Source organism: Streptomyces cyanogenus (assembly GCF_017526105.1).
Taxonomy (GTDB): Bacteria; Actinomycetota; Actinomycetes; order Streptomycetales; family Streptomycetaceae; genus Streptomyces; species Streptomyces cyanogenus.
The window spans coordinates 1,963,187-2,019,697 of the sequence record NZ_CP071839.1 but is presented as its reverse complement, the minus strand read 5'-3'; the positions used below and the strand labels follow the sequence as shown (position 1 = coordinate 2,019,697).

At 73.3% G+C, this 56,511-nt stretch carries 55 protein-coding genes and 1 pseudogene (2 of these 56 only partly in view); 36 read left to right on the top strand and 20 right to left on the bottom strand.

Annotated elements, in window-relative coordinates; all coding sequences use genetic code 11:
* Positions 1–69: pseudogene (locus S1361_RS08980) on the bottom strand (5'-3' exonuclease); it reaches 863 nt to the left of the window's first position.
* A gap of 332 nt (positions 70–401) precedes the next feature.
* Here S1361_RS08980 and S1361_RS08975 point away from each other — a divergent pair.
* The gene (locus S1361_RS08975; protein WP_208031312.1) at positions 402–974 is read left to right on the top strand and encodes a helix-turn-helix domain-containing protein; all 573 of its coding nucleotides are present in this window, start codon (positions 402–404) and stop codon (positions 972–974) included.
* Positions 975–1,092: 118 nt separating this feature from the next.
* A complete protein-coding gene (locus S1361_RS08970) occupies positions 1,093–1,812 on the top strand; it encodes a helical backbone metal receptor (RefSeq protein WP_208031311.1) in 720 nt (239 codons plus the stop codon).
* Here S1361_RS08970 and S1361_RS08965 read toward each other — a convergent pair.
* Entirely contained in the window at positions 1,724–2,881 is a 1,158-nt protein-coding gene (locus S1361_RS08965) for a TDT family transporter (RefSeq protein WP_208031310.1), read from the bottom strand. The two genes, S1361_RS08970 and S1361_RS08965, sit on opposite strands and share 89 nt — an antisense overlap.
* Before the next feature lie 70 nt (positions 2,882–2,951).
* Here S1361_RS08965 and S1361_RS08960 point away from each other — a divergent pair, with 70 nt between their 5' ends.
* Together S1361_RS08960 and S1361_RS08955 are read left to right on the top strand one after the other, a co-directional pair.
* Positions 2,952–3,875: a LysR family transcriptional regulator gene (locus S1361_RS08960; protein WP_208031309.1), complete on the top strand. Its 924-nt coding sequence runs from the start codon at positions 2,952–2,954 to the stop codon at positions 3,873–3,875.
* 167 nt (positions 3,876–4,042) lie between these two features.
* Positions 4,043–4,993: an aminoglycoside phosphotransferase family protein gene (locus tag S1361_RS08955; protein WP_208031308.1), complete on the top strand. Its 951-nt coding sequence runs from the start codon at positions 4,043–4,045 to the stop codon at positions 4,991–4,993.
* Here S1361_RS08955 and S1361_RS08950 read toward each other — a convergent pair.
* Positions 4,977–5,663, bottom strand: a complete 687-nt coding sequence (locus S1361_RS08950) for a gamma-glutamyl-gamma-aminobutyrate hydrolase family protein (protein WP_208031307.1) — start codon at positions 5,661–5,663, stop codon at positions 4,977–4,979. The two genes, S1361_RS08955 and S1361_RS08950, sit on opposite strands and share 17 nt — an antisense overlap.
* 108 nt (positions 5,664–5,771) lie before the next feature.
* The gene (locus tag S1361_RS08945) at positions 5,772–6,509 is read right to left on the bottom strand and encodes a FadR/GntR family transcriptional regulator (RefSeq protein ID WP_243769127.1); all 738 of its coding nucleotides are present in this window, start codon (positions 6,507–6,509) and stop codon (positions 5,772–5,774) included.
* 95 nt (positions 6,510–6,604) lie between these two features.
* Here S1361_RS08945 and S1361_RS08940 point away from each other — a divergent pair, with 95 nt between their 5' ends.
* Genes S1361_RS08940 through S1361_RS08930 form a run of 3 tightly spaced genes read left to right on the top strand, consistent with a single transcriptional unit; the run spans position 6,605 to position 10,159 of the window.
* Positions 6,605–7,963 carry a glutamine synthetase family protein gene (locus S1361_RS08940; protein ID WP_208031306.1) on the top strand — a complete coding sequence of 453 codons (1,359 nt, stop codon included), beginning with the start codon at positions 6,605–6,607 and terminating at the stop codon, positions 7,961–7,963.
* 43 nt (positions 7,964–8,006) lie between these two features.
* Positions 8,007–9,380 (top strand): aldehyde dehydrogenase family protein, encoded by a 1,374-nt coding sequence (locus S1361_RS08935; protein WP_208031305.1) that lies wholly within the window; start codon positions 8,007–8,009, stop codon positions 9,378–9,380.
* Positions 9,377–10,159 carry a 3-oxoacyl-ACP reductase gene (locus S1361_RS08930; RefSeq protein ID WP_208031304.1) on the top strand — a complete coding sequence of 261 codons (783 nt, stop codon included), beginning with the start codon at positions 9,377–9,379 and terminating at the stop codon, positions 10,157–10,159. Before S1361_RS08935 ends, S1361_RS08930 begins: the two co-directional genes overlap by 4 nt.
* A 16-nt stretch (positions 10,160–10,175) precedes the next feature.
* Here the strand turns inward: S1361_RS08930 and S1361_RS08925 are convergent, their stop codons facing one another.
* Positions 10,176–11,378: an amino acid deaminase/aldolase gene (locus tag S1361_RS08925; RefSeq protein WP_208031303.1), complete on the bottom strand. Its 1,203-nt coding sequence runs from the start codon at positions 11,376–11,378 to the stop codon at positions 10,176–10,178.
* A 1,017-nt stretch (positions 11,379–12,395) separates the two neighbouring features.
* Positions 12,396–12,614 (bottom strand): hypothetical protein, encoded by a 219-nt coding sequence (locus S1361_RS08920; RefSeq protein ID WP_208031302.1) that lies wholly within the window; start codon positions 12,612–12,614, stop codon positions 12,396–12,398.
* A 586-nt stretch (positions 12,615–13,200) separates the two neighbouring features.
* On the opposite strand from S1361_RS08920, the gene S1361_RS08915 reads away from it, so the two are divergent.
* From S1361_RS08915 to S1361_RS08905, 3 genes are all read left to right on the top strand, one after another.
* Positions 13,201–13,947: a hypothetical protein gene (locus S1361_RS08915; RefSeq protein ID WP_243769126.1), complete on the top strand. Its 747-nt coding sequence runs from the start codon at positions 13,201–13,203 to the stop codon at positions 13,945–13,947.
* Positions 13,944–15,104: a type VII secretion-associated serine protease mycosin gene (gene mycP / locus S1361_RS08910; RefSeq protein ID WP_208031301.1), complete on the top strand. Its 1,161-nt coding sequence runs from the start codon at positions 13,944–13,946 to the stop codon at positions 15,102–15,104. The genes S1361_RS08915 and mycP overlap by 4 nt, the downstream gene beginning before the upstream one ends.
* Positions 15,105–15,689: 585 nt before the next feature.
* Positions 15,690–16,421: an SseB family protein gene (locus S1361_RS08905; protein ID WP_208031300.1), complete on the top strand. Its 732-nt coding sequence runs from the start codon at positions 15,690–15,692 to the stop codon at positions 16,419–16,421.
* 1 nt (position 16,422) lies between these two features.
* Here S1361_RS08905 and S1361_RS08900 read toward each other — a convergent pair whose 3' ends face one another.
* On the bottom strand, positions 16,423–16,788 hold the full coding sequence (locus tag S1361_RS08900) for a DUF1844 domain-containing protein (protein ID WP_208031299.1): 366 nt from the start codon (positions 16,786–16,788) through the stop codon (positions 16,423–16,425).
* Between the two features lie 340 nt (positions 16,789–17,128).
* Here S1361_RS08900 and infC point away from each other — a divergent pair, with 340 nt between their 5' ends.
* The 10 genes from infC to S1361_RS08850 all read left to right on the top strand — a co-directional run bounded on the left by infC (position 17,129) and on the right by S1361_RS08850 (position 28,054).
* Positions 17,129–17,791: a translation initiation factor IF-3 gene (infC, locus tag S1361_RS08895; protein WP_132786483.1), complete on the top strand. Its 663-nt coding sequence runs from the start codon at positions 17,129–17,131 to the stop codon at positions 17,789–17,791.
* 112 nt (positions 17,792–17,903) lie between these two features.
* Positions 17,904–18,098, top strand: coding sequence for a 50S ribosomal protein L35 (rpmI, locus tag S1361_RS08890; protein ID WP_004933563.1), 195 nt, complete (start codon positions 17,904–17,906; stop codon positions 18,096–18,098).
* A gap of 98 nt (positions 18,099–18,196) precedes the next feature.
* Positions 18,197–18,580 (top strand): 50S ribosomal protein L20, encoded by a 384-nt coding sequence (rplT, locus tag S1361_RS08885; RefSeq protein WP_016642495.1) that lies wholly within the window; start codon positions 18,197–18,199, stop codon positions 18,578–18,580.
* A gap of 194 nt (positions 18,581–18,774) precedes the next feature.
* Positions 18,775–19,641 carry a TrmH family RNA methyltransferase gene (locus tag S1361_RS08880; RefSeq protein ID WP_208031298.1) on the top strand — a complete coding sequence of 289 codons (867 nt, stop codon included), beginning with the start codon at positions 18,775–18,777 and terminating at the stop codon, positions 19,639–19,641.
* Between the two features lie 42 nt (positions 19,642–19,683).
* Entirely contained in the window at positions 19,684–20,820 is a 1,137-nt protein-coding gene (locus S1361_RS08875; RefSeq protein WP_208031297.1) for a sensor histidine kinase, read from the top strand.
* A 124-nt stretch (positions 20,821–20,944) separates the two neighbouring features.
* Positions 20,945–22,066: a phenylalanine--tRNA ligase subunit alpha gene (gene pheS / locus S1361_RS08870; RefSeq protein WP_208031296.1), complete on the top strand. Its 1,122-nt coding sequence runs from the start codon at positions 20,945–20,947 to the stop codon at positions 22,064–22,066.
* Positions 22,066–24,579: a phenylalanine--tRNA ligase subunit beta gene (gene pheT / locus S1361_RS08865; RefSeq protein ID WP_208031295.1), complete on the top strand. Its 2,514-nt coding sequence runs from the start codon at positions 22,066–22,068 to the stop codon at positions 24,577–24,579. The genes pheS and pheT overlap by 1 nt, the downstream gene beginning before the upstream one ends.
* A 250-nt stretch (positions 24,580–24,829) precedes the next feature.
* Positions 24,830–25,915, top strand: coding sequence for a PP2C family protein-serine/threonine phosphatase (locus tag S1361_RS08860; protein ID WP_208031294.1), 1,086 nt, complete (start codon positions 24,830–24,832; stop codon positions 25,913–25,915).
* A gap of 196 nt (positions 25,916–26,111) precedes the next feature.
* Positions 26,112–27,452 carry an NsdA family TPR-like regulatory protein gene (locus S1361_RS08855; protein ID WP_208031293.1) on the top strand — a complete coding sequence of 447 codons (1,341 nt, stop codon included), beginning with the start codon at positions 26,112–26,114 and terminating at the stop codon, positions 27,450–27,452.
* A gap of 65 nt (positions 27,453–27,517) precedes the next feature.
* On the top strand, positions 27,518–28,054 hold the full coding sequence (locus tag S1361_RS08850; RefSeq protein ID WP_078611712.1) for an NUDIX hydrolase: 537 nt from the start codon (positions 27,518–27,520) through the stop codon (positions 28,052–28,054).
* Between the two features lie 38 nt (positions 28,055–28,092).
* On the opposite strand, the gene S1361_RS08845 is transcribed toward S1361_RS08850, so the two are convergent.
* Together S1361_RS08845 and S1361_RS08840 are read right to left on the bottom strand one after the other, a co-directional pair.
* A complete protein-coding gene (locus S1361_RS08845; RefSeq protein WP_208031292.1) occupies positions 28,093–28,353 on the bottom strand; it encodes a hypothetical protein in 261 nt (86 codons plus the stop codon).
* A 194-nt stretch (positions 28,354–28,547) separates the two neighbouring features.
* Positions 28,548–29,408 (bottom strand): 3-hydroxybutyryl-CoA dehydrogenase, encoded by an 861-nt coding sequence (locus tag S1361_RS08840; RefSeq protein WP_208031291.1) that lies wholly within the window; start codon positions 29,406–29,408, stop codon positions 28,548–28,550.
* 178 nt (positions 29,409–29,586) lie between these two features.
* Between S1361_RS08840 and S1361_RS08835 the strand changes: the two genes are divergently transcribed.
* Positions 29,587–30,837: a glycoside hydrolase family 10-like protein gene (locus S1361_RS08835; protein WP_425087991.1), complete on the top strand. Its 1,251-nt coding sequence runs from the start codon at positions 29,587–29,589 to the stop codon at positions 30,835–30,837.
* Here S1361_RS08835 and S1361_RS08830 read toward each other — a convergent pair whose 3' ends face one another.
* Together S1361_RS08830 and S1361_RS08825 are read right to left on the bottom strand one after the other, a co-directional pair.
* Complete coding sequence (locus tag S1361_RS08830; RefSeq protein ID WP_208031289.1) at positions 30,838–31,035, bottom strand: DUF1918 domain-containing protein; 198 nt, start codon at positions 31,033–31,035, stop codon at positions 30,838–30,840.
* Between the two features lie 19 nt (positions 31,036–31,054).
* Entirely contained in the window at positions 31,055–31,966 is a 912-nt protein-coding gene (locus S1361_RS08825; RefSeq protein WP_208031288.1) for a DMT family transporter, read from the bottom strand.
* On the opposite strand from S1361_RS08825, the gene S1361_RS08820 reads away from it, so the two are divergent.
* The 3 genes from S1361_RS08820 to S1361_RS08810 all read left to right on the top strand — a co-directional run bounded on the left by S1361_RS08820 (position 31,965) and on the right by S1361_RS08810 (position 34,550).
* On the top strand, positions 31,965–33,431 hold the full coding sequence (locus tag S1361_RS08820) for an aminotransferase-like domain-containing protein (protein ID WP_208031287.1): 1,467 nt from the start codon (positions 31,965–31,967) through the stop codon (positions 33,429–33,431). The two genes, S1361_RS08825 and S1361_RS08820, sit on opposite strands and share 2 nt — an antisense overlap.
* An 11-nt stretch (positions 33,432–33,442) precedes the next feature.
* The gene (locus tag S1361_RS08815; RefSeq protein ID WP_208031286.1) at positions 33,443–33,883 is read left to right on the top strand and encodes a GNAT family N-acetyltransferase; all 441 of its coding nucleotides are present in this window, start codon (positions 33,443–33,445) and stop codon (positions 33,881–33,883) included.
* A 73-nt stretch (positions 33,884–33,956) separates the two neighbouring features.
* Entirely contained in the window at positions 33,957–34,550 is a 594-nt protein-coding gene (locus tag S1361_RS08810) for a histidine phosphatase family protein (RefSeq protein WP_208031285.1), read from the top strand.
* On the opposite strand, the gene S1361_RS08805 is transcribed toward S1361_RS08810, so the two are convergent.
* Positions 34,532–35,002, bottom strand: a complete 471-nt coding sequence (locus tag S1361_RS08805) for a DUF6314 family protein (protein WP_208031284.1) — start codon at positions 35,000–35,002, stop codon at positions 34,532–34,534. The two genes, S1361_RS08810 and S1361_RS08805, sit on opposite strands and share 19 nt — an antisense overlap.
* A 124-nt stretch (positions 35,003–35,126) precedes the next feature.
* Between S1361_RS08805 and S1361_RS08800 the strand changes: the two genes are divergently transcribed.
* The 11 genes from S1361_RS08800 (at position 35,127) to S1361_RS08750 (ending at position 48,063) form a co-directional block, all read left to right on the top strand.
* Positions 35,127–37,613 carry an alpha-L-arabinofuranosidase C-terminal domain-containing protein gene (locus S1361_RS08800; RefSeq protein WP_208031283.1) on the top strand — a complete coding sequence of 829 codons (2,487 nt, stop codon included), beginning with the start codon at positions 35,127–35,129 and terminating at the stop codon, positions 37,611–37,613.
* 214 nt (positions 37,614–37,827) lie between these two features.
* Complete coding sequence (locus S1361_RS08795; protein ID WP_208031282.1) at positions 37,828–40,395, top strand: YfhO family protein; 2,568 nt, start codon at positions 37,828–37,830, stop codon at positions 40,393–40,395.
* Between the two features lie 23 nt (positions 40,396–40,418).
* Entirely contained in the window at positions 40,419–41,369 is a 951-nt protein-coding gene (locus tag S1361_RS08790; RefSeq protein WP_208031281.1) for a glycosyltransferase family 2 protein, read from the top strand.
* A complete protein-coding gene (locus tag S1361_RS08785) occupies positions 41,369–41,737 on the top strand; it encodes a GtrA family protein (protein ID WP_208031280.1) in 369 nt (122 codons plus the stop codon). The genes S1361_RS08790 and S1361_RS08785 overlap by 1 nt, the downstream gene beginning before the upstream one ends.
* 45 nt (positions 41,738–41,782) lie before the next feature.
* A complete protein-coding gene (gene argC, locus S1361_RS08780) occupies positions 41,783–42,811 on the top strand; it encodes an N-acetyl-gamma-glutamyl-phosphate reductase (protein WP_208031279.1) in 1,029 nt (342 codons plus the stop codon).
* Positions 42,808–43,962 (top strand): bifunctional glutamate N-acetyltransferase/amino-acid acetyltransferase ArgJ, encoded by a 1,155-nt coding sequence (argJ, locus tag S1361_RS08775; RefSeq protein ID WP_208031278.1) that lies wholly within the window; start codon positions 42,808–42,810, stop codon positions 43,960–43,962. Before argC ends, argJ begins: the two co-directional genes overlap by 4 nt.
* On the top strand, positions 43,959–44,864 hold the full coding sequence (argB, locus tag S1361_RS08770) for an acetylglutamate kinase (RefSeq protein WP_208031277.1): 906 nt from the start codon (positions 43,959–43,961) through the stop codon (positions 44,862–44,864). Before argJ ends, argB begins: the two co-directional genes overlap by 4 nt.
* Complete coding sequence (locus S1361_RS08765) at positions 44,861–46,069, top strand: acetylornithine transaminase (RefSeq protein ID WP_208031276.1); 1,209 nt, start codon at positions 44,861–44,863, stop codon at positions 46,067–46,069. Before argB ends, S1361_RS08765 begins: the two co-directional genes overlap by 4 nt.
* Positions 46,070–46,076: 7 nt before the next feature.
* A complete protein-coding gene (locus S1361_RS08760; RefSeq protein ID WP_208031275.1) occupies positions 46,077–46,622 on the top strand; it encodes an arginine repressor in 546 nt (181 codons plus the stop codon).
* 108 nt (positions 46,623–46,730) lie between these two features.
* Positions 46,731–47,318 (top strand): RNA polymerase sigma factor, encoded by a 588-nt coding sequence (locus tag S1361_RS08755; RefSeq protein WP_208031274.1) that lies wholly within the window; start codon positions 46,731–46,733, stop codon positions 47,316–47,318.
* Positions 47,308–48,063: a hypothetical protein gene (locus S1361_RS08750; RefSeq protein ID WP_208031273.1), complete on the top strand. Its 756-nt coding sequence runs from the start codon at positions 47,308–47,310 to the stop codon at positions 48,061–48,063. The genes S1361_RS08755 and S1361_RS08750 overlap by 11 nt, the downstream gene beginning before the upstream one ends.
* On the opposite strand, the gene S1361_RS08745 is transcribed toward S1361_RS08750, so the two are convergent.
* The 8 genes from S1361_RS08745 to S1361_RS08710 form a co-directional block, all read right to left on the bottom strand.
* Positions 48,044–48,982, bottom strand: coding sequence for a serine/threonine-protein kinase (locus S1361_RS08745; RefSeq protein ID WP_208031272.1), 939 nt, complete (start codon positions 48,980–48,982; stop codon positions 48,044–48,046). The two genes, S1361_RS08750 and S1361_RS08745, sit on opposite strands and share 20 nt — an antisense overlap.
* The gene (locus tag S1361_RS08740; protein WP_208031271.1) at positions 48,979–50,793 is read right to left on the bottom strand and encodes an ABC transporter ATP-binding protein; all 1,815 of its coding nucleotides are present in this window, start codon (positions 50,791–50,793) and stop codon (positions 48,979–48,981) included. Before S1361_RS08740 ends, S1361_RS08745 begins: the two co-directional genes overlap by 4 nt.
* 73 nt (positions 50,794–50,866) lie before the next feature.
* Complete coding sequence (locus S1361_RS08735) at positions 50,867–51,037, bottom strand: hypothetical protein (RefSeq protein ID WP_208031270.1); 171 nt, start codon at positions 51,035–51,037, stop codon at positions 50,867–50,869.
* Between the two features lie 119 nt (positions 51,038–51,156).
* Positions 51,157–51,960 carry an FAD:protein FMN transferase gene (locus S1361_RS08730; RefSeq protein ID WP_243769125.1) on the bottom strand — a complete coding sequence of 268 codons (804 nt, stop codon included), beginning with the start codon at positions 51,958–51,960 and terminating at the stop codon, positions 51,157–51,159.
* Entirely contained in the window at positions 51,953–52,732 is a 780-nt protein-coding gene (locus S1361_RS08725) for an FMN-binding protein (RefSeq protein WP_208031269.1), read from the bottom strand. The genes S1361_RS08730 and S1361_RS08725 overlap by 8 nt, the downstream gene beginning before the upstream one ends.
* Positions 52,733–52,748: 16 nt before the next feature.
* Complete coding sequence (locus S1361_RS08720) at positions 52,749–54,131, bottom strand: ferredoxin reductase family protein (RefSeq protein ID WP_208031268.1); 1,383 nt, start codon at positions 54,129–54,131, stop codon at positions 52,749–52,751.
* A gap of 59 nt (positions 54,132–54,190) precedes the next feature.
* Positions 54,191–54,643, bottom strand: coding sequence for an FMN-binding protein (locus S1361_RS08715; protein ID WP_208031267.1), 453 nt, complete (start codon positions 54,641–54,643; stop codon positions 54,191–54,193).
* A gap of 29 nt (positions 54,644–54,672) precedes the next feature.
* A complete protein-coding gene (locus S1361_RS08710) occupies positions 54,673–56,031 on the bottom strand; it encodes a ferredoxin reductase family protein (RefSeq protein ID WP_208031266.1) in 1,359 nt (452 codons plus the stop codon).
* A 156-nt stretch (positions 56,032–56,187) separates the two neighbouring features.
* On the opposite strand from S1361_RS08710, the gene S1361_RS08705 reads away from it, so the two are divergent.
* Positions 56,188–56,511 carry the 5' portion of a response regulator transcription factor gene (locus S1361_RS08705; RefSeq protein ID WP_208031265.1) on the top strand. Its footprint extends 417 nt past the window's final position, so only the first 324 of its 741 coding nucleotides appear in the window; it begins with the start codon at positions 56,188–56,190; its stop codon lies beyond the right edge, outside the window.

Sequence of the window (56,511 nt, the reverse complement as noted above, 5' to 3'; positions counted from 1 at the left end):
CGAAGTACGCGCGGAAGTACAGCGAGGCGGTGTCGAGAAGCATGAGTCGTCCGGTCACGCACGCATCATGCCGTACGCCACCGACAGCCAGGCGGGCGTTTCGGCTACGGCAAGGATCAGGCCAATCACCCTGCGTCAGGAACACGGGCCCGAGCCGGGGCGCCCCGCCCAGCTGGTCGGCATGTTCATCCTCCGGGGTGACCGGGCCCCGGACCGGTCACCGGCCCCCGATCACTGGCGCGAACCGGCAGGGTGGGGGATCACGGGAATGTCAGGGATGTGGCAGGCACGTGAAACGGTTTGCCGAACATGCGTAGGGTGCAGAGAAGTCATCGGAAGAGGTGTGCCCCGCAGCGGGCACTCGGACAGCGGCACGACGAGCGAGGGAGGGAGCCGGAGCGATGGGCGACCACAAAGAGCAGCAGCCCGTTCGGGTGGGCGCGGCCGTCCGGCGGCGCCGCCGTGCGCTGGAACTGACCCTCGCCGTCGTGGCCGAGCGCAGCGGCCTGTCGGTGCCCTTCCTCAGCCAGGTGGAGAACGACCGCGCCCGCCCCAGCCGCACCTCCCTCGAAAAGCTGGCCGACGCGCTGCGCACCACGGCCGTCGAACTCCTCGCCGCCGCCGACCCGGCCGCCAGCGTGGACGTCGTCCGCGCCGAGCACCTCCCCGAGGGCGACTTCGACCCGCGCACCCGCACCCTGGTGCGCGGCCACCACCAGCTGCACGCCTCGGAGTTCACCGGCGACCACGACGCCGGCCGCGAGTTCCAGCACCGCAACGACGAGCTGATGTACGTCGCCGACGGCGCGGTGGAGATCGAGGCCGAGGGGCGCGCGTACCGGCTCGGCCGCGGCGACACCCTGTATCTGACGGGCGGGGTACGGCACCGGTGGCGGGCCACCGTGCCGGACACCCGGATCATCGTGGTCGCGGTGGCGGAGCACATCGAGGCCGTTCAGGACAGGTCCCGCTGAGGGTCCGGCGGGAGAGGGGCGGAGGCGTGCGGGGGCACGGAGCGTCCGTGGCGCCGCCGTGGCCGGTCGCGTGGTTCCCCGGGCCCCTTCCGGGCGCTGACCGCGCCGGGGGTGCGTAGTGCGCGTCGTCTCCCTGGTTCCGTCCCTCACCGAGGCGGTCGCCGTCACCCTGCCCGGCGTCCTCGTCGGCGCCACCGACTGGTGCACCCACCCGGCGGACCTCGCGGTGACCCGGATCGGCGGTACCAAGAACCCCCGGATCGACCGCGTCCTCGCCCTCGCCCCCGACCTGGTGATCGCCAACGAGGAGGAGAACCGCGCCCCCGACCTCGACGCCCTGCGCACGGCGGGCGTCGAGGTGCTGGTCACCGAGGTGCGCGCGGTGCCGCAGGCCTTCACCGAGCTGGAGCGGGTGCTCACGGCGTGCGGTGCGCCGGGCCGGCCCCGCTGGCTGGACGCGGCCGAGGCCGCCTGGGCGGCGCAGCCCGGGCCGGCGGAGCGCAGGACGGCGGTCGTACCGGTCTGGCGCCGGCCGTGGATGGTCCTCGGCCGGGACACCTTCGCGGGCGACGTCCTGGCCCGCCTGGGCGTGGACCACGCGTACGCCGCGCACCCCGAGCGCTACCCCCGCGTCCCCCTGGAGGAGCTGCGGGCGGTGCGCCCCGATGTGGTGGTGCTGCCCGACGAGCCGTACCGGTTCACCGCCGACGACGGCCCGGAGGCCTTCCCCGGTGTGCCCTGCGCCCTGGTCAGCGGACGGCACCTGACGTGGTACGGCCCGTCCCTGACGGAAGCGCCACGGGTGCTGTCCGCGGCGCTGCGAGCAACTCACCGCTGAGCAGGCCGCGCACGGTGCCCCGGGCCGCCGCGAGCCAGGCGGCCACGAGGACGGCGTACAGGCCGGCGGCCAGGGCCTCGTACGCCGCCAGACCGGTGTGCCGGGCGAGGGCCGCGGCGCCGGTGACACAGGTTCCCACCGGGAAGGTGAACGCCCACCAGGTCAGCGTGAAGCCCATGCCCCGGCGCCGGGCCCGCACCACGTGCGCGGTGGCCAGCCCCAGCCAGAGCAGCGCGAACCCCATCACCGGCACTCCGTACAGCACGGCGAACACGCCGAGACCCCGGTCGTACGGGGCCGGTACGACCCCGGGGGCGGCGTCCGCGATCAGCCCGACGGCGGTGGTGGACTGGCCGAGCGGGCCGAGGACCAGGAACAGGGTCGGGGTGAGCGCGAGCGGCAGCGGCCCGGCGGTGAGCAGCCGGGCGAAGACCAGCGGCAGCATCAGCAGCACGGCCAGCAGGCTCAGCCCGAACAGCGCGAAGCAGGCCAGCAGCAGGGTCTCCCGGGGCTGTCCCGGCGGCAGGTGCGGCACCAGCAGGGGGCCCAGCGCGGCTGACACCATGGGCGCGACCAGCGGCAGCAGCCACACCGGGGTGGCCTGGGCGGCCTCGACGCGATGCCGCGCGGCCATCAGGTACGGCACGGCCACGGCGGCCCCCAGCCCGACCGCCGTACCCGCGGTGAACAGCACGGCGTCCAGGGCGACGGCCGCCCGCGTGCCGATCAGCTCCCGGCCGGCCGTCAGGGCGCCGCCGCCGACCGCCAGCAGGGCCATCGCCAGGCAGCCGTAGAAGGGGGCCACGGCGGGGTCGAGGAGGTGGGCGCGGGCCTGGTCGCGATGGCGGCTCCAGTGCACGGCCCGGGCGGACAGCAGGATCACCAGCAGGAGCAGGGACAGCGCCCAGACGGCCGCGAAGACACCGCGCGGTCCGTGCGCGGGTCCGGGCAGTGCGACGCCGGCCGAACCGACGACGGCGGTGCCCATCACGGAGGCGTACCAGTTGGGGCCGAGGTGCCGGAGCCGGGCGGCACGGGGGAGGGGCAGGGGCTGGGCTGCGGTGACCATGTCCCCACGGTCCCGCGGGCGGTCGCGCCTGACCAGGGAGTTCCTCTCTATGAGGGCATAAGCTGGTCTTATGAGCGAGGCGGAGGAACAGCGACGGCCGACGGCATCCCTGGCGCACCGGGTGCCGGACCTCGCCGCGCTGGAGCTGCTGCTCGCGGTGGCGCGGCTGGGCAGTCTCGGCGCGGCCGCCCGCGAGGTCGGGATCACCCAGCCCGCCGCCAGCAGCCGGATCCGCTCCATGGAACGGCAGCTGGGTGTCGCCCTGGTCGACCGCTCGCCGCGCGGCTCCAGGCTCACCGACGCCGGCGCCCTGGTCACGGACTGGGCGCGGCGGGTGGTGGAGGCCGCGGCGGCCTTCGACGCGGGCGCGCGGGCGCTCAGGGACCGGCGGGACTCGCGGCTGAGGGTCGCGGCGAGCATGACCATCGCCGAGTACCTGCTGCCCGGCTGGCTCCTCGCGCTGCACGCCGAGCGGCCCGACACGGCCGTCTCACTGCTCGCCGGCAACTCCGCGAAGGTCGCGGAGCTGCTGCTGGCCGGTGAGGCGGACCTCGGCTTCGTGGAGGGGCTGTCCGTGCCGACGGGCCTGGACTCCGCGGTCATCGCCCACGACCGGCTGATCGTCGTCACCGCGCCGGGCCACCCGTGGGCCCGCCGCCGGCGGCCCGTGACGGCGGCGGAGCTGGCCGCGACCCCGCTCATCCTGCGCGAACGGGGCTCCGGCACCCGGCAGGTCCTCGACGCGGCCCTCGGCGGCCTGGCCCGCCCGCTGATCGAGCTGTCCTCCACGACGGCGGTGAAGGCGTCCGCGGTCAGCGGCGCCGGCCCCTCGGTGCTGAGCGAACTGGCGGTCGGCGAGGAACTGTCGATGCGCCGCCTGGTCAGCATCCCGGTCGACGGCGTGGCGCTCCGCAGGGACCTGCGCGCGGTATGGCCCACGGGCCACCGCCCGACCGGCCCGGCCCGGGAACTGCTGTCGCTGACACGGGGATGAGAGCGTCACCGCGCGGCGGAGCCGCACACGCGGCTGCGCCGCGGGGGCGCGCTCTGCGCCCAGCCGCACCGGGAAGCGCCCCGCACCCCCACGACGCCCCTCCACCCCGCTCCGCCCCGGCTAAATCCCTTGGCCAGGTCGTGCGGTCGACCGGCACCATCGTCTTCATGACCGCCATCGCCCCGCCCGCCACGGGCGTTCGTGCTCCCTGGGACGTTCTCCCCGCCGTCGTCCGTGACGCCGTCGGGGAGGTGCTCGGGGCGCCGGTCGTGCGGGCCGTGACGCAGAGCGGCGGCTTCTCTCCCGGTGTGGCCGCCCGGGTGCGCACGGCGTCCGGGCGCACCGGCTTCGTCAAGGCGGTCTGTGCCGAGGCCAACCCGCACAGCCCCGCCCTGCACCGCAAGGAGGCGCGGAACGCCGCCGCGCTGCCGGTCACCGTGCCGGCGCCCCGGCTGCTCGGGTCGTACGACGACGGCACCTGGGTGGCGCTGGTCTTCGAGGAGGTGGCGGGACGTCAGCCGCACGTGCCCTGGCGGCCGGCGGAACTGCGGCGGGTGCTCGACGCGGTCACCGGGCTCGCCCGCACCGGTACGCCGTCCCCGGTCGACGCGCCGCCCGTCGCCGAGGAGCTGGCCGCCGACTTCGCCGGCTGGCGCGCGCTCCGCGACGGCGAGGCCGGCGACGTACAAGACCTGCTCGGCGACTGGGCCGCCGGTCACCTGGCCGAACTCGCCGCGCTGGAGGCCGGCTGGGCCGGGGGCGCGTCCGGCGACACCCTCGCCCACGCCGACCTGCGCGCGGACAACGTCCTGCTCACGGCCGACGGTGTCGTCTTCGTGGACTGGCCGCACGCCCTGCGCGCCGCGCCCTGGTTCGACCTGCTGGTCATGCTGCCGTGCGTGCGGGCGCAGGGCGGACCGGACCCGGAAGAGGTGTTCACCGCGCACCCCCTCGGCCGGTCGGCCGACCCGGACGCCGTGACCGCGGCGCTGGCCGCTCTCACGGGCTACTTCCTGCGCGGCTCGCTGTGCCCGGCGCCACCGGGCCTGCCCACCCTGCGCCCCTTCCAGCGCGCGCAGGGCGAGGCGGCCCTGGCCTGGCTCAGGAGGCGGCTGTGACCAGGGCCCGCATCACCCGCAGGTCCTCGCCCATCTCCGGATGCCACTGCACGCCCAGCACCCAGCCCCGGTCCGCCGGCAGTTCGACGGCCTCCACGGTGCCGTCCGCGGCGTAGGCCGACGGGACGAGCCCCTCGCCGAGCCGCTCCACCGCCTGGTGGTGGTACGTCGGCACCGCCAGCTCGTCCGGGACGATGCCGGCGTACCGGGTGCCCGGCACCGGCTTGACCGGGTGCTCGCCGAAGACGCCGACCCGCTCCGCGTGCCCGTCCAGGTGCTGGACGAGCGTGCCGCCGAGGGCGACGTTCAGCAGCTGCATGCCCCGGCAGACGCCGAGCAGGGGCACCCCCGCGGCCAGCGCCGCCCGGATCAGCGCCAGCTCCCAGGCGTCCCGCTCCGGCGCGGGCGGTCCCGTGCGCGGTGAGCGCTCGGCGCCGTACCGGGCCGGGTCGACGTCCGGTCCGCCCGCGATGACCAGTGCGTCGAGCCGGGCCACCGCGGCCTCGGCGTGCTCCGGCGCGTCCGGCGGCAGCAGCGCCGCCAGCCCGCCGGCCCGCTGCACCAGCCGCGGATAGCCGGCCGCCAGCAGCACCGCGTCCAGCTCCCACACCCCCCAGCGCACGCCGGACTCCAGGTACGTGCTCACACCGATCAGCGGCCGTACGGTCATGCTGCCCTCCTGGCATGCGAGGGCGCCCAGTGAAGCGCCCACGTGACGAGTGCCCTCGGCACACTGCCCACCTTCAAAGGTGCTCACCCATACCTTTGCAGACGTGGCTCAGGCCAGGAAGCCCCGCAGCAGCGCCGCCGTCCCCGCGCAGTGCTCGCGCATCATCTCCCGGGCCCCGTCCGCGTCCCCGTCCAGCACCGCCTCCACCAGCGCTGTGTGCTGCCGCTGGGAGTGCTCCAGGTTGCGCACCAGCAGCGGGATGCAGTCCAGCAGGTCGTTCACCGTGGCCCGCACGGCCGCGTACTGCGCGGTCAGCGACGGCGAACCGCACAGCTCGGCCAGCGTCAGGTGCAGCAGCGTGTCCGCCCGCCGGTAGTCGGCCAGCGGGGCCTCGTGGGTGCGGTCCAGCGCCTCCCGCAGCCGCTCTTCCTGCTCCCGCGTCAGCCCGTGTGCCGCGCACAGCCCGGCGGCCCCCACCTCCAGCACCTCGCGGAAGCGCAGCACGTCCTCGATGTCGACCTCGGCGATCCGGCGCCGCAGCTCGTCCTCGCCGCCCGCGTCCGTGCGCGGCAGCACGAACGTTCCGCCGTACCGGCCGCGCCGCGCCTCCACCAGGCCCTGGTCCTGGAGCACCTTCAGCACCTCGCGCAGCGTCACCCGGCTGATCCCGAGCCGCTCCGCCAGCTCCCGTTCGGCCGGCAGCCGCTCGCCGCCCGGCACCAGGCCCAGCCGGACGACCTGCAGGATCTGCTCCAGCGCCTCCTCGAAGCCGTTGCCCGCCCGCACCGGCCGCAGCACCGGAACGAGCCGGTCCGCCAGCCCGCCGGCACCCATGTCCTGCGACATCGGCCGTACCCCCTTCCCAAGCAATGGTTCTCCGCAATACCTTATGGCTCCCGGCCCGGCCGAAAAAGCGCGATGGCGCCGAAGGAGGCTCTCCCGTGGCAGACCGCACACCCCCGCTCAGCGTCGAGGAACTGCACGCCCTCGTCGCGGGCGGTGAGATCGACACTGTCGTCCTGGCCTTCCCCGACATGCAAGGGCGGCTCCAGGGCAAGCGGTTCGCCGCCCGCTTCTTCCTCGACGAGGTCCTCCACCACGGCACCGAGGGCTGCAACTACCTGCTCGCCGTCGACACCGAGATGAACACCGTCGACGGCTACGCGATGTCCTCCTGGGAGCGGGGCTACGGCGACTTCGCCATGCACCCCGACCTGTCCACCCTGCGCCGCATCCCCTGGCACCCCGGCACCGCGCTGCTCGTCGCCGACCTCGCCTGGAACGACGGCTCCCCGGTGGTCGCCGCCCCGCGCCAGATCCTGCGCCGCCAGCTGGAGCGGCTCGCCGCACTCGGCTACACCGCCCAGGTCGGCACCGAGCTGGAGTTCATCGTCTTCAAGGACAGCTACGAACAGGCCTGGGACGCGAACTACCGCGATCTCACCCCGGCCAACCAGTACAACATCGACTACTCCATCCTCGGCACCGGCCGCATCGAGCCCCTGCTGCGCCGCCTGCGCAACGACATGGCCGGCGCCGGCCTCACCGTCGAGTCCGCCAAGGGCGAGTGCAACCCCGGCCAGCACGAGATCGCCTTCCGCTACGACGAGGCCCTCGTCACCTGCGACCAGCACGCCCTGTACAAGACCGGCGCCAAGGAGATCGCCGCCCAGGAGGGCGTCTCGATCACCTTCATGGCCAAGTACAACGAGCGCGAGGGCAACTCCTGTCACATCCACCTCTCCCTCGCCGACGCCGACGGCACCAACGCCATGGCCGGCCCCGACGGAATGTCCGAGGTGATGCGGCACTTCCTCGCCGGACAGCTCGCCGCCCTGCGCGACTTCTCGCTCCTCTACGCCCCCAACATCAACTCCTACAAGCGGTTCCAGCCCGGCTCCTTCGCGCCCACCGCCGTCGCCTGGGGCCACGACAACCGCACCTGCGCCCTCCGCGTGGTCGGCCACGGGCGCTCGATGCGCTTCGAGAACCGGCTGCCGGGCGGCGACGTCAACCCCTACCTCGCCGTGGCGGGGCTGGTGGCCGCCGGCCTGTACGGCATCGAGCACAAGCTGGAACTGCCCGAACCCTGCCCCGGCAACGCCTACACCGCCGGCTTCGAGCACGTCCCGACGACCCTGCGCGAGGCCGCCGAGCTGTGGGAGAACAGCCCCGTGGCCAAGGCCGCCTTCGGCGACGAGGTGGTCGCCCACTACCGCAACATGGCGCGGGTCGAGCTGGAGGCCTTCGACGCCGCGGTCACCGACTGGGAGCTGCGCCGCTCCTTCGAACGCCTGTGAGCCCGCGCACTCCTGTGATTCGACGCCTGGGAAAGGTCATCACGTGTCCGACCCGCACGAGCTGAAGGTCCTCAACCCCGCCACCGAGGAGCTCATCGCCACCGTCCCCGCCGCCACCGCCGAGGACGTGGACGCCGCCGTCGTACGCGCCGGCCGCGCCCAGACCCGCTGGGCCGCCCTCGCCCCGGCCGACCGGGCCCGGCTGCTGCGCCGGTTCGCCGATGTGGTCGACGCCCACACCGAGGAACTCGCCCAGTTGGAGGTCCGCGAGGCCGGGCACACCGTCGGCAACGCCCGCTGGGAGGTGGGCAACGCGCGTGACCTGCTCCTCTACGCGGCCGGCGGCGCCGAACGCCTGCTCGGCAGGCAGATCCCGGCACCCGGCGGCTGGGACGTCACCTTCCAGGAACCCCTCGGCGTGATCGGCGTGATCGCCCCCTGGAACTTCCCCCTGCCGATCGCCGCCTGGGGCTCCTTCCCGGCACTCGCGGCCGGCAACGCGGTGGTCCTCAAACCCGCCGAGGCCACCCCGCTCACCGCGCTCCGGCTGGCCGAACTGGCCCTGGAGGCGGGCCTGCCCGAACACGTCCTCCAGGTCCTGCCCGGCTACGGCGGCACCGCCGGACGCGCCCTGGTGGACCACCCGGACGTCGCCAAGATCGTTTTCACCGGCTCGACGCACACCGGCCGCGAGGTCATGGAGCGCTGCGCCCGCCTGGTCAAACCGGTCACCCTGGAACTCGGCGGCAAGAGCCCCAGCGTCGTCTTCGCCGACGCCGACCTCAAGGCCGCCCTCGACCCCTTCTCCTTCCTGGACAACTCCGGCCAGGACTGCTGCGCCCGCACCCGCATCCTGGTCCAGGAGGCCGTGCTGGACGAGGCCCGCGCCTTCCTCGCCGACGCGCTGGCCGCCGTCGTCGTCGGCGACCCGGCCGACGAGAAGACCCAGATGGGCCCGCTGATCTCCGGCCGGCAGCTGGAGCGCGTCCGCTCGTACGTCCCCGAGGACGCCCCCGCCCTGCGCGGCAGCGCGCCCGACGGCCCCGGTTTCTGGTTCCCGCCGACCGTGCTCACCGGGGAGCGGCACGACAGCCCCGCGGCCCGCGAGGAGATCTTCGGCCCGGTCGCCGTCCTGCTGCCCTTCACCGACGAGGAGGACGCGGTCCGCCTCGCCAACGACACCCCCTACGGCCTCTCCGGCTCCATCTGGACCCGGGACGTGGGCCGCGCCCTGCGGGTGTCCCAGGCCGTCCGCGCGGGCAACCTGTCCGTCAACTCCCACTCCAGCGTCCGCTACTGGACCCCCTTCGGCGGCTTCAAGCAGTCCGGCCTCGGCCGGGAACTCGGCCCCGACGCACTGACCGCCTTCACCGAAACCAAGAACGTCTTCATCAGCACGGAGGGCCCCGCACAGTGACCGCAGAATCTGTTTGCCGCCGTCTGGCCGGCCGTACCGCCGTCGTCACCGGAGCCGGCAGCGGCATCGGACTCGCCACCGTCCGCCGGCTCGCCTCCGAGGGCGCCCACGTCGTCTGCGCGGACGTCGACGAGGCCCGCGGCAAGGCCGCGGCCGACGAGGTCGGCGGGCTCTTCGTGAAGACCGACGTCACCGACCCCGAGCAGGTCGAAGCGCTGTTCAAGGCGGCGTACGACACCTACGGCAGCGTCGACATCGCCTTCAACAACGCCGGCATCTCCCCGCCCGACGACGACTCCATCCTGGAGACCGGCCTGGAGGCCTGGAAGCGCGTCCAGGAGGTCAACCTCACCTCCGTCTACCTGTGCTGCAAGGCCGCCATCCCCTACATGCGCCGCCAGGGCAAGGGCTCCATCATCAACACCGCGTCCTTCGTGGCACGCATGGGCGCGGCCACGTCCCAGATCTCGTACACCGCCTCCAAGGGCGGAGTCCTCGCCATGTCCCGGGAACTGGGCGTGCAGTTCGCGCGGGACGGCATCCGGGTCAACGCCCTGTGCCCCGGCCCGGTCAACACGCCCCTGCTGCAGGAGCTGTTCGCGAAGGACCCCGAGCGGGCCGCCCGCCGCCTCGTCCACATCCCGGTCGGCCGGTTCGCCGAGGCCGAGGAGATCGCCGCCGCCGTCGCCTTCCTGGCCAGCGACGACTCCTCCTTCGTCAACGCCACCGACTTCCTGGTGGACGGCGGCATCGCGGGCGCGTACGTCACGCCTCTGTAGGCCTGCGGGAGCCTCGTCAGAGGAACGTGTGCCCCTCGCCGCGGTAGGTGGGCACGGTCGCCGTGACCGTGTCCCCCTCGACGAGGTGCAGCGTCTCGAACCGCTCGCACAGCTCGCCGGCCTTCGCGTGCCGGAACCACACCTTGTCGCCGATGAGCAGGTCGTCGGCGGGCGAGCCGAGCAGCGGGGTCTGCACCTCGCCGGGGCCCTCCTGCGGGTCGTACCGCAGCCCCTCCGGCAGGTACGGCACCGGCAGCCGGTCCGGGCCGGCGGCACCGGAGGCCGGGTATCCGCCACCGAGCACGGTGACGATCCCGACGCCCGGCCGCCGTACGACGGGCTGGGCGAAGAGGGCGGCCGGACGGCCGGAGAAGGACGTGTAGTTGTCGAAGAGGCGAGGCACGTACAGTCCGGAACCGGCCGCGATCTCGGTCACCGCGTCCTCGGCGGCGGTGTGCTGCACGCTGCCGGTGCCGCCGCCGTTGACGAACTCCAGGTCCGGGGCGACGGCCCGCACCGCCCGCACCACGGCGGCCCGCCGCTCGGCCAGTTCCCGCCGGGCGGCGGCCTGCATCAGCCGGACCGCCCGCGAGCGCAGCGGCCGGCCGGCGATCGCGTCCCCGACCCCGGCGACGTGTCCTTCGTACGCCATGATCCCCACCAGCCGGAAACCGGGCCGCCGGGCCACGGCCCTCGCCAGCTCGGCGAGTTGGGCGGGGGAGTGGAGCGGGGAGCGGCGGGCGCCGACCCGTATCCGGCCGCCGAGGAGCTTCAGCGAGGTGTCCAACTCCAGGCAGACGCGGATGGGTTGGCGCCCGCCGTCGCGGGAGGCGTCGATGAGGTCGAGGTGCGCCGGGTCGTCGATCATCACGGTGACGGCACCGGCCGGTTTCGGATCGGCGGCCAGCTCCGCGAACCCCGCCCGGTCGGCGGACGGGTAGGCCAGCAGGATGTCCTCGAACCCCGACCGCGCGAGCCACAGCGACTCGGCGAGGGTGAACGACATGATCCCCTGGAAGCCGTCCCTGGCCAGGACCCGTTCCAGCAGGGCCCGGCAGCGGACCGACTTGCTGGCGACCCGCACGGGCTTGCCCGCGGCGCGGCGGACCAGGTCGTCCGCGTTGGCGTCGAAGGCGTTCAGGTCCACGATCGCGAGGGGGGCGTCGAGATGGGCGGTGGCCCTGTCGTAACGGGCCCGGTCAGCGGCGCGCGCAGTCATGACGGAAGCCTGCCAGACAGGATTACCGCAGGGTAGAGGGACGTTCCGGGCAGATGCCCCGGCTCCGTGGACCGGTTCCGTGCAGGTCTCCGACAACCCGTAGAGTGACGCGCACGTACGGCGGAACGCACCCGGCACCCACGTGAACCGGGATGCCGGTCCGGCCGTACGGGTATGCGTGCCCGGGAGGAACTGTGCACCGGGCGCGGCCGGCCGGCAGCGACGGCCCGCGTACGAGCAGACGGCCCGGGCACGAGGAAACGGGGGGTGCATGAGCCCAGAAGCACGACCCACCCCCACCCCCGCCTCCGCCGACAACACCGGCTCCAGCACCGGCAGGGGTTTTGCGGGGCAGGGTGGCAGCACCGGTCGTGGCGGCAGCGGGGGTTTCGCCTGGGGGAGCGGGATGGCCGACTCCGGGCGTGGCGCCGGTTCCGGTGGTCGTAGCGATGTCGGCGGCCCGGGCCGCGGTGCTGGTGGCTCTGCCGGCTCCGTTGCCGAATCGGCGTCGCCCGGTGCGGTTTCCGGCCCCCCGGACGACGACCTCGACGAGGAGCCGTCGGTGTTCACCCCGCGCGGTGCACGGCCGTCGGCCGTCCCCACCGCGCGTGCGCACCGGCCGTGTCCCTCGGCCGTACCCGAGTCCGCCGACCCCGTGAGCCCGCCCCCGCCGCCCGCCTCGGCCCGGTTCCCCGACGCACCCCCGAGCACCGGACGAGCGGCCCGCCGCGACGGCACCGGCCCGGCTGGGCTCGGTGGGCAGTTCGGCCGACAGGCCCCGTCCGGCCCGACGGCTTCGGTCGGAGGGGCGGCCCTGGCGGGCGGTGCGGGCCCGGCCGCGCCGGCCAACGCGGCAACTCCCGGAGGCTCGACGGCCACGGCTCAGGCGGGCCCGGCAGGCTCCCAAGCCCCGGCAGCCCCGGGCATCCCCGCTGCCCCGGCCGGTTCGGCGGCTCCGTCGCAGACCGGCGCCGCCGAGACGACGGCCCGGCTGCGCTCCGGCAGGGAGTCCGGTCGTCAGGGTGCCCCGGTCGAAACCCCGTCGGAGACGACCGCGCGGCTGCGCCCCATCCGCTCGGCGGCCCCGGCGCCGTCGGCGTCCGCCTCCCCGTCGGCCTCCCAGCGCGCCTCGACCCCGAGTCCCCGCCGCCCCGCCCCGGCGCATCCTGCCTCCGGGCACCCGGCGTCGAAGCCCTCTGCTCCGGCGCATCCTGCCTCCGGGAACTCGACGTCCACGCCCCCCGCCCCGGTGCATCCTGCGTCGACGCACCCGGCGTCCACGCCCCCCGCCCCCACGCATGCTGCCCCCGGGCGCCCGGCGTCCACGCCCCCTGCCTCCGCGCACTCCGCGCCCACGCACCCTTCTCCGGGGCACCCGGCGTCGAAGCCCTCTGCCCCGGTGCATCCTGCGTCCACGCCCCCCGCCCCGGTGCATCCTGCGTCCACGCCCCCCGCCCCCACGCACCCTGCCCCCGGGCGCCCCGCCTCGAAGCCCCCTGTCCCCGGCCACCCGTCCTCCACCCACCCCAGCTCCACCCACCCGGCGCCCACGCATCCCACATCCACGCGCCCGGCCCCCACCCACCCCTCGCGGGCCCACCCCACCCCCGCCACCACACCCCCTCCCCCCACGGCGGCGGTGCCCGATGGGGCGGGGAACGAGCGGTGGACGGAGCGAGGGGGTTCGCGGGAGGGCGGCTGGAGTCCGATGGGGGCTTCGGGGCCGGATCCGGCGTACTCGTGGGGCGCCGGTCCGGCCGGTCGGCCCGTGGTGTCGTTCGCGGAGCCCGATGTGTCCGGCGCGCGGACGCATCCCCGGGCGGTGCCGAGGAGCGTCGTTGCCGCCGCCTGTCTCGTGCTCGGTCTCGGGCTGATCGGCGGTGCCGTGACCGGGAGTTGGCTCACCGGGGACGGCGGACCGGAAGGCGCCGGGAACTCGTTCGGCACCGTCCGCACGCTGTGGCACAGCACGCCCGTGGACGACCTGTTCCCGCCCACCGTCGAGGGCACCGGCGCCGGCCCCGGCGGCGCCGACCGCACCTGGACCCGGATCGCCGTGGCCCCCGACAGCGGCTGCGCCCACGCCTTCGACCCCCTGCTGTACAAGGCCCTCGCGCCGGTCGGCTGCCAGCGGCTGCTGCGCGCCACCTACACCGACGCCACCCAGAGCTACGTCACCACCGTCGGCCTGCTGTTCACCAAGGCCGACCCGGCCGCCATGTCCGCGCTCGCCGCCCGCTTCCGCGACGAACACCTCGACGGGCGCGCCGACCTGATGCCCCGGCCGTACGCCGCCGCCGGCACGGCCGCCGCCGCGTTCGGTGACCGGCAGCGGGCCTCCTGGACCATCTCCGTCCTCACCGACGCCCCCGTCGTCGCCTACGCCGTCTCCGGCTGGGCCGACGGCCGTACCGTCGACGCCCCCCAGCCCGCCGCGGACGCCGTCCGGTCCGGCGCCACCACCGATCCGGCGCAGGCCGGCCTCGGCAACGAGGCCCAGGGCCTCGCCGACCGCGTCGAACGACGCCTGCGCAAGACCGTCGGCACGGCCACGGAGAAGCCCGCATGAAGCCTCTTTCCGGAGCGGCGGCGAGCCTGCTGCTCGCCGGCTCCCTCGCCCTGCTGCCGTCCGCCACCGCGTACGCCGACGGCATCCGCGCCCAGCAGTGGGGCCTGTCCGCCCTCCACCTGGACGAGGCCTGGCGGACCACCAAGGGCCGCGGTGTCACCGTCGCCGTCCTGGACACCGGCGTCGAGGCCGACCACCCGGACCTCGCCGGGAACGTCCTGACCACCAAGGACATGATCGGCTTCGGTGCCGGACCCGGCGACCGCACCTGGGCCCGGCACGGCACTGCCATGGCCGGGATCATCGCCGGGCACGGACACGGCTCCGGCAACACCGACGGCGTCATGGGCGTCGCCCCGGAGGCGCGGATCCTGCCCGTCCGGGTGATCCTGGAGGACGGCGACCCCGCCCGCGCCAAGGCCCGTACCACCCGTGGCAACGCCCTCGCCGACGGCATCCGCTGGGCCGCCGACCATGGCGCCGACGTCATCAACCTCTCCCTCGGCGACGACTCCGACTCCGCGCACCCCGAGCCCAGCGAGGACGAGGCGGTGCAGTACGCCCTGAAGAAGGGCGTGGTCGTCGTCGCCTCAGCGGGCAACGGCGGAGACAAGGGCGACCACGTCTCCTACCCGGCCGCCTACCCGGGCGTGATCGCCGCCACCGCCGTCGACAAGTACGGCACCCGCGCCGCCTTCTCCACCCGCCGCTGGTACGCCGCCGTCAGCGCGCCCGGCGTGGACGTCGTCATCGCCGACCCCGACCACAAGTACTACGCCGGCTGGGGCACCAGCGCGGCCTCCGCCTTCGTCTCCGGCGCGGCCGCCCTGATCAAGGCGGCCCACCCCGACCTGGCGCCGGCGCAGGTCAAGAAGCTCCTGGAGGACACCGCGCGGGACGCCCCGGTGGGCGGCCGGGACGACTCCCGCGGCTTCGGCATGATCGACCCGGCGGCCGCGCTGAGGGCGGCCGCCCGCCTCGGACCGAAGGGCCTGCGCCCGGCGTCGTACGGCGACGAGTACTTCGGCGCCGGCCCGGACCACGCCAGGGCGGCGAGCAGCGCCTCCGACTGGGCGGCGCCGCTCGCGGGCAGCGTGGGCGGGGTCCTGCTGGTGGCCGGCGGGGTCCTGTGGCGGGGCCGCAGACGGCCGGCCTGAGCCGCCGGCCCGCTTCCTGCGCCTGGGGCAGCAGCGTGGCCAGGATGTCGGCCTTGACGATGCTCGCCGTGTCGAAGGCCGCGTCGCCGTGCCCCGCGCTCTGCCCGGAGTCCACCGCCGGCACCGCCGCCGACACCTTCGCGCCCGCCGGTACGCTCACGCCCGTCATCGCCTTGCCCAGTGCGTCCCGATCGATCGCCGGCTCCGTCACGGGTTCCACCGACGCCTCTTCGCGCGCCCCCGCCGAGGAACCGGCCGAGGGGGCCGCCGCGCGCGATACGGCCGCGCTCCCCGGGTGCGTCCGCACCGTCACACAGACCGTGCCGCCGGCCGTGACTCCGCCGACGCGACCACGGCGAGAGCGGCGTACGACAGCGGACGGCGCCGGGACCGGAGCGCGCGCACGACGGCCACGGCGGGCTCTGGAGGGCTCCATGCCCGCGATGCCCGGAGCACCGGCTGTGCGCCGCGTGGGACGAGGTGAGACCCGCGTCAGGGAATGCAGAGAATCCTGTGAAAGCGGTGACGTCGGCGTTTCCGGCCCCGCACGAGCCCGGCCGCTTCTCCCCTATAGGGTCGGTGACCGTGGCGAACAAGAACATCCCCGACCCCGGCTTCTCCGACGACGACGGCTCCGCCGACCCCCGGCTGAGCGCCGCGCTCGCCGCCTGGGCCGAGGACCGCAGCGCTCTCGGGCCCGTCCTGGCGGCACTCAAGGGCGCCCGCCTGCTGGTGCCCGTCGTCGCCGTGCTCGGCGAGGTCGAGGAGGACGAGAACGGGTTGCGCCGCGAGAAGACCAGCGACATGGCCGTACCCACCCTGAAGGCCGGCGGCCGCACCGCGCTGCCCGCCTTCACCTCCACGGACTCCCTGGCCCGCTGGGACCCGGCCGCCCGGCCCGTCGCCGTACCCCTGCACCAGGCGCTCCAGGCCGCCGCGCACGAGAAGGCCGACACGGTCGTGCTCGACCTGGCCGGACCGGTGCCGTTCGAGCTGACCGGCCCGGCGCTGCTCGCCCTCGCCGAGGGCCGCACCAGCACCGACCCGCTCGCCGACCCCGCCGTGGTGGCGGCCGTCCGTACGGCGGTGGCGGCGGAGCCCGCCGTGCTGCGCGCCCACCTCGGGCCCGGGCGGGCCGACGGCACCCTCGCCCTCGTCCTCGACCCGGCCGCGCCGCCCGCCGAGGCCGCCCGCGCGGTCGCCGAGCGGCTCGCCGCCGACGAGACACTGCGGGCCCGCCTGGTGCGCGGCCTCGACCTGGCACTGCTGCCGGCCGGGACCACGCCTCCGGGCGAGCCCTTGTACGTGAAGGAGTAGGTCAGCCGTAGACGGGCCCGGTGTACTTCTCGCCCGGGCCCTGGCCCGGCTCGTCCGGGACGACGGACGCCTCGCGGAAGGCCAGCTGCAGCGACTTCAGGCCGTCGCGCAGCGGGGCCGCGTGGAAGGAGCTGATCTCGGTCGCGCTCGCGTCCAGCAGGCCGGCGAGCCCGGTGATCAGCTTGCGGGCCTCGTCCAGGTCCTTGTACTTCTCGCCCTCCTCGCTCAGCCCGAGCTTCACGGCGGCGGCGCTCATCAGGTTGACGGCGACCGTCACGATCACCTCGACGGCGGGGACCTCGGCGATGTCCCGGGTCATCGCGTCGAAGTCGGGAGCCTCGGAAGGCTGGGCAGGGGTGTCACTCATGTCCCACACCATAGGTGGTCGCGCCCGGCGCCCCTCAATTAGCCCTTGTCAAGCGATCCTGCTAATCTGAAGGACGACCGGCCGGACCTGTGTGCCCGGCCAACAAGTGGAGGCTCCGATCTCCCACCTGACCGTCCTCCGGGACGGCGGGTCACCCGGTCAGGCGGCCACCATCGTTCCGTACGGACGATGGAGTCGCCCGAAAGCGCGCCCCGCGGCATCGCGGCGGTGCTCCGGTAGTGCTTGGAGCCCCGCCTGTGATCGTCCGGGGCATTTTTTGTGCTTCGGCGCGGTTAGGTCTAACGAAAAGAGACGTTACGCGGCTGTCCGCCAGACCGCCGTGTGGTGCTACCGAGGAGGATCCATCAGCGCCGAGCCCCGCATCAACGACCGGATTCGCGTTCCCGAGGTGCGACTTGTCGGTCCCAGTGGCGAGCAGGTGGGCATCGTCCCGCTGGCCAAGGCACTGGAGCTTGCGCAGGAGTACGACCTGGACCTGGTCGAGGTCGCGGCGAACGCCCGTCCGCCCGTGTGCAAGCTCATGGACTACGGGAAGTTCAAGTACGAGTCGGCCATGAAGGCCCGTGAGGCGCGCAAGAACCAGGCGCACACGGTCATCAAGGAGATGAAGCTCCGGCCGAAGATCGACCCGCACGACTATGACACCAAGAAGGGTCACGTCGTCCGGTTCCTCAAGCAGGGCGACAAGGTCAAGATCACGATCATGTTCCGTGGCCGTGAGCAGTCCCGCCCCGAGCTGGGCTACCGACTGCTGCAGCGGCTCGCGGAGGACGTCCAGGACCTCGGTTTCGTCGAGTCGAACCCGAAGCAGGACGGCCGAAACATGATCATGGTTCTCGGTCCGCACAAGAAGAAGACCGAGGCGATGGCCGAGGCCCGCCAGGCGCAGGAGGCCCGCAAGGCCGAAGCGAAGGCGAACCCCGGCAAGTCGCAGAACCCTGCCGAGGCCGCGGCACCGTCCGAGGAGCCGGCCGAGGCGTGATCCCGGGGGACGTACGTCCCCGAGGATGTAACCGAAAGAAGAGCGACGCTCCACCGTGCCCGGTTTTCACAACCGGGCACCGGAGCGCCACCGACGAGGAGAGAACGGCGCTATGCCGAAGAACAAGTCGCACAGCGGTGCCAGCAAGCGCTTCAAGGTCACCGGCTCCGGCAAGGTGCTCCGTGAGCGCGCCGGCAAGCGCCACCTGCTCGAGCACAAGTCGTCCCGCGTCACGCGTCGCCTCACCGGCAACGCCGAGATGGCCCCGGGCGACGCCGCGAAGATCAAGAAGCTTCTCGGCAAGTGACGAGGCGGCGCCGTCCGAGCGCCGTACGTCTGGACCGGGACCGAATCGTTTCCGGGTCGTGTGAAGACCACCACGACCCCGCTACAAGGAGTTAACAAGTGGCACGCGTCAAGCGGGCAGTCAACGCCCACAAGAAGCGCCGGGCGATCCTCGAGCAGGCCTCCGGCTACCGCGGTCAGCGTTCGCGTCTGTACCGCAAGGCCAAGGAGCAGGTCACCCACTCGCTGGTCTACAACTACAACGACCGCAAGAAGCGCAAGGGCGACTTCCGTCAGCTGTGGATCCAGCGCATCAACGCCGCTGCCCGCGCCAACGGCATCACCTACAACCGCTTCATCCAGGGTCTGAAGGCCGCGAACATCGAGGTCGACCGCAAGATCCTGGCCGAGCTGGCCGTGAACGACGCCAACGCCTTCGCGGCGCTCGTCGAGGTCGCGCAGAAGGCGCTGCCGTCGGACGTCAACGCTCCGAAGGCCGCGTGACGCTGCGCTGGCTCTGAGCCGACGTTCACTGGAGGACCCGCAGGCCGTCATGGCTTGCGGGTCCTGTTGTTGGGGCCCACTGCACGTCGTTCGGCCGCGGGTCCGTCGTGGTTGCTCGCGCCCGCGCGGCGGAGCCGCACATCGATACGGTCCCGCGCCCCTGCGGGGCGCCACAAGTTTCCGAAGGTACGAGGATGCCCCCCGTCTCCCCTGAGCTCATCTCGCCCCGGTCCGCCCGTGTCTCCGCCGCCCGGCGGCTCGCCAAGCGGAACTTCCGGGGTAAGGACCGGCTGTTCCTGGCCGAGGGGCCGCAGGCGGTGCGGGAGGCTGCCGGACACCGGGCCGGGGGGCAGGCGACGCTGGTCGAGCTGTTCGCCACGGTCGAGGCCGCGGAGCGGTACGCCGACATCATCGGCGCGGCCCGCACCGCCGGCGCCCGGCTGCACCTGGCCTCCGAGGAGGTCATCGCCGACATCTCCACCACGGTCACCCCGCAGGGGCTGGTCGGGGTCTGCCGGTTCCTGGACACCCCCTTCGAGGACATCATCGCCGCCCGGCCCAGGCTGGTCGCCGTGCTGGCGCACGTGCGGGACCCCGGCAACGCCGGCACCGTGCTGCGCTGCGCCGACGCCGCCGGCGCCGAGGCCGTGGTGTTCACCGACGCCTCCGTCGACCTGTACAACCCCAAGGCCGTCCGGGCCTCCGTCGGCTCCCACTTCCACCTGCCGGTCGCCGTGGGCGTACCCGTGGAGCGGGCCGTGGCCGGGCTGCAGGAGGCCGGGGTGCGCATCCTCGCCGCCGACGGGGCCGGCGACCGCGACCTCGACGAGGAACTGGACAAGGGCTCCATGGGCGGCCCCACCGCCTGGGTGTTCGGCAACGAGGCCTGGGGGCTGCCGGAGGAGACCCGCGCCCTCGCCGACGCCGTCGTACGCGTTCCCATCCACGGGAAGGCCGAGAGCCTGAACCTCGCCACCGCCGCCGCCGTATGTCTCTACGCGTCGGCCCGTGCACAGCGCGCCTCCGGAGGGTGCCGCTCCGTCACCGAGCTAGTAGGGTGACCAGCGCGGGGCCCTGCGCCGTCTGAGAGGTGGAGTACGGGGATGAGTGTGGCCGGCTCGAGCACCGCGCCGGAGGGACGGGACGCGCGGCGCGTACCCGCGTCCCGGCACGCCGGCGACGGCCCCGGCGTCGATCCCGACCAGCTGCCCGACGGCCTCGTCATCGCCGACGAGCGCGGCCGTGTGACCTGCTTCAACGCCGCCGCCGCGCGGATCACCGCGGTACGGGCCGACGACGCCCTCGGACAGTCCCTGGAGAAGGCGCTGCCCTTAGAGGATCTGGAGGGGCGCCGCTGGTGGCAGCTCACCGACCCCTACGGCGGGCTCTCCATCCGGGTCCGGCAGCCGGAGCGCAACCTGCTGCTGCCGGGCGGCCGCGAGGTGCTCGTCTGCGCCCGGTACGTGCGCGACGAGCCCCTGGGGCCGGTGCGCAGCGTGGTCGTCTCCCTCCGGGACACCGAGGCCCGCCGCCGTACCGAACGCAGCCACGCCGAGCTGATCGCCACCGTCGCCCACGAGCTGCGCTCCCCGCTCACCTCCGTGAAGGGCTTCACCGCCACCCTGCTCGCCAAGTGGGAACGCTTCACCGACGACCAGAAGCGGCTCATGCTGGAGACCGTCGACGCCGACGCCGACCGCGTCACCCGTCTCATCGCCGAGCTGCTGGACATCTCCCGGATCGACTCCGGGCGGCTGGAGGTGCGCCGCCAGCCCGTCGACATAGGGGCCGCCGTCTCCCGGCACATCCAGGCCTACGTGGCGGCCGGGCAGCGCGCCGACCGCTTCCTGCTCCGCATCGAACAGCCGCTGCCCGCCCTGTGGGCCGACCCCGACAAGATCGACCAGGTGCTCAGCAACCTCATCGAAAATGCCGTGCGGCACGGCGAGGGAACCGTCACGATTGACGTCACGCCCACGCCGTCCCCGCGCGAGGGCGAGGAAACCGGCACGTCGGTCACGGTGAGCGACGAGGGGCCCGGCATCCCGGAGGAGTCCATGAACCGCGTCTTCACCCGTTTCTGGCGGGGCAGCAAGCGCGGCGGCACGGGCCTCGGGCTGTACATCGTCAAGGGCATCGTGGAGGCCCACGGCGGCACCATCACGGTCGGCCGCGCGTCCAGCGGCGGCGCCGAGTTCCGATTTACGTTGCCCGTGGCGGCCCCGGCGTATCTCGCCTGACGGCCCACGGGCGCATCTGCATACCTCCACCCCGTTAGACTCGGCCTTTGGCACCTTTGTGTCTTCACACGGCCCACCAACGGTCGCGGGGACCGTCCGCCAGCAATCGGAAGCACGGGAAGAGATGTCGGCACCCAATAAGTCGTACGACCCTGTCGAGGTCGAGGCGTTGAAACCGGAAGAGATCGAGCGCATGCGGGACGAGGCGCTCGCCGCCTTCGCCGCCGCGGACTCCCTCGACGCGCTCCACGAGGCGAAGGTCGCGCACACCGGCCCCGCCTCCCCGCTGGCCCTCGCCAACCGCGAGATCGGCGCGCTGCCCCCGCACGCCAAGGCCGAGGCCGGCAAGCGCGTCGGCATGGCCCGCGGCGCCGTGAACAAGGCCCTCGCCGGCCGCCAGGCCGAACTGGAGGCCGAGCGTGACGCCCGGGTGCTGGTCGAGGAGGCGGTGGACGTCACGCTGCCCTACGACCGCGTCCCGGCCGGCGCCCGGCACCCGCTGACCACGCTCTCGGAGCGCATCGAGGACATCTTCGTGGCCATGGGCTACGAGGTGGCCGAGGGCCCGCAGGTCGAGGCGGAGTGGTTCAACTTCGACGCGCTCAACATCGGACCGGACCACCCGGCCCGCGGCGAGGCCGACACCTTCTTCGTGCAGGGCCCCGACGGCGGCACCGAGTCCGGTGTGGTGCTGCGCACCCACACCTCGCCCGTGCAGATCCGCTCGATGCTCGACCGCGAGCTGCCGGTCTACGTGATCTGCCCCGGCGTCGTCTACCGCACCGACGAGCTGGACGCCACCCACACCCCGGTCTTCCGCCAGGTCGAGCTGCTCGCCGTGGACGAGGGCCTGACCATGGCCGACCTCAAGGGCACCCTGGACCACATGGTCCAGTCCCTGTTCGGCGAGGGCATGAAGACCCGGCTGCGGCCCAACTTCTTCCCCTTCACCGAGCCGAGCGCCGAGATGGACATGCTCTGCTACGTGTGCAAGGGCGAGTCCGTCGGCAACCCCGACCGGCCCTGCCGCACCTGCTCCAGCGAGGGCTGGATCGAGCTGGGCGGCTGCGGCATGGTCAACCCGCGGGTCCTGACGGCCTGCGGCATCGACCCGGAGAAGTACAGCGGCTTCGCCTTCGGGTTCGGCATCGAGCGGATGCTGATGTTCCGCCACAACGTCGAAGACATGCGAGACATGGTCGAGGGTGACGTCCGGTTCACCCGGCCGTTCGGGATGGAGATCTGATGCGGGTCCCGCTTTCTTGGCTGCGGGAGTACGTCGACCTGCCGGCGACGGAGACCGGCCGCGACGTCCAGGCCAAGCTCATTTCGGCCGGCCTGGAGGTCGAGACCGTCGAACAGCTCGGCGCCGACCTCAAGGGTCCGCTGGTCGTCGGCCAGGTGCTGACCATCGAGGAGCTGGAGGGCTTCAAGAAGCCGATCCGCTTCTGCACGGTCGACGTCGGCCAGGCCAACGGCACCGGTGAGCCCCAGGAGATCGTCTGCGGCGCCCGCAACTTCTCCGTCGGCGACAAGGTCGTCGTGGTCCTCCCGGGTGCCACGCTCCCCGGCGGGTTCTCCATCTCCGCCCGCAAGACCTACGGCAGGACGTCCCACGGCATGATCTGCTCCAGCGACGAGCTGGGCATGGGCGACGACGGCGCGCACGGCATCATCGTGCTGCCGCCGGAGACCGAGGTCGGCAAGGACGCCATCGAGCTGCTCGAACTGGTCGACGAGGTCCTGGACATCGCCGTCACCGCCAACCGCGGCGACTGCCTGTCCATCCGCGGTGTGGCCCGCGAGACCGCCATCGCCTACGGCCTGCCGCTGCGCGACCCGGCCCTGCTGGACGTACCGGCCCCGAACGCCTTCGGTTACCCGGTCCAGGTCGGCGACCCGTTCGGCTGCGACCGCTTCACCGCCCGCACCGTCACCGGGCTGAGCCCCGAGGCGCGCTCCCCGATCTGGCTCCAGCGCCGGCTGCAGAAGGTCGGCATGCGCCCGATCTCGCTCGCCGTCGACGTCACGAACTACGTGATGATGGAGCTGGGCCAGCCCCTGCACGCCTACGACCGCAGGCTGGTCCAGGGCACCATCGGCGTGCGCCGGGCCGAGGAGGGCGAGAAGCTCGTCACCCTCGACGGCGTCGAGCGCACGCTGCACGCCGAGGACCTGGTCATCACCGACGAGCGCGGCCCGATCGGCCTCGCCGGTGTCATGGGCGGCGCGAACACGGAGATCGCCGACCACGAGGACGCCGAGAACGCGACGACCGACGTGGTCATCGAGGCCGCCCACTTCGACGCCGTCTCGATCGCCCGTACGGCCCGCCGCCACAAGCTGCTGTCCGAGGCGTCCCGCCGCTTCGAGCGGGGCGTCGACCCGCAGGCCGCCGCGGCCGCCGCGCAGCGCACCGTGGACCTGCTGGTCCTGCTCGCCGGGGGGACGGCGGAGGCCGGCGTCACCGAGGTCGTCGCGCCCTCGGCCCCGCACACCATCACCATCCCGGCCGACCACCCGGACAAGGTCGCGGGTGTCGCGTACGGCCGTGAGACGGTCGTCCGCCGCCTCCAGCAGGTCGGCTGCGACGTGTACGGGCAGGACGAGCTGATCGTCACCGTCCCGTCCTGGCGGCCCGACCTGGCCGAGGCGAACGACCTCGCCGAGGAGGTCATCCGCCTGGAGGGCTACGAGAACCTGCCCTCCACGCTGCCCAAGCTCCCCTCGGGCCGCGGCCTCACGCACCGCCAGCGGCTGCACCGCCGGGTCGGCCGCGCGCTGGCCGGCGCGGGCTACGTCGAGGCGCCGAACTACCCGTTCGTCAGCGAGCAGGTCTTCGACCAGCTCGGCCTGGACTCCGACGATCCGGCCCGCCGTGTCGTCAAGCTGGTCAACCCGCTCAGCGACGAGGAGCCCGCGCTCCGCACCACGCTGCTGCCGGGCCTGCTCGGTGCGCTGCGGCGCAACGCCGGCCGGGGCGCGCACGACCTGGCGCTGTTCGAGACCGGGCTGGTGTTCCACCCGCGCGAGGAGCAGCGCGTCGCCACGCACCTGCCCGTCGACCGGCGTCCCACCGACGAGGAGATCGCCGCGCTGAACGCCGCGCTGCCCGAGCAGCCGCGGCACGTGGCCGTCGTCCTCGCGGGCGCCCGCGAGCAGGCCGGCTGGTGGGGCAAGGGCCGTCCCACGGAGTGGGCCGACGCCGTCGAGGCGGCGCGTGCCGTCGCCCGTGAGGCCGGAGCCGAGCTGGTCGTGCGCAAGGGGCAGTACGGTCCCTGGCACCCCGGCCGCTGCGCCGAGCTGGTCGTCGTCGCCGACGGCACGGAGCGGGTCGTGGGCCATGCGGGAGAACTGCACCCGCGTGTCCTCAAGGCCCTGGGCCTGCCGGAGCGGACGTGTGCCGCGGAGCTGAACCTGGACGCCCTGGAGGCGGCGGGCGACGGCGCCCCGCAGGCGCCGTCGATCTCCACGTTCCCCGTCGCCACGCAGGATGTCGCCCTCGTCGTCGACCAGTTCGTGCCGCACGCCGACGTGGAGGCCGCGCTGCGCGAGGGCGCGGGTGAGCTTCTGGAGTCCATCCGGCTGTTCGACGTGTACGAGAACGCCGAGCAGCTGGGGGACGGGAAGAAGTCGCTGGCCTACGCGCTCCGCTTCCGGGCCGCGGACCGGACGCTGACCGTGGACGAGGCGTCCGCCGCGCGGGACGCCGCGGTCGCCCTCGCGGGCGAGCGGACGGGTGCGGTCCTCCGGGGCTAGACGCCGTTCGGGGTGCTGTGTGCGACCGGCCGCGGATGTGTCGCGGCCGGTCGCGCGGTTCCCCGCGCCCCTGGGGGGAGCGGACCCGGCCGTTCACTGCATAAATGCAGGTTGCCTGGGGTTGTCTCACTCGTTCGGGTGGCAACCGAGGGCGATCCGACCCGCCTGGGTCATGCCGTCGACAGAATCGGACCGGCCTTTCGGGGTCGGTCCGTCTGCTCTGTCAGGGCCCACATGGGGGACCAGAGGCATGATCCGCATCAAGGCACGGGCGCCCACCGGGCGGGCCGTCGTACTGCCCACCCTCTGGGGAGCCTTGGCGGTCGGCTACAAGCTCGGCTGCCCGCTCGCCCAGCAGGACGGGATCGGGGCGCGCATCGTCACCAGCGCGGTGTTCTTCGCCGTCGGTACCGGCCTCATATGCCGTGTGCGCCGCGCCCTGCTGCGGGAGCTGCGGTTCGCCCGGCGGGCGGCGCGCGCCGCGCAGAACGTCGTCCTGCGTCCGCTGCCACCGCGGCTCGACGGGATCGATGTCGCCGCCGCCCAGCTGTCCGCCGACCGGGGCGCGAGCGTCGGCGGCGATCTGTACGAGGCCATCGCCACCGAGCACGGGGTGCGGGTGGTCATGGGGGACGTACGGGGGCACGGCCTGGCCGCCCTCGGCACCGTCGCCGCCCTCCTCGGCAGCTTCCGCGAGGCCGTACACGACGAGCCCGAACTGGACCGGGTGCTCCGCAGACTGGACCGCGCCCTCGCCCGCCACCTGCGCGAACGCGCCCGCGCCGAACATCCCGCGAACGGTCCCGCCGACCTCGACAACCCGGTCGCCGAGGAGTTCGTCACCGTTCTGCTGCTGGAGATCGCCCGGGACGGCGAACTGCGGGTCCTCAACTGCGGCCACCCGTGGCCGTACATGCTGAGGGACACCCGGGTCGAGCAGCTGACCCGCGGGGAGCCGCTTCCGCCGCTGGGGCCGTTTCCGCTGCCGGCGGAGCTGGAGGCCGATCGCTGCGGCCGGCTGCTTCCGGGGGAGTCCCTCGTCCTGTTCACGGACGGTGTGGAGGACGCGCGCGACGCCAGGGGACGGTTCTTCTCCTTGGCGAGGTCGCTGACCGAGGCCGTGCGCAAGCACCCGGTCACCCCGCAGGCGGTCCTGCGTACGGTCTTCACCGCACTGCTCGACCACACGGGCGGCACCCCGGACGACGATGTCGCACTCCTCGTCCTGTGCAACGGACGTGGACGCAGACCGGGGGCGCGGGGCGAGGACGTCGGCGGCTCCGCCGCGCGGGGTTGCCAGGCCCCCACACACCCGCAGCCGACGACGCACCGTTAGCCCCGCCCCGGCCAAGCCACCGTCGTTCGAGGGGGAGCCGGCGGCTTGGCCGGCCTCTTGCGAGGCATCTCAGTCAACCGACGCGGCACGCTCCGCAACAGCGCGCACACGGCCCGGGTCCAGGCACTCCGTTCACACCCCGTGTGAACGCGTACGCACTACGCTGACCGCACCAGTGCCACTCGGGGGGCATCCCATGCAGCCCAACACTCTGCTCGACGCCATCCTGGACGAGGCGGGCATCTCCCACGCCGGCCTCGCCGCCCACGTCAACCAGGCGGGCCGCAGACGCGGACTCGTGCTGCGGTACGAACACACCGCCGTGGCACGCTGGTTGAAGGGCCAGCGGCCCCGCGGCCAGGTGCCCGACCTGATCTGCGAGGTGCTGGCTGCCCGGCTCCAGCGGCCCGTCACGCTCGACGACATCGGGCTCGGCGTGCCCGGGGAGCCGGGCACCCCGCACGCCGGCTCGCTGGGCGGATTCGTGGAGCGGGCCACCGCCCTGTGGCGGTCGGACGAGCAGCAACGCCCCCATGTGCTGGGCGCGCCGGCCGTCACCGGGACGCCCGCCGTGATGCCGGTGTGGGAGTGGGAGAACCCGCCCGAGGACGTGGACGTCTCCCGCGGCGGCCGGCACCCGGTCACCGCGGCCGACATCGAGATGCTGCGGGCCGCCCGGACGCACTACGAGCAGATGTACCGCAAGGCCGGCGGCGTCGCGACCCGGACGCGGATCGTCGGGTTCCTCAACACCGAGGCCGCGCCGCTGCTGCGCGGCGGTTACACCGACGCCACCGGCCGCCAACTGCACCGGGCGACCGGTGGGTTGGTGGCGATCGCGGGCATCTGCGCCTACGACTCCGACGCGCACGGACTCGCCCAGCGCTACTTCCACCAGGCGCTGCGGCTGGCGAAGGCGAGCGGGGACCGGGGACTCGGCGCGTACGTCATCGCGCTGCTGGTCAACCAGTCGTTGTTCATGCGGGAGTACCGGCAGGCGGTCGCCTTCGCCGAGGCCGCGCTGCGCGCCGCCGGCCGGCACATCACCCCGGCGCTCGCCTCCGACCTGTACGCGATGCAGGCCAAGGCGTACGCGCACCTCGGCGACAGCGGCAGCGCGCTGTCCTGCATCCGGCGCGCGGAGACGGCCGCCGAGCGGATCCGGCGCGGCTACGAGCCCGACGAGACCGGGTACGTCCAGCCGGGGCTGGTCAATGTGCAGGTGGCCGAGGCGCTGCTCAGCCTCGGGGAACTCGCCGCGGCCCGGGAGCACGCGGCGGCGGCCGTCGGCAACCCCGCCCACGACCGGGGGCGGGTGCACCGGCTGGCCATGCTCAGCACGGTCGAACTGCGTCAGGGCAACGCCGAGAAGGCCGTGGCCACCGCCGTGCAGATGGCGGAGCAGGCCCGTGGAATGGAGTCCCAGCGGCTGCGCGACCGACTGCGTGCGGTACGCGAGCATCTGGTGCGCTGCGGCTCGGCCGGCACCGCGGAAGCCGCCGAACTCATCGACGGCGCACTGCGCGTACCGCTGTAGGCCCACTGCAGGCACACCGTCCCTGCTGCGATATTGCCACTTACTCAGCGGAAGGTGGCAGAACCGTGCAGTGGACGAAACAGAGCGAACAAACTGTGTATGAAAACCGCTGGTTCAGCGTCAATCTCGCAGATGTCGAGCTGCCGGACGGCCGGCACCTCGACCACTTCCTGATCCGGCTGCGCCCGGTGGCCGTGGCCACGGTGGTCAACGAGGCCAACGAGGTGCTGCTGCTGTGGCGGCACCGCTTCATCACCGACAGCTGGGGCTGGGAGCTGGCCGCGGGCGTGGTCGAGGACGGCGAGGACATCGCGAGCGCGGCGGCCCGGGAGCTGGAGGAGGAGACCGGCTGGCGGCCGGGGCCCCTGCACCACCTGATGAGCGTGGAACCGTCCAACGGTCTCACCGACGCCCGGCACCACATCTACTGGTCCGACCGGGGCGAGTACGTCGGGCATCCCGTGGACGACTTCGAGTCGGACCGGCGCGAATGGGTCCCCCTCAAACTCGTCCCCGACCTGATCGCCCGTGGGGAGGTCCCGGCCGCCAACATGGCGGCCGCGTTACTCCTGCTGCACCACCTCAGGCTCGCCGAAGGCTAGAGCCGGCGGCTGGAGAGCCGGCGGCCGGAGGTCGGCGGCTAGTGGGCTGCCAGCGCCTGCCAGACCGTCACCACGAGCGCGCCGAGCGCGGTCAGCGCGGCGAGCGAGGGCAGCGGCCAGCGTGCGTGTTCCAGCGAGGCCATCCGGGAGTTCAGCTCGTCCAGTTCCTTGGCGGACTCCTCGGTGCGGTGACGCAGCAGTGCCAGCCCTCCCTCGACGCGGGCGTAGGCCACGTCGAGGCGGCGCCGTAACTCTGCGAGTTCTCCCTGGACCACGGGATGCTCCGGATCGGCGGTCACGGGTCCGCTCCTTTCGGTGGTCGAAGTGGATGATTCGCATCCCTTGCATGCGCATGAAGAGTCAACTCGCCTGGTGGGCGCGTGGGGAGCGTGTGTGACGGGCATATGCGTGCCCGGCGCTCACACGGTGTGTGAAACGGAAGGGCCCGGCACCGAAGTCCGGTGCCGGGCCCGCGGGGCGTCGCTCTTCGTAATCAGCCGTAGGTGTAGAAACCCGAGCCGGTCTTCCGGCCGAGCCGGCCCGCCTCGACCATGCGCTGGAGCAGCGGGGGAGCGGCGTACAGCGGCTCCTTGTACTCGGCGTACATGCTGTTGGCGATGGAGACGATGGTGTCCAGGCCGATCAGGTCGGACAGCTTCAGCGGGCCCATCGGGTGGGCGCAGCCCATCTCCATGCCGTTGTCGATGTCCTCGCGGCTCGCGATGCCCGACTCGAACATCCGGATCGCGGAGAGCAGGTAGGGAACGAGCAGCGCGTTCACCACGAAACCGGAGCGGTCCTGGGCGCGGATGGCGTGCTTGCCGAGCACCTTCTCGGCGAAGACCTGGGCGCGGCCGAGGGTGCCCTCGGAGGTGGTCAGCGCCGGGATCAGCTCGACCAGGTGCTGCACCGGGGCCGGGTTGAAGAAGTGGATGCCGACCACGTGGTCCGGGCGGGCGGTGGCGACCGCCAGCTTCACCAGCGGGATCGAGGAGGTGTTGGAGGCCAGGATCGCGTCCGGCCGGGTCACCACCTGGTCGAGCACCTGGAAGATCTCGGTCTTCACCTGCTCGTTCTCCACGACGGCCTCGATCACCAGGTCCCGGTCGGCGAACTCGCCGAGGTCGGTGGTGAAGCTCAGCCGGGCCTGCGCGTCGTCCCGCTCCGCCTCGCTGATCTTTCCGCGCTCGGCGGCCTTGGACAGGGAGTTGAACAGCCGGGTACGGCCGATCTCCAGGGCCTCGCCGGTGGTCTCGGCGACCTTCACGTCCAGTCCCGCGCGGGCGCACACCTCGGCGATGCCCGCGCCCATCTGGCCGCAGCCCACGACCCCGACGCGCTCGATGTCGGTCACATCGTTCCCTTCGCTGAAGTTCCGGCTCGCTGGCAGACCTCCGGGTTCGGCGCCTGCTCCGATCGTGCACGTTACCGCCAAGTATCGATGATCGATCGTCCGGGTGGGGGCATCCTGAACGGCGAAACCATCCGTGACCGAGCGGATCCGAAGCGTGAGAGGGGCGCCGATGGGGCGTATGTCGCGGCGGGCCTTCGCACTGGCCGCGCTGTCCACGCTGGCCACCGCCCCGGTCGCCACCCCGGCCGAGGACGCGGCCGTCCCGGCCCCGGGCGCCGCGGCCGGCGCGGGGCGGAGCGGGACCGCCGAGCTGCGGGGCGTGTGGATCGCGACCGTCGTCAACCGGGACTGGCCCTCGCGTCCCGGCCTCACGGCGAGCGCCCAGCGCAAGGAACTGATCGCCCACCTCGACCGGGCGGTCCGCAACCGGCTCAACACGGTGATCCTCCAGGTGCGGCCCACCGCGGACGCGCTGTGGCCGTCGCCGTACGAGCCCTGGTCCGAGTACCTCACCGGCACCCAGGGCCGCCATCCCGGCTGGGACCCGCTCGGCACCGCCGTCGCCGAGGCCCACGCCCGGGGCCTGGAACTGCACGCCTGGTGCAACCCGTACCGGATCGCCAACCACACCGACCCCGGCCGGCTGGCCGCCTCGCACCCGGCGCGCGAGCACCCCGACTGGGTGGTGCCCTACGGTGGCCGGCTGTACTACAACCCCGGTCTGCCCGAGGTCCGCGCCTTCGTGCAGCAGGCGATGCTCGACGCGGTCGCCCGCTACCCGGTCGACGCCGTCCACTTCGACGACTACTTCTATCCCTACCCGGTCGCCGGCCAGACCTTCGACGACGACGAGGCGTACGACCGCCACGGCGGCGCCTTCACGAGCCGGGCCGCCTGGCGGCGCGACAACATCGACCGGCTGGTGCGCGAGACGGCCGCCGGCATCCGGCGGGTCCGGCCCGGCACCCGGTTCGGGATCAGCCCCTTCGGCGTGTGGCGCAACGCGTCGACCGACGCGCGCGGCTCCGACACGCAGGCGGGCGTCCAGACGTACGACGACCTGCACGCGGACACCCGCGCGTGGGTCCGCAACCACTGGATCGACTACATCGTCCCGCAGCTCTACTGGCACATCGGCTACTCCGCCGCCGACTACGCCCGCCTCGTGGCGTGGTGGGCGGAGGTCGCCCAGGGCACGAAGACCCTGCTGTACATCGGGGAGGCGCTGTACCGGGCGGGTGCCGCCGGGCAGCCCGCGGCCTGGCAGGACCCGGTCGAGCTGTCCCGCCACCTGACCCTCGCCGCCCGGTACCCGCAGGTGCGCGGGCATGTGTTCTTCGCCGCCAAGGACCTGGCGGACGATCGGATCGGGGCGATGGCCCGGGTGGTCGCCGACCACTACCGGGGGCCGGCGACACCACCGTGGTGACTACTGCTGTTGCTTGTCCCGGTGCTTGACCTGGCAGTCGGGGCCGGGGGACATGATCGCCTCGTGGCCGTCGTCGAAGCGGACGCGATAGGGCGGGTTGCCGTTCTCACCCATCACCTCGACGACTTCGGTGACCTGGTCGTGCTGGCCCACCACCCTGCCGTGCTGGACAAGCTTGTCGCCCTTGGATGCGCGCATCTACCGGCCCTCCTCACGCTCACGACCGCTGGGTGACGGCGATGCACACGAGCACGGCCACGGCGGTCAGGGGAGCGGCCACCGTGAAGTGCTCGCCCAGCAGCAGCGCCGACCACACCAGTGTGAGCAGGGGCTGGGCCAACTGCAACTGGCTGGCCCGGGGGATGCCGATGGCCGCCATCCCCCGGTACCAGACCAGCAGCCCGAAGAACGTCGAACCGACCGCCACCCACACCAGGCCCGTCACCCCGTGGACGCTCGGGTGCACCGGCTCGTACGACAGCGCCAGCACCGCGGCCGGCACGGTCAGCGGCAGACACAGCACCAGCGCCCAGCCGATGACCTGCCAGCCCGGCATGACCCGGGCCAGCCGGCCGCCCTCGGTGTACCCGGCCGCGCACACCAGCAGCGCCCCGAACAGAAAGCCGTCGGCCGCGGTGAGCGCGCCGCCGCTCTGGCCGACGGTGAAGGCGAGCACGGCCACCGCGCCCGCCACGGCCGCCAGCCAGAACCGGCGGGAGGGCCGGGCACCCGTGCGCAGCGCCGAGAACACGGCCGTGGTCAGCGGCAGCAGCCCCACCACGACGGCCGCGTGGGCGGTGGTGGAGGTCTGCAGGGCGAGCGTGGTCAGCAGCGGGAAGCCCAGCACCACTCCGGCGGCGACCACGGCGAGGCCGGCGAGACGGCGCGGCGCCGGAAGCGGCACCCGCAGGGCGAGCAGGCAGCCGCCGGCGACCAGGGCGGCGAGCACGCCGCGCACCGCCACGAGCGACCAGGGGCCGAAGCTCTCCAGCCCCCAGGCGGTCGAGGGGAAGGTCAGCGAGAAGGCGACCACGCCGAGGGCGGCCTGGGCGGTGCCGAGTGCCCGCGGCTCCCGGGGAGCGGTGACTGCTATCGGGCTCGCAGTAGTAGCGCTACTCTGTGTTCTCATGCAACAGCGTAGCAGCGTCGGTGAACTGGCAGAACGGCTCCGTGGCGAGCTCGACCGCTACTCTCCGGGTGGAAAGCTCCCGTCGAGCCGGGCGCTGGTCGAGCGGTTCCGGGTCAGCCCGGTGACCGTCTCCCGGGCGCTCGCCCAGCTCGCCGCCGAGGGTCTGGTGGTCACCCGGCCGGGCGCCGGCGCCTTCCGGGCCCGGCCGCACAGCCCGGAGCCCCCCGCCGGGGACACCTCCTGGCAGGAGGTCGCGCTGAGCGCCGACGGCACCCCCGACCTCGTGCCGCGCACGGTGGACGCCTCCGGTGTCACGGTCTCGCTGGCCGCGCCGCCGCCCGGGGTGCTGGAGTTCAACGGCGGCTATCTGCACCCCTCGCTCCAGCCGGAGCGGGCCATGGCGGCGGCGCTGGCCCGGGCCGGGCGACGGCCCGGCGCCTGGGGGAGACCGCCGCTCGAAGGGCTGCCGGAACTGCGGGAGTGGTTCGCCCGCGGCATCGGCGGCGCCGTCACCGCCGCCGAGGTGCTGATCGCGGCGGGCGGCCAGGCCGCGCTGGCCACCGCCCTGCGCGCGCTCGCCCCGCCCGGCGCGCCCGTGCTCGTGGAGTCGCCCACCTACCCGGGCATGCTGGCCCTCGCCCGCGCGGCCGGTCTGCGGCCCGTCCCGGTGCCCGTGGACCCCGACGGGGTACGGCCCGGTCTGCTCGCCGACGCCTTCCACGCCACCGGCGCCCGGGTCTTCGTCTGCCAGCCGCTGTTCCAGAACCCCACCGGTGCCGTGCTGGCGCCCGCCCGGCGCGCCGAGGTGCTGCGTATCGCCCGCGAGGCCGGCGCGTTCGTGGTCGAGGACGACTTCGTCCGCCGGCTGGTGCACGCCGACGCCGGCCCGCTGCCCCGCCCGCTGGCCGCCGACGACCCGGACGGCGTCGTCGTCCACGTCGGCTCGCTGACCAAGGCGACCTCGCCCAGCTTCCGGGTGAGCGCGCTGGCCGCGCACGGGCCGGTGCTGGAAAGGCTGCGCGCCATCCAGGTCGTGGACAGCTTCTTCGTCCCCCGGCCGCTCCAGGAGGCCGCCCTGGAACTCGTCGGCTCCCCGGCCTGGCCCCGCCACCTGCGGGCGCTCTCGGCCGAGCTGAAGACCCGCCGCGACGCGATGACGGGCGCGCTCGCCCGGCAGCTGCCCGAACTCGTGCTGCCGCACATCCCGTCCGGCGGGTACCACCTGTGGCTGCGGCTGCCCGAGGGCACGGACGAGGGCGCGCTGACCGCGGCGGCCCTGCGCGCGGGCGTCGCCCTCACCCCCGGCCGCCCCTACTTCAGCGCCGAACCGCCCGCCGCCCACCTCCGCCTGAGCTTCGCGGCGGTGGCCGGCACCGGGGAGATCGCGGAAGGCGTCCGGCGGCTGCGGGCGGCGTGCGACGAGGTCGTCGGAAATCCGCTCGCCCGGCCGCGGCCGGCCCTGTGATGATCCACCGCATGAGCGATACACCGGTTCTCCCCGACGGTTACGAGTTCTCCGCCGACACCGCCCGCGTCGACGTCGGCCGCGTGCACGGCTGGCTGTCGTCCGACGCGTACTGGGCGATCGACCGCCCGCGCGAACAGCACGAGCGGGCGATGGCGCACTCGCTGAACTTCGGGGTGTACGACACGGCCTCGGGCGAGCAGGTGGCGTACGCGCGCGCGGTCACGGACCAGGCACTCTTCGCCTGGCTCGCGGACGTGTACGTCGACCCGTCGGTGCGCGGCAAGGGCATCGGCACGGCGTTCGTCGGCCGCATCCGCGACCACCTCAAGCCCTTCGGGGTGCGCCGCGTCCTGCTCGCCACGCACGACGCGCACGGGGTGTACGCGAAGATCGGCTTCCGGCCGCTGGACCGGCCCGACCAGTGGATGGTGCACACCCCCTTCGGGTAAACATGCGCATACCTCTGGTAACTCCGCTGTAACGGCCCTTGACCTGCACCTCCCGGCGGCTCACCATCACCGCATGCCACTGAGGGTGACGTTCGTCGCCGCCGCGCGCGGTGCCCCGCTGCTCGCGGAGCGCTTCGAGGACGACCGGCCGCTGGACCAGGCCGGATGGGACGAGGTGCAGCGCGTCGCCGGGGACCTGCTGCCGCTGGCGGCGGCCGAGCTGCGCTACTGCTCGCCGACCCCGCGCAGCCGGGCCACCGGCGACGCGCTGGGGTACGCCCCGCTGGTCCAGCTCGCGCTGCGGGACTGCGACATGGGCCGCTGGCGCGGGCTGACGCTGGGGGAGGCGATGGCCCGGGAGCCGGAGGCGGTGGACTCCTGGCTCGCCGACCCGCGTGCCACCCCGCACGGCGGCGAGTCCCTGCTGGCGTTCATCTCCCGGGTCGGCGGCTGGCTGGACACCCGGCCGGTGGACGACGCCGGCCGGATCGTCGCCGTGGCCGAGCCGTCCGTGATCCGGGCGGCCCTGGTCTACGCCCTGAAGGCGCCGCCGTCGAGCTACTGGAACATCGACGTCCGTCCGCTGTCCACGACCACGGTCTCCGGCCGCTCGGGCCGCTGGAACCTCCGCTTCGACGGGATCCCGGCTCAGCGCTCGCGCACGTAGTCGGTGGTCAGGACGAGGTCCTTCGCCGGGCCGCCGACCCGCCACACCGTGCGCCAGTGGTCGGCGTCTTGGACGGTGAACTCGCCCCGGTAGAAGTCGGCCGCGCAGGGGTGGCCGGCGACGTACCGCCCGGTGGTCAGGTCCAGCTCGTGGAAGGGCCGGCCGTCGGCGAACCGCACGTCCGCCCGGCCCGGCGTGGGCCCCGGCAGGAACCGCAGCGTCCGGGTGGCCGGCCGGGCCGTCCCGTCCCAGGTGAAGGTGCCGGACTCCTCGTGCAGCAGCCCGCCACCGTCCAGCGGGCTGAAGACGGTGGTCCCGGTGAAACGGCCCTCGGCGCCGCTCGCCAGATCCCGCACGGTGCGCTCGACACGCCAGCGTCCGGCCAGATGGGCCAGGACGTCGGGCACCGGCCAGAACCCGCGCGTTTCGCCGTGCGGCGTCAGCACATCCATGAGGCGAGCTTACGGGGGCGACCGCGTCCGCCCCATTGACGTGTCCATACCCCTTCCCTATCTTGCCGTTCGAAGTGCTGACCAATGTCTGATATTTCGAACGCCAAGAGCCCGCGGAGTATCCATGTCGCGCACCACCCGCTTAAGACTCGGCCTGGGAACGAGCGCCGTCCTGCTCGCCACGGCCGTCCTCCCCGCCCCCGCCCCCGCCCACGCCGAGGACGTCACCGACTACTCGATCACCGTCGACCCCACCGCCACCGGGCCGAAGATCGACAAGACGATGTACGGCGTCTTCTTCGAGGACATCAACCGCGCCGCCGACGGCGGCCTGTACGCCGAACTCGTCCAGAACCGGTCCTTCGAGTACTCCACCGACGACAACAGGTCGTACACCCCGCTGACCGCGTGGACGGTCTCCGGCACCGCGCAGGTCGTGAACGACTCCGGCCGGCTCAACGGCCGCAACCGCGACTACCTCTCTCTGGGCGCCGGTTCCTCCGTGACCAACGCCGGCTACAACACCGGCATCGCGGTCCAGGACGGCAAGACCTACGACTTCTCGGTCTGGGCCCGCGGCGACGCCGGCAGCAGCCTCACCGTGACCCTCCAGGACTCCGGCGGCCCGCTCGCGACCGCCCGGCGGATCGCCGTGAAGAAGGACGGCTGGGCCCGGTACGAGGCGTCCTTCGCGGCCGGCCGCACCAGCACCACCGGCCGGCTCACCGTGGCCGCCGACGCCGCTACCAGCCTGGACATGGTGTCCCTCTTCCCGCGCGACACCTACCGGCACGAGCCCAACGGCCTGCGCAAGGACCTCGCCGAGAAGGTCGCCGCCCTGCACCCGGGCTTCGTCCGCTTCCCCGGAGGCTGCCTGGTCAACACGGGCTCCATGCAGGACTACAGCGAGGCCTCCGGCTGGCAGCGCAAGCGCTCCTACCAGTGGAAGGACACCGTAGGCCCGGTCGAGACCCGCGCCACGAACGCCGACTTCTGGGGCTACAACCAGAGCTACGGCCTCGGCTACTACGAGTACTTCCGCTTCGCCGAGGACGTCGGCGCCATGCCGCTGCCCGTCGTGCCGGCCCTCGTCACCGGCTGCGGCCAGGACACGGCCGTCGCCGACGACGCCCTGCTGGAGCGGCACATCCAGGACACCCTCGACCTCGTCGAGTTCGCCAACGGACCGGTGACGAGCGAGTGGGGCAGGAAGCGGGCCGCGATGGGCCACCCCGAGCCCTTCCACCTCACCCACATCGAGGTCGGCAACGAGGAGAACCTGCCGAACGAGTTCTTCGCCCGCTTCCGGCAGTTCCGCGCGGCCGTCCAGGCGAAGTACCCGTACGTGCAGGTGATCTCCAACTCCGGCCCCGACGACGCCGGTCCCGTCTTCGACACGGCCTGGAAGCTCAACCGGGCCGCCAAGGTCGACATGGTCGACGAGCACTACTACAACAGCCCGCGGTGGTTCCTGCAGAACAACGACCGCTACGACTCCTACGACCGCTCCGGCCCGAAGGTCTTCCTCGGCGAGTACGCCTCCCAGGGCAACGCCTTCAGGAACGGCCTCGCCGAGGCGGCGTACATGACCGGCCTGGAGCGCAACGCGGACGTCGTCAAGCTCGCCTCGTACGCCCCGCTGTTCGCCAACGAGGACTACGTGCAGTGGAGCCCGGACATGGTGTGGTTCAACAACCACGCCTCCTGGGGCTCGGCCGACTACGAGGTCCAGAAGCTGTTCATGACCAACGTGGGCGACCGCGTCGTGCCCAGCACGGCCACCGGCACCCCGGGCCTGAACGGGCCCGTCACCGGCGCCGTCGGCCTGTCCACCTGGAACACCGGCGCCGCCTACGACGACGTGTCGGTCACCGCCGCCGACGGCAGGACCCTGCTGAGCGACGACTTCTCCGGTGACGCCTCGCAGTGGACCCACACCGGCACCGGCAGCTGGACCGTCCAGGGCGGCCGGTACGTCCAGACGGACGACACCGCCGAGAACACCATGGTCCAGGCCGGTGACGTCCACTGGCACGACTACGACCTGCACGTGAAGGCCACCAAGACGTCCGGCAGGGAAGGCTTCCTCGTCGCCTTCGGGGTCAAGGACACCGGCAGCTACTACTGGTGGAACCTGGGCGGCTGGAACAACACCCGGTCGGCGGTCGAGCAGGCCGTGGACGGCGGCAAGTCGACGCTGATCTCCAAGGCCGGGTCGATCGACACGGGCCGCGCCTACGACATCGACATCAAGGTGCGGGGCCGCCAGGTCACCCTCTCCCTCGACGGCAAGGAGTGGGGCAGCTTCACCGACGACAAGCCGGCCGAGCCGTTCCGCCAGGTCGTCACCCGCGACGCGAAGACCGGCGAGCTCATCGTCAAGGTCGTCAACGCCCGGTCCGCCGCCGCCCGTACGGCCATCGACCTCGGCGCTGCCCGGGTCGCGTCCAGGGCCGAGGCGACCACGCTCGCCGCCGCGCCGGACGCGGTCAACACCGAGACGTCCACGGCCGTCGCCCCGCGGACGTCCACCCTGACCCAAGTCGCGCGGAAGTTCACGTACACCTTCCCGGCGAACTCCGTCACGTTCCTGCGGATCAAGCAGAAGTAGCCGCGGCCGCGGGCTGTGCGGCCGGTCAGGGGATTCACCTAAAAAACACCTCTCGGAAAGCCGCTGTTTTCCCGGGCATCCGGGAATTCATGCGATGTTCCCCGTATTCGGAGGAACTCGCCCCACTTTTTGGTGAGCACACAACCATGCGGAAAGAAGCCCCGTCTAAGTCGGCGAAACAGACGAAATGAATTCGCTGGGGGCCTCCCGACACATGGACCGCTCGACCTCGCCCCATGCGCCGCGGCGGGCCGCCGCCCTGCTCGCCGCGGCCGTCACGATCACCGCCTTCTGCGCCGGTGACGTGCTGGCGCGCAGCCATCCCTTCGGCCCCCGCACCCGCAGCGTCAACGACCTCGGCAACCAGTACGTGCCCTTCCACGCCCACCTGTGGGACCTGCTGCACGGCAGGGCCCACGGCGGCCTCCTCGTCAACTGGCAGTCGGGCTACGGCGCTTCCTTCCTGCCCGACCTCGGCACCTACCTCGGCAGCCCCTACGCCCTGCTCGTCGCCCTCTTCCCGCGCGACGAGATCGACCTCGCCGTCTACGCCGTCACCCTCCTGAAGACCGCCACCGCCGCAGCGGCCATGGCCTGGCTGCTGCTCACGCTGCGCCCCGGACGCTGGTGGGCGGCGGGCCTGCTCGGCGCCTCGTACGCGCTGTGCGGCTGGAGCACGGCCGACGCCTCCTACAACCCCATGTGGCTCGACGGCCTGATCACCCTGCCGCTGCTGTGCCTGGTCGGAGAGTGGGCGCTCGCCGGACGCCGGCGCCGCCTGACCGGGGTCCTGATCGTCGCCCTCGTCTGGACCGCCAACTTCTACACCGCCTACATGGCCACCCTCGGCGCCGCCCTGGTCCTGCTGCTGCGCCTGCTGCTCGCCCGCCCACCGCGCCGGCAGGCGCTCGCCACCGCCGGCCGCGCCGCCCTCACCACCGTCCTCGGCGTGGGCCTCGCCGCCCCGCTGGTCACCGTCGTCTACTTCGGCACCCGGCACGCCTACCCCGGCCGGGTGCGGCAGTTCACCCCGGTGCCCGCCGAGGACGTCGCAGCCCGGCTGCTGCCCGCGACCTACGGCTTCGGCTCCCCGGCCCTCTACGTCGGCCTCACCGCCCTGCTCCTCGCCCTTGCGCTGCCCTTCCACCGGGCGGTCCCGGTCCCGGTCCGCACCGGCTGGACGGCGCTGGTGCTCGCGGTGGCCCTCTCCCTCCAGTGGGGCCCCACCCATCTGGTCTGGCACGCCTTCGCCACCCCGCAGGGCAGCGCCTACCGGCAGGCGTTCGTGCTGTGCGGCCTGCTGGTGATCGCCGCCTGGCACGCCCTGGCGTACGGCGTCCCCGGCCGGCGGGCGCTGGGCGCCGCGACCGTGCTGCTGGCGCTGATCGTCGTCGCCGCCGGCCGCAGCACGCTGGTCGGCTGGTACACCTGGCCGGTGCTGCTGCCCGCCCTCGCGGGCGCCCTCGCGGGGCTCGTCCTGCTGGCCCGCGCCGGTGGGCAGCGCACCCGGCTCGCCGGACTGGCCGTCGTCCTCCTGCTCGCCGTGCAGGCCGGCGAGGGCGCCGCCACCTCCGCCGTGGCCACCCGGATGCGCCTCGCGCACATGGACGACTACGCGCCCTGGGGCCGGCGGCAGGAGACGCAGGCGGCGGCGATCGCCGGGGCCGACGGCTGGCCCCGGTACCGCACCGACCCCGGCCGCGAGCAGACCGTCGGCAACGACCCGCTGCTGGTGGGCGGCGAGGGCGCCCAGTACTACAGCAGCCTGACCTCGGGCGTGCTCAGTCGCACCCTCACCGCGCTGGGCGACGGCTGGACCTCGCGCGGCCGGAGCGTGCAGAGCCTGGACAACGCCGTCACGGACGTCGTCTTCTCGGTCGGCGCCCGGGTGCACTCCCCGCCCGACCCGCACCAGAAGCACGTGCCCCCGGGCGGCGGACCGGTCACCGTCACCCGGCGGGAGGTACCGCCCCTGGTCACCGTCCGGGCCGCACCCGGCAGAACACCGTTCGGGCCGTCGCCGTACCGCAACCAGGAACTGCTGCTGGGCAGCCGCGTCTACACCGTGCCCCGCTTCACCGTGCACGACGACGGCGGGCGCCCGGTCCCCGGCCGCCGCGTCGGCACCGGAAGCGCCCTGGCCCGGCCGACGATCACCGCCCGGTGCCCGGCCGGCACCCGGGTCCACCTGTGGGCCCCGCACTTCTCCGGCACCGCACGGCTGGCCGGCGCCGCCGCATCGGCCCGGTTCAGGTTCGTGTTCCCGCGCAACCGCGCCGCGCTGCAGCCGCTCGGCCCGGCCCCCGCCTCCGGGCGGCTGCGCATCGAGCTGGCCCCGGACCGGCCCGGCCGCATCCCGCCCGGCGCCGTCGGCTGCCTGGACACCGCCCGGCTGGACACCGCAGCCGCCGCGCTGAAGGCGACCGGCGCCACCCGCGTGACCGTCTCCGACGGCACCCTGCGGGCCCGGCTGCCCGCCGGCAGCAAGGGCATCGCGGTCGTCGCGGCACCCCGGATCGCCGGCTGGCGGTGCGCCACCGGGGACGGCCCCGAGCGTCCCGCCGGTGACTTCCACGGCCTGATCGCCGTGCCCCTCGACGGCACCGCCACCAGCCTGACCTGCACCTTCCACCCACCCGGCCTGCGGCTGGGCACGGCCGTCGGGGTCGCCTCGCTGCTCACCCTCGCCCTGCTCACCGCCGTCAGCACCGTCCGCCGCCGGCGCGCCCCGGCGCCGCCCACGACCACGTCACCGCGCGAGCGGCTGACCACCGCTCTCTGACCGCGCCCAGGGGGGATCCCGCAATGCTGATATCGATCGTCGCGCCCTGCTACAACGAGGAAGACGTCCTGGCCCGCTTCCACGAGGAGGTCCAGAAGGTCGCCGAGGAACTGCTGCCCCTCGGCCACGACATGGAGTTCGTGTACGTGGACGACGGCAGCCGGGACCGTACGCTCGCCGTCCTGGAGGACCTGGCCGACCTGGACTCCCGGGTGCGCTACGTCTCCTTCAGCCGCAACTTCGGCAAGGAGGCGGCCCTGCTCGCCGGCCTGCGGCACGCCTCGGGCGACTCGGTGATCGTCATGGACGCCGACCTCCAGCACCCGCCGGAGCTGATCAAGCGCATGGTCGCGCTGCGCGAACAGGGCCACGACCAGGTCATCGCCAAGCGCACCCGCACCGGCGACCGGCTCACCCGGACCCTCACCGCCCGCCTGTACTACCGGCTCGTCAACCGCCTGGTCGACGTCGAACTCGTCGACGGGGTCGGGGACTTCCGGCTGCTGTCGCGCCGGGTGGTGGACGCGGTGCTCGCCCTCACCGAGTACAACCGCTTCTCCAAGGGCCTGTTCGCCTGGGTGGGCTTCCCGAGCACCACCTTCGAGTACCAGAACGCCGCGCGCGAGGCCGGCCGCAGCTCCTGGAACCTGCGCGGCCTGCTCAACTACGGCCTCGACGGCCTGCTGTCCTTCAACAACCGTCCGCTGCGCGCCGCGCTCTGGCTCGGCGTGGGCCTGCTGCTGTGCGCGGGCCTCTACACCGCCTGGATCGTGGGCGCCGCGCTCGTCAACGGCGTCCAGACCCCCGGCTATGTGACCATCATCACCGCCGTGACCGCCCTTTCGGGCGTCCAGATGGTCATGCTGGGAGTCATCGGGGAGTACACCGGCCGCATCTACTACGAGGTGAAGGGGCGCCCGCACTTCCTGGTGAAGGCGACCAATGTGGAACGGACGAAAGACCTCATTCCCTGATGCGGCAGATTCTGACCTTCGCGGCGGTGGGTGTCGTCAACACGGCGACCTACTACTGCCTCTACCTCTTGTTCCTGGCCGCCCTTCCTTATCTGGCGGCGCACGTCCTGGCATTCGCGCTCAGCATGATCGGCTCCTTTTTCCTGAACGCGCGCTTCACCTACCGGATACGGCCCACCTGGCGGAAATTCCTGCTGTTCCCGCTGACGAACCTCACCAACTTCCTGATCACCACGGCCGGGGTGTACCTGATCGTCGACGTCCTGCACGCCGGCAGCCGCTTCGCCCCGCTGCTCGCCGCGGCCCTGGCCGTCCCGGTCACCTTCCTCGTCTCCCGCTGGGTGATGCTCCCCAAGCCGATTGCATAAACGTGCAGCGATACGTATAGTCATGCCATCCAGAGGAGGGTGGACATGGCAGTACGTGCGGCGGTGGCCGGAGCGAGCGGATACGCGGGCGGAGAGGTCCTGCGCCTGCTCCTCGCGCACCCCGAGGTCGAGATCGGTGCCCTGACCGGCAACTCCAATGCCGGACAGCGGCTCGGCGCGCTCCAGCCGCACCTGCTGCCGCTGGCCGACCGGGTGCTGGCCGAGACCACGCCTGAGGCGCTCGCCGGGCACGACGTCGTCTTCCTCGCACTGCCGCACGGGCAGTCCGCCGCCGTCGCCGAGCAGCTCGGCCCCGGCGTCCTCGTGATCGACATGGGCGCCGACTTCCGGCTGAAGGACCCGGCCGACTGGGAGACCTTCTACGGCTCCCCGCACGCCGGCACCTGGCCCTACGGCCTCCCGGAACTGCCGGGCGCCCGTGCCGCGCTGGAGGGGTCCAAGCGCATCGCGGTGCCCGGTTGCTACCCGACCGCCGTCTCCCTCGCCCTGTACCCGGCCTACGCGGCCCACCTCGCCGAGCCCGAGGCCGTGATCGTCGCCGCCTCCGGCACCTCCGGCGCGGGCAAGGCACCCAAGCCGCACCTGCTCGGCAGCGAGGTCATGGGGTCCATGTCGCCGTACGGCGTCGGCGGCGGCCACCGGCACACCCCCGAGATGATCCAGAACCTGAGCGGGGTGGCGGGGGAGCGGATCGCGGTCTCCTTCACCCCGACCCTCGCGCCGATGCCCCGCGGCATCCTCGCCACGTGCAGCGCCAAGGCCGTCGCCGGGGTGACGGCGGACTCGGTCCGCGCCGCCTACGACAAGGCCTACGCCGACGAGCCGTTCGTCCGCCTGCTCCCCGAGGGCCAGTGGCCCGCGACGGCGTCCGTCCAGGGTTCCAACGCCGTTCAGGTGCAGGTCGCGTACGACGGGTCGGTGGGCCGCATCATCGCGATCAGCGCCATCGACAACCTGACCAAGGGCACCGCGGGCGGTGCCGTCCAGAGCATGAACATCGCCCTCGGTCTCGACGAGACCACGGGTCTTTCCACGATCGGAGTCGCACCGTGAGCGTCACGGCAGCCAAGGGATTCACGGCGGCGGGCATCGCCGCCGGGATCAAGGAGAACGGCAACCCCGACCTGGCCCTCGTGGTCAACGACGGGCCCCGCCGTGCCGCCGCGGGCGTCTTCACCTCCAACCGTGTGAAGGCCGCGCCGGTGCTGTGGTCGGAGCAGGTCCTCAAGAGCGGCCAGGTCTCGGCGGTCGTCCTGAACTCGGGCGGCGCCAACGCCTGCACCGGCCCCAAGGGCTTCCAGGACACCCACGCCACCGCCGAGAAGGCCGCCGAGGTGCTCGGCCGCGGGGCCATCGAGGTCGCCGTCTGCTCGACCGGGCTGATCGGCGTGCTGCTGCCCATGGACAAGCTGCTCCCGGGGATCGAGAAGGCCGCCGCCCAGCTCTCCGAGCACGGCGGCGAGAAGGCCGCCATCGCCATCAAGACCACCGACACCGTCCACAAGACGTCCGTCGTCCGCGGCGAGGGCGGCTGGACCGTCGGCGGCATGGCCAAGGGCGCCGGCATGCTCGCCCCGGGCCTCGCCACCATGCTCGTCGTCCTCACCACCGACGCCGACCTCGGCAACGAGGAGCTGGACAAGGCCCTGCGCGCGGCCACCAGGGTCACCTTCGACCGCGTGGACTCCGACGGCTGCATGTCCACCAACGACACCGTCCTGCTGCTCGCCTCCGGCGCCTCCGGCGTCACCCCCGGGTACGACGAGTTCGCCGAGGCCGTACGGCAGGTCTGCGACGACCTCGGCCGGCAGCTCATCGGCGACGCCGAGGGCGCCAGCAAGGACATCAAGGTCGAGGTGATCAACGCGGCGAGCGAGGAGGACGCCGTCGAGGTGGGCCGCTCCATCGCCCGCAACAACCTCCTGAAGTGCGCCATCCACGGCGAGGACCCCAACTGGGGCCGGGTGCTCTCCGCGATCGGCACCACCGGGGCCGCCTTCGAGCCGGACCGGCTGAACGTCGCCATCAACGGCGTCTGGGTGTGCAGGAACGGTTCCGTCGGTGAGGACCGGGAACTGGTCGACATGCGCTACCGCGAGGTCCACATCGTCGCCGACCTCGCGGCGGGCACCGAGACCGCGACCATCTGGACCAACGACCTGACCGCCGACTACGTCCACGAGAACAGCGCCTACTCCTCATGAGCACTCGCAAGCACACGGCCCTGCCGAAAGCCCAGATCCTCATCGAGGCGCTGCCCTGGCTCACCCGGCACAACGGCAAGATCGTCGTCATCAAGTTCGGCGGCAACGCCATGGTGGACGAGGACCTGAAGGCCGCCTTCGCCCAGGACGTCGTCTTCCTGCGGCACGCCGGCCTCAAGCCGGTCGTCGTGCACGGCGGCGGCCCGCAGATCAGCGCCGCCCTCGACAAACACGGCATCGTCAGCGAGTTCAAGGCGGGCCTGCGCGTCACCACCGAGGACGCCATGGACGTCGTACGGATGGTGCTCGCCGGGCAGGTGCAGCGCGAACTGGTCGGCCTGCTCAACCAGCACGGCCCGCTCGCCGTCGGCCTCACCGGCGAGGACGCGCACACCATCACCGCCACCCGGCACACCCCCGAGATCGACGGCGAGCTGGTCGACATCGGGCGGGTCGGCGAGATCACCGCACTCGACACCGGCGCGATCGAGGCACTGCTGGCCGACGGCCGCATCCCGGTCGTCTCCTCGATCGCCCGCTCCCAGGACGACGGACATGTCTACAACATCAATGCTGATACGGCGGCTGCGGCACTCGCTGCGGCACTGGGCGCCGAGACCCTCATGGTCCTCACCGACGTCGAGGGCCTCTACGAGGACTGGCCGAACTCCGACGAGGTGATCAGCCGTCTCACCGCTGCGCAACTGGAGAAGCTGCTGCCGGATCTCAGCTCCGGCATGGTGCCGAAGATGGAGGGCTGCCTGCACGCCGTGCGCAACGGCGTGACGACCGCCCGCGTCATCGACGGCCGGGTCCAGCACTCGATCCTGCTGGAGATCTTCACCGACGAGGGCATCGGCACCATGGTCGTGCCCGACGAGCTTGAGGGGGACGCACAGTGACGGGCAACCAGGAGCTGACCCGGCGGTGGCAGGGCGCGCTCATGAACAACTACGGCACCCCCCGCCTGCCCCTCGTCCGCGGCGAGGGCACCAGGCTGTGGGACGCCGACGGCAAGGAGTACCTCGACTTCGTCGGCGGCATCGCCACCAACGCCCTCGGCCACGCCCACCCCGCGGTCGTCGAGGCCGTGAGCGGCCAGATCGCCTCCCTCGGCCACATCTCCAACCTCTTCCTGGCCGAGCCCACCGTCGCCCTCGCCGAACGGCTGTTCCAGCTCTTCGGCCGGGAGGGCCGGATCTTCTTCTGCAACTCCGGGGCCGAGGCCAACGAGGCCGCGTTCAAGATCGGCCGGCTCACCGGACGCACCCACATGGTGGCCACCGACGGCGGCTTCCACGGCCGTACGATGGGCGCCCTTGCGCTCACCGGCCAGCCCGGCAAGCGGGACCCCTTCCTGCCGCTGCCCGGCGACGTCACCCACGTCCCCTACGGCGACGCCCAGGCGCTGGCCGCCGCGGTGACGGAGGAGACCGCCCTCGTCGTCATCGAGCCGATCCAGGGCGAGAACGGCGTGGTCGTACCCCCGGCCGACTACCTCAAGGCGGCCCGCGCGATCACCGCCGCCACCGGCGCCCTGCTGGTCCTGGACGAGGTGCAGACCGGCATCGGCCGGACCGGCACCTGGTTCGAGTACCAGGCCCACGAGGGCGTGCTGCCGGACGTCGTCACCCTCGCCAAGCAGCTCGGCGGCGGGCTGCCGCTCGGCGCGACCGTGGCCTTCGGCCGGGCCGCCGAACTGCTCGGGCCCGGCCACCACGGCACCACCTTCGGCGGCAACCCGGTCGCCTGCGCCGCCGGACTCGCCGTGCTCGACACGATCGCCGACGAGGATCTGCTGGACAACGTCAAGCGGCAGAGCGAGCGGCTGCGCGACGGAATCGAGGCACTGGGCCACCCGTTGATCGATCATGTCCGGGGTGCGGGCCTCCTCCTGGGTATCGTGCTCACCGGGCCGCGCGCAGCGCAGGTGCAGCAGGCGGCCCAGGAGGCCGGGTTCCTGGTGAACGCGCCCGCCCCCGACGTCGTACGGCTCATGCCGCCGCTCAATCTCCGCGACGACGAGGCGGGTGCGCTGCTCCGGGCGCTGCCCGGCATCCTCGACGCAGCGGGCCCTGTGGATGGGGACGGACGATCCGGAGAATGAGACGACGATGAGCCAGGCGCAGGACCATGAGCAGGCGGCGGGGGCCGGACCCGCCGTGCCGCAGACCCGCACCGCACGGCACCGACGGATCGTGGACATCCTCAACCGTCAGCCGGTGCGGTCGCAGAGCCAGCTGGCCAAGCTGCTCGCCGACGACGGGCTGAGCGTCACACAGGCGACGCTCAGCCGGGACCTCGACGAGCTGAACGCGGTGAAGATCCGCAACACCGACGGCGACCTGATCTACGCGGTGCCGAGCGAGGGCGGTTTCCGCACACCGCGCGCGCCGCTGGGGGAGTCGGCGAAGGAGGAGCGGATGCGGCGGCTCTCCCAGGAGCTGCTGATCTCCGCGGAGGCCTCGGCGAACCTGGTGGTCCTGCGCACCCCGCCGGGCGCCGCGCAGTTCCTGGCCTCCGCCATCGACCAGGCGGAACTGCACGACATCCTGGGCACGATCGCCGGCGACGACACCCTGCTGCTGATCAGCCGGGACCCCAGTGGGGGGCAGGCGCTGGCGGACCATCTGCTGCGGCTGGCGCAGAACGGCCACTGACCGCATGCGCGGTCCGCCCGGCGGACGCAGAATAGGCATGTGATCTTCCGCGGCGAGCGGGCCGGGGGACGGGCAATCCCCTGGCGGCCGTCGAACGTATACAGAGGTGTGTCGGGAAACCGGTTCCCCGTCGGCCGCCTCCCGGACGAGGTTCTGCTGTCCGGGCTGGCCGCCGGAGATCCGGAGCTCGCTGTGCTCTTCGTACGGAGGTTCCAGCACCGGGTCTTCGGTGTGGCCAGGGCCGTCACCGGGGACCAGCAACTCGCCGAGGACGTCGCCCAGCAGACGTTCGAGCGCGCGTGGCGTCATGCGCAGATCTACGACTCGCGTCGCGGCTCGGTCATGACCTGGCTGACGAGCATCGCGCACAACCTGGCCATCGACGCCGTCCGTGCCCGGCGGACGGAGCCGATGGCGCCCGAGGACCTCGAGGACCTGCTGGACGTCGTCACCGAGACCCCTGAGCAGTGGGCGCTGGCCGACGAGGCCTCCGCCCAGGTCCGGGCCGCCCTGGCACGGCTGCCCCGGGAGCAGGCCAGGGCGCTGATGATGGCCGGGATCTACGGCATGACGGCCCGCCAGGTCGCCGACGCGGAACGGATCCCGCTGGGCACCGCCAAGACGCGGATCAGGACGGCGATGGCAAAACTGCGCACCGCCGTCGCGTCTGCGAAGCGAGGCGACCATGTCCGGTGACGTGGACTGCGAGGAGCTGCGGGAGATCGGACCCGAGCTCGCGCTGGGCGTGCTGCCCGGCCGGGAGCGGGCCGAGGCGGTCGCCCATCTGGACCGGTGCGCGGAGTGCCGGGAGTACGTCCGGCAGCTGACCCAGGTCGGTGACCGGCTGGTCGGCCTGCTGCCGGACCGCGAGCCGCCGCCCGGCTTCGAGACCCGCGTGGCGCGCGGCCTCGCCCGGCAGGCGACCGCGTCCGAGGGGCAGCGGCCCGCCCGCTCCCGCGGCGCGTACCGCGGCGTCCGGCGGGCCCGGGCACGGGCCGCTGCCGTCGGGGCCGCGCTCGCCGCCGCCGTCGGATTCGCCGGCTGGGTGATCGGCACCGCCGTCGAGGAGGTCGTCGCCTCGCCGCCCGCCGTCGAGTCCGAGCCGGTCATGGTCGGGGACATGACCCCGGCCGGGCGCGGCGGGGCGCCCGTCGGCGAGGTCTACGCCCACCCCGGTCCGCCCGGCTGGGTCTTCGTGTCCGTCGCCCTCACCCGCCCCGGCACCCGGTACACCGGCACGGTCACCTGTCTCCTCGACCGCCCCGACGGCGCGAGCCTGCGGGTCGGCGACTTCGCCCTGCGCGACGGACACGGGAACTGGGGCGTGGCGGTGCCCGGTGACCTCACCCGGTACTCCGGTGTCCGCCTGATCTCCCCCGACGGCACCGTCCTCGCCACCGCTCAGCTGCAGAAGGGGCAGGTCACGAGCCCGGAGGCGTGAACCGCCCCGCTCGCGGACCGCGACGTGGCACGGGCAGTACGGCCTCCAGGGCGGCGGCCAGTCCGGCGACGGTGGGCCGCGCCGGGGGGTCGGGCCGCAGACAGCTGTCGACGGCGGCGGCGAGCGCGGGCGGCAGCCGCCGACGGGACCCGGCCGGCGGCGCGGTCCGCTCCAGCTGCGGATACCAGTCGTCCGGGTCACCCGTGCCGGTCCCGGTGCACGGCTCGTCGCCGGCGTACGGCCGCTCGGTGGCCCCGCCGGTCGTGCGGCAGTCGAACGGCAGGTCACCGCAGGCGGCCTCGAACAGCGTGACGCCGATGCCCCACACGTCGGCGGCGGCCGTGAGCCTTCCGCCGCGGGCCTGCTCCGGGGCGAGGTAGCAGCAGGTGCCCACGCCCGCCGGGGCGGGCCCCGGAGGCCGGGCGACACTCAGGTCCAGCACCTTCGCGAGTCCCCGCTCCACCACCACGTTCGACGGCTTCATGTCCAGGTGCAGCAGACCCCGGCCGTGCAGGTAGTGGACGGCGGAGCACAGCTGCACCCCGAGGAGCGCCACGTCGGCCGCGGACGGCCGGTGCCGCAGCCGGTGCAGCAGGTGGGACAGCGTCTCACCGGTCAGCGTCTCCAGGACGACGAGCGGCTCGGGCTCCGCGCGGACGTCGTAGGCGCGCACCAGGTGGGGATGGGTGAAGTCCCGCAGCCACCGCCCCTCGCGCAGCAACCGCTCGCCCAGCCGCCGCTCGCCGCGCCGGTCGGAGCGCACCATCTTGATCACGCACCGGCAGTCCCGTTCCGCGCTCCAGGCGTCGTAGACGTCCTGCCAGCCGGTGCGGGCCAGGCCCGCGAGGATCTCGTAGCCCGGAACCGGTTCCGTGCCGGGGGGAAGGGGCGGGGCGCCGGATACGGCGGTGCCGCTCATGCCGGCACCGCTCCCGTGTGCAGCCGGTGCAGCCGGGCGTAGGTGCCGTCGTGGCCGAGCAGGTCGTCGTGGCCGCCGTGCTCCACGATCCGGCCGTGGTCGAGGACCGCGATGCGCGTGGCGTCGCGGACGGTCAGCAGGTTGTGCGAGATGACCACCGTGGTCCGCCCGGCCATGAGCCGGCGCAGCGGGTCCATGATCCGGCGGCCCGACCGGACGTCGAGCCCGGCCGTCGGTTCGTCCAGGAGCAGCACGGGCGCGTCCCGGATCATCGCGCGGGCGATCGCCAGCCGCTGGCACTGTCCGCCGGACAGGGTGCGGCCGCGCTGGCCGACCAGCGTGTCGTAGCCGTCGGGGAGCAGTTCGATGAACTCGTGCGCGTCCGCGGCCCGCGCCGCGGCGACGATGTCGGCGTCCGTGGCCCCGGGCCGGCCGTAGGCGATGTTGTCCCGCACGGTGCCGTGGAAGACGAGCGTCTCCTGGAGCACCACCGCGACGCTCTCCCGCACGTCGGACAGGCGCAGGTGCCGCAGATCGGTCCCGTCCAGGCGGACGGCGCCCCGGTCGGGGTCGTAGAAGCGCAGCTGGAGCTTGGCGACGGTGGACTTGCCGGCCCCGCTGGCGCCGACCAGCGCGAGCGTCTCCCCGGGCGCCACGTGGAAGGACACGTCCGACAGCGCCCAGGACGAGCCGCCGGGATAGCGGAACCACACCCCGTCGAACTCCAGGTCGCCCCGCGCGCGGCCGATCCGCCGGGCGCCGGGGGCCTCGGCGACCTGGGGCCGCTGGTCCAGCAGCTCGATGATCCGTTCCGCCGAGGCGGAGGCCGCGTAGAACGTGGTGCCGAGGTGGGACAGTCCGCGGACCGGGCCGTACAGCTTGCCGATCAGCGCGAGGAAGACCAGCAGTCCGCCGAGCGTCAGCTGTCCCTGGGCCAGCTTCCAGGTGCCCAGACCCATCACCGTGAGGCCGCCGGCCACCTCGATGATCTCCACGACGGGGCCGTAGACGGCGCGGATCCGGGCCGAGGCCATCGCCGCCCGGAACCGGCCGAGGTTCTCCCGCTCGAACCGGCGCTCCTCCCAGCCCTGCCGGTTGTACGCCTGCACCAGGACGACGTTGCCCAGCGACTCCTCGGCGATCGCGCTGAGCGAGCCGCTGCGCCGCCTGCGCTCCCGGGACGCCTCCTTGACCAGCCGCGAGAAGTGCCGGGCGGCGCCCCAGAACAGCGGCACGATGGCCAGGGCGAGCAGGGTCAGGTCCCAGCGCAGGTAGCACAGCAGGCCGAGGAAGACACCGAGGCGGACCACGTAGTAGAGGGCGTCCGCCACCCCGGAGAGCAGGAACGTCTCCACCGCGTCGACGTCGCCCGTGACCCGCGACAGCACGTCCCCGAGCCGCCGCCGCTCGAAGAAGCCCAGCGACAGCCCCTGGACGTGCCGGAAGACGTCGGAGCGCAGGGCGAGCAGGAAGCGCTCGCCGACCCAGGTGGCGGTGACGTCGTCGGCGAAGCCCAGAATGCCGGAGCAGACGACCAGACCCAGGTAGGCCGGCGCGATCCACAGGAAGGGGTGCAGGTCGCGGGGGACGAGGACCTCGTCCACGACCACCTTGAAGAGCCACAGCTCGGCGGCGTCGACAAGGGGACCGGTCAGGCTGAACACGACGATGGGCACGAGCCAGCGCCGGCCGCCGCGGGTGTACGGCCAGAACCGCCGGAACACCTCGCGCGGGGACAGCGGGGGCGCGGCCTCGACCACGGCGTCGGAGGTCTCGCCGAGCGAGAGCAGACGCCGCAGGACATGCGCCATGGCGTGCGTTCCTCGGGGATCGGCGAAGCGGACCGGGTCCTCCGGCCTCCGGTCCGCTCAGCGTCGTGTGCGATCAGTACTTGTCGTGGCCACGGTGGCCACTGTGGTCATGGCCGTGACCGTGGCCGTGACCGTGACCGTGGTCGTGGTCGCCGTGACGGTGCCCGTGTCCCGAGCTGTCGTGCCGTGAGGTGTCGTCGTCACGGTCCCGCATCGCGGGCAGCAGGCGGCTGAAGATGGCCATGTCGTTTCCTCCCGGAACTTGCCTCACATGGGATACGTCCCAAGGCGTGCGGCGGATGGCGTTCCGGACGAAAAGATGGCGTTGCCGGCGAAAAAGGTGAGGGCCGCCGCCCGGGTGCCTCAGCCCAGGCGCGTCGCCAGCCCCCCGGTGCACCGCACCTCGTCGCCCGCGGTGATCAGCAGGGCCTCCACGTCCGGCAGGGACTCCAGCCACGCCAGGCCCGCCCGGGAGCCCATGGCGAACGCGGCCGTGGCCCAGCAGTCCGCCCAGGTCAGCCGGGGTCCCACGACCGTCACCGCCAACAGGTCCGTCACCGCGGAACGACCGGTGCGCGGATCCACGATGTGCGCTCCCCGCTCCGCCGTGCCCGAGGTGGCCACCGCCAGTTCGGCCGTGCCCGCCGCCGAGATCACCGCCGCCAGCCCGCCGGGCCGCAGCGGATCGGCCACCCCGACCCGCCAGGCCCGCTGCGGATCCGGCGCGCCCAGCAGCTGCACGTCCCCGCCCCCGTTGACGCTCACCCCGCTCACCCCGGCCACCGCCGCCAGCACCCGGGCCGCCCGCTCGGCCGCCCAGCCCTTGACGATGCCGGTGGGGTCCAGCGGGCCCTGGTAGCGCGGGCTGAACCAGCCCTCACTGACCCGCTCCGCCTCGGCCGCCAGCTCCAGCACCTCGGCCACCTCGGGGGCGCACCGCGAGACGGTCAGCTCACCCCGGGCCAGCCGCGACACCTCGCTGTCCTCGCGGTACGTGCTGAACAGCGCGTCCGCCCGGTGCAGCCCGGCGACGGCCTCGGCGAGCGCCGCCCGCACCGCGTCCGGTTCCCCGCCGCGGACGTCGAAGGAGAAGACGGTCCCCATGACCTCCTCCGCGTGACGCACCGCGGCGGGCGCCTCGGCCTCCTCGGCCACCGTGTCAGCCACCGGCCTGGTCCAGCGCGGACTGGAGCGACTTCTGATAGCCCTCGCTGGTGTACGTGGCCCCGGAGACGGCGTCGATGTCCGCGGTGCCCGCCGCGACGGCCTCCTGGTTGAGCTTGGGGACGGCGAGCTGGGTCTTCTGGTCGCTCAGGCCGCCCTTGGGCGCCTGGACCGCCTCCGCCTTCGTGATCTTCCCGCCGTTGACCGTGATCCGGACCTGCACCGGCCCGTACTGGGTCTGCACGGCCTTCCCGGTGACCGTCCGGGCCTCGGCCGAACCGGCCGAACCGGCCGAACCGGCCGCACCCGGCGACGCCGACTTCATCTTGTCCAGCGCGGACTGGAGCGACTTCTGGTAGCCCTCGCTGGTGTACGTGGCCCCGGAGACGGCGTCGATGTCCGCGGTGCCCGCCGCGACGGCCTCCTGGTTGAGCTTGGGGACGGCGAGCTGGGTCTTCTGGTCGCTCAGGCCGCCCTTGGGCGCCTGGACCGCCTCCGCCTTCGTGATCTTCCCGCCGCTGACGGTCAGCCGTACCTGCACGGCCCCGTACTGGGTCTGCGCCGCGTCACCGGTCACCGTGCCGGAGCCGGCCGGGGCGCCCTGCGTCCCGCCCTGCGGCGACTCCTGCCCGGCCGCCGTCTGCTGCGGGGCCGCGCCCGCCGCCGACGCGGCGGCCGGATCCGACGCCGGCTTCAGCGACAGCAGCAGCACGACACCGGACACGGTCGCGGCGGTGGCCAGCACGACCCGCCGCACGGGGTGGCTCTTCCTCATCGCTTCGCAGCTCCGCTCACATCTCGAACGACTCGTGGTGGATACGGCGGGCGGGCACCCCCGCCTCCCGCAGGGCCTCGTACACCGACTGGGCGAACCCGGGCGGGCCGCACATGAAGACGTCGTGCGTCTCGATGTCCGGGATCTTCCGCTGGAGGTTCTCCGCGGAGATGTCCGGCCGCTCGCCCTCCGGGCTGTTCACCGCGTACATCAGCCGGGCGCCCCGCTCCTCGGCGATCGCCGCGAGCTCGTCCCACAGCGCCAGGTCCTGGGTGGTGTTGGCCCGGTACAGGAGCGTGATGTCCCCGGCGGCCCCGGGCAGCGTCTCGAACAGCGCCCGCATCGGCGTGATCCCCACCCCGCCCGCGACCAGCAGCACCTTGCCGCGGCTGCGGCGCTGCGCGGTGAGCGCCCCGTACGGGCCCTCCGCCCACACCTTCGTCCCGGGCGTCAGCTCGCGCAGCCGGGCGCTGTGGTCGCCGATCGCCTTCACCGTGATCCGCAGCATGTCGGGGCGCGGGGCGGCCGACAGGGAGTACGGGTGCGAGCTGAACCGCATGCCGGGGGCGAGGAACCGCCAGCGGAAGAACTGGCCCGCCTCCGCACCCATCCGGTGCAGCCTCCGCCCGCCGATCAGCACCGACACGATGCCCGGCGTCTCCTCGATGACCGCCTCCACGCGCATGCGGTGGCGGAGGTTCAGCCGGATCGGGGTGAGGATCCGGTACCAGAGCACCAGCGCGGTGACCGCGCCGTACAGGCCGTACCAGAAGGTCTTGGCGGTGGGCTCCACCGCGAAGTCGTTGCCGGTGGTGATCTGGTGCCAGAACGTCAGGAACACCGCCGCGTAGGTCAGCAGGTGGACGTGGTACCAGGCGTCGTACGGCAGCCGGCGGCGGACCGGGCCGATCGACGTCAGCCCGATGACCACGAACAGACCCATGCCGATGGCGGCTTTGCCCATGTCCGGCAGCTGGTTGATGGAGTCGACGGTCTGCTGGACGATGTCGCCGAGCGACTTGCCCGCCTGGAGCGCGTATCCCCACATGGTGAGGAAGACGTGCGCGACGATCAGGCACAGCGTGTACCGGCCGCTCATCGCGTGCCAGCGGGCCACCCGGTCCGAGCCGACCCGCCGCTCCAGCGCCGGGACGCGCGCCATCTGGAGCACGACCAGCGCCATCAGATAGCCGGCCAGCAGACCGGTGATCCGGCCCGCGTTGAGGATCCGGCCCGTGGTGTCGGCTACGGCGGGGGTGTTGTGCCACCAGAGCCACAGCACGGCCGCGGCGCCCGCCCAGACGGCGAGCAGCAGCGGGACGGCCGGGGAGCGGCGCGGACGGATGCGGCGCATCGTCTGTCGGCGGGCGGCACGTCCGCCTGCGAGCGTGGTGGTCACGGTTCCTCCGTGGGGACTTGACCCTTGGCCCACACATACGTGCCGTATGAGCCGGGTGTTCAGAGGCCGGCCGAGTCCAGCGCGGACTGCAGCGACTGGCGGTATCCGTCACTGGTGTACGTCGCTCCGGACACGGAGTCGATCCGCGCGCTCTGCGCCGCCGGCGCCTCCCGCCGCAGCCGGGGGAGGGCGTAGCCGTCGATCTCCTGGTCGCGCGGATCGTCCTGCGGGCAGGCGACGGCCGTGACGTCGGTCAGCTCGCCGCCCTCCACCGTCACCCGCACCTGGACGGGACCCCAGCGGGTCCGGACGCTGTCCCCGGTGGCCGTCCTGGTCCCGGCGGCCCGGTTCGGCGCCGAACTGCTGGACGCGGCAGGCGACTTGGTGTCCGCCGTCACCAGCGGGGGAGCCGTGTGCGGCTTCAGCGCCAGCAGCAGCACCGTCCCGGAGACCGTCGCGGCACTCGCCAGCACGATCCGGCGCAGCGGGCGGCTCTTGTTCAACGCATGCATGTCCAGGCCTCTCCACGCCTCTTGGTGCGTCACAGCTCGAACGACTCGTGGTGGATACGGCGGTCCGGCACCCCGGCCGCCCGCAGCGCCCGGTACACGTCCTGCGCGAAGCCGTGCGGACCGCAGACGAAGACGTCGTGTCCGGCCAGGCCGGGGAAGGTCGCGCGCAGCGCCTCGGCGTTGAGGGGCGGGCGCTCACCGCCGGGCCCGTTGAGCGCGTACAGCACCCGTGCGCCGCGCCGGCGGGCGATCGCCTCCAGCTCGCCGCCCAGCGCCAGGTCCTCGGCACCGCGCGCCCGGTAAAGCAGGGTGACCTCGTCGGGCAGCGTCTCGAACAGCGCCCGCAGCGGGGTGATGCCGACACCGGCCGCGATCAGCAGGGTGCGCCGGCCGGTGGCCCGGTCGGCGGTCAGGGCGCCGTACGGGCCCTCCGCCCACACCCGGGTGCCGGGGCGCAGCAGGGACACGGCCGCGCTGTGGTCGCCGAGCGCCTTGACGGTGATGCGCAGCAGGCCGGGGCGCGGCGGCGCCGACAGGGAGTACGGCGTCGACGTCCACGCCATGCCCTCGGTGAGGAACCGCCAGCGGAAGAACTGCCCCGGCCGCGCCGCCGGCCCGTCCAGCCGCCGCCCGCGGACGACCACCGAGTACACCCCCGGTGCCTCCCGGTGGACCGAGTCCACGGTCAGGCGGTGGCGCAGGTTGAGCCGGATCGGGGCGAGCACCCGGAACCACAGCACCAGGGCCGACACGCCCAGGTACAGCGCGTACCAGGCGGCGGTCGCCACCGTGCTGCCGTTGAACTGGTCGCCCAGCGCCAGCTGGTGCCCGAACGCCAGGAACACGGCCGCGTAGGTGAGCAGGTGGACGTAGTACCAGAACTCGTGCCCGGTGCGGCGGCGCATGGCCCGGGCCGAGGTGACGCCGACCGCGAAGAGGATCACCGTGCCGGTGGTGGCCTTGAGCATCTCCGGATAGTCGAGGACGACGGTGACCGCCTCGTGCCACAGGGAGGCCCGGTCCTGGGCGGCGTACCCGGCCAGGACCAGCACGATGTGCGCGAGCAGCAGGCAGAGCGTGTACCGGCCGGCCTGCGCGTGCCAGCGTGCCACCCGGTCCGAGCCGACCCGTGTCTCCAGCACCGGCACCCGGGCCATCAGACCGACCAGCACCGCGCAGGCGTACCCGCACAGCAGCCCGGCGATCCGCCCGGCCCCGGTCAGCCGGCCGGCCGCCCCCACCACCGACCCGGTGTCCGCCCACCACAGCGCGAGGACGGCCGCCGCCCCCGCCCACAGCAGGGCCGGTACGACTCCCGCGAGGGAGCGCCGGCCGGTCACGGGCAGCGGCGGAGCGGGAGCCGCCCGTCGCGCATCCACGGGGCTCATCAGTGTTCGCCGTCCCTTCGTCCGTCGGCCCCGCAACCGTGCGCGGCGAACCTCTGAGGCGGCTCTGAGCGGCCGCCGTCCCGGCCGGACTCAGAGGAAACTCACAGGCAGGCGGGCCGCCGCGCGCGCCCCGGAGCAGCGATGCTGGGAGACGCGATGAACACCACCCGCTCCGGCCGGCCGGCCCTCACCCGCCCCGACGGCACCCCGCTGCGCGTCCTCGTCGTCGACGACGACCCCGACCTCGCCGAGGTGCTCACCGGCGCCCTGCGCTACGAGGGCTGGGAGGTGCGCGCCGCCGGTGACGGCGCCGCCGCCCTCGCCGCCGCGCGCGAGCTGCTGCCCGACGCCGTCGTGCTGGACGTGATGCTCCCCGACACCGACGGCTTCGCGGTGCTGCGCCGCCTGCACGCCGTGCGGCCCGGCGTGTGCGTGCTCTTCCTCACCGCCCGGGACGCGGTCGAGGACCGGATCGCCGGG

Coding starts and splice junctions, on each gene's coding strand:
- S1361_RS08975 (WP_208031312.1), top strand. CDS start 402: ATGGGCGACCACAAAGAGCAGCAGCCCGTTCGGGTGGGCGCGGCCGTC.
- S1361_RS08965 (WP_208031310.1), bottom strand. CDS start 2,881: ATGGTCACCGCAGCCCAGCCCCTGCCCCTCCCCCGTGCCGCCCGGCTC.
- S1361_RS08960 (WP_208031309.1), top strand. CDS start 2,952: ATGAGCGAGGCGGAGGAACAGCGACGGCCGACGGCATCCCTGGCGCAC.
- S1361_RS08955 (WP_208031308.1), top strand. CDS start 4,043: ATGACCGCCATCGCCCCGCCCGCCACGGGCGTTCGTGCTCCCTGGGAC.
- S1361_RS08950 (WP_208031307.1), bottom strand. CDS start 5,663: ATGACCGTACGGCCGCTGATCGGTGTGAGCACGTACCTGGAGTCCGGC.
- S1361_RS08945 (WP_243769127.1), bottom strand. CDS start 6,509: ATGTCGCAGGACATGGGTGCCGGCGGGCTGGCGGACCGGCTCGTTCCG.
- S1361_RS08925 (WP_208031303.1), bottom strand. CDS start 11,378: ATGACTGCGCGCGCCGCTGACCGGGCCCGTTACGACAGGGCCACCGCC.
- mycP (WP_208031301.1), top strand. CDS start 13,944: ATGAAGCCTCTTTCCGGAGCGGCGGCGAGCCTGCTGCTCGCCGGCTCC.
- S1361_RS08900 (WP_208031299.1), bottom strand. CDS start 16,788: ATGAGTGACACCCCTGCCCAGCCTTCCGAGGCTCCCGACTTCGACGCG.
- rpmI (WP_004933563.1), top strand. CDS start 17,904: ATGCCGAAGAACAAGTCGCACAGCGGTGCCAGCAAGCGCTTCAAGGTC.
- S1361_RS08880 (WP_208031298.1), top strand. CDS start 18,775: ATGCCCCCCGTCTCCCCTGAGCTCATCTCGCCCCGGTCCGCCCGTGTC.
- S1361_RS08875 (WP_208031297.1), top strand. CDS start 19,684: ATGAGTGTGGCCGGCTCGAGCACCGCGCCGGAGGGACGGGACGCGCGG.
- pheS (WP_208031296.1), top strand. CDS start 20,945: ATGTCGGCACCCAATAAGTCGTACGACCCTGTCGAGGTCGAGGCGTTG.
- pheT (WP_208031295.1), top strand. CDS start 22,066: ATGCGGGTCCCGCTTTCTTGGCTGCGGGAGTACGTCGACCTGCCGGCG.
- S1361_RS08860 (WP_208031294.1), top strand. CDS start 24,830: ATGATCCGCATCAAGGCACGGGCGCCCACCGGGCGGGCCGTCGTACTG.
- S1361_RS08855 (WP_208031293.1), top strand. CDS start 26,112: ATGCAGCCCAACACTCTGCTCGACGCCATCCTGGACGAGGCGGGCATC.
- S1361_RS08835 (WP_425087991.1), top strand. CDS start 29,587: ATGTCGCGGCGGGCCTTCGCACTGGCCGCGCTGTCCACGCTGGCCACC.
- S1361_RS08830 (WP_208031289.1), bottom strand. CDS start 31,035: ATGCGCGCATCCAAGGGCGACAAGCTTGTCCAGCACGGCAGGGTGGTG.
- S1361_RS08820 (WP_208031287.1), top strand. CDS start 31,965: ATGCAACAGCGTAGCAGCGTCGGTGAACTGGCAGAACGGCTCCGTGGC.
- S1361_RS08825 (WP_208031288.1), bottom strand. CDS start 31,966: ATGAGAACACAGAGTAGCGCTACTACTGCGAGCCCGATAGCAGTCACC.
- S1361_RS08815 (WP_208031286.1), top strand. CDS start 33,443: ATGAGCGATACACCGGTTCTCCCCGACGGTTACGAGTTCTCCGCCGAC.
- S1361_RS08810 (WP_208031285.1), top strand. CDS start 33,957: ATGCCACTGAGGGTGACGTTCGTCGCCGCCGCGCGCGGTGCCCCGCTG.
- S1361_RS08805 (WP_208031284.1), bottom strand. CDS start 35,002: ATGGATGTGCTGACGCCGCACGGCGAAACGCGCGGGTTCTGGCCGGTG.
- S1361_RS08800 (WP_208031283.1), top strand. CDS start 35,127: ATGTCGCGCACCACCCGCTTAAGACTCGGCCTGGGAACGAGCGCCGTC.
- S1361_RS08795 (WP_208031282.1), top strand. CDS start 37,828: ATGGACCGCTCGACCTCGCCCCATGCGCCGCGGCGGGCCGCCGCCCTG.
- S1361_RS08790 (WP_208031281.1), top strand. CDS start 40,419: ATGCTGATATCGATCGTCGCGCCCTGCTACAACGAGGAAGACGTCCTG.
- S1361_RS08785 (WP_208031280.1), top strand. CDS start 41,369: ATGCGGCAGATTCTGACCTTCGCGGCGGTGGGTGTCGTCAACACGGCG.
- argC (WP_208031279.1), top strand. CDS start 41,783: ATGGCAGTACGTGCGGCGGTGGCCGGAGCGAGCGGATACGCGGGCGGA.
- argB (WP_208031277.1), top strand. CDS start 43,959: ATGAGCACTCGCAAGCACACGGCCCTGCCGAAAGCCCAGATCCTCATC.
- S1361_RS08760 (WP_208031275.1), top strand. CDS start 46,077: ATGAGCCAGGCGCAGGACCATGAGCAGGCGGCGGGGGCCGGACCCGCC.
- S1361_RS08750 (WP_208031273.1), top strand. CDS start 47,308: ATGTCCGGTGACGTGGACTGCGAGGAGCTGCGGGAGATCGGACCCGAG.
- S1361_RS08745 (WP_208031272.1), bottom strand. CDS start 48,982: ATGAGCGGCACCGCCGTATCCGGCGCCCCGCCCCTTCCCCCCGGCACG.
- S1361_RS08740 (WP_208031271.1), bottom strand. CDS start 50,793: ATGGCGCATGTCCTGCGGCGTCTGCTCTCGCTCGGCGAGACCTCCGAC.
- S1361_RS08735 (WP_208031270.1), bottom strand. CDS start 51,037: ATGGCCATCTTCAGCCGCCTGCTGCCCGCGATGCGGGACCGTGACGAC.
- S1361_RS08725 (WP_208031269.1), bottom strand. CDS start 52,732: ATGAGGAAGAGCCACCCCGTGCGGCGGGTCGTGCTGGCCACCGCCGCG.
- S1361_RS08715 (WP_208031267.1), bottom strand. CDS start 54,643: ATGCATGCGTTGAACAAGAGCCGCCCGCTGCGCCGGATCGTGCTGGCG.
- S1361_RS08710 (WP_208031266.1), bottom strand. CDS start 56,031: ATGAGCCCCGTGGATGCGCGACGGGCGGCTCCCGCTCCGCCGCTGCCC.